This is a genomic window from Bacillus sp. CGMCC 1.16607 (assembly GCF_042683745.1).
Taxonomy (GTDB): Bacteria; Bacillota; Bacilli; order Bacillales; family Cytobacillaceae; genus Pseudoneobacillus.
Map to the genome: position 1 here is coordinate 346,029 of NZ_JBHUJX010000019.1, position 42,927 is coordinate 388,955.

Below are 42,927 nucleotides of genomic sequence, written 5' to 3' on the forward strand. Positions count from 1 at the left end.
TGCTCTTGATCCTCCACTTTTTCTGTTGCCATTTTTTGAGAGATCTTTGCCTTTTCTGTAATTTGTTTATAGATTTTTTCAATTCGCTTATAAATAGTATCTACTTCTTGGCATACATTCGCCTCTTTAATCTCGACAGCTACTCCTTCTTCTAATTGATGAAGAAGTCGATCAATGGATAGAATATTTTTTCGCCAAAAAAGACCCGATAATAATCCAAAAGAAACACCTAGTCCAACACTCACCGCAGGGATAAATAGTAAAAATGGAATATCTGCAATATCTCGTTCCCAGAGCTCCCACCAATCAGTTATTGGAAACACGAAGAAAAAGGCCGCAAATAATAGGGCCATCATGAGAATCGAGAAACCGACACCCCACAGCACTTGTCTTTGAAGTGTACTCATATTCTCTTCACCTCAATATCTCCAAGAAATACAGAGGTAAAGATTTTAACCTTTTGCTCTGCCTTTTCATAATCAGCCGTTTGCATTTGAAGAACTTGATTAAACATTTTTGGTTCATGATGATCAAATACAGTTGATGTACCCATTAAAACCGAATGATGAACGGACACTTCATAATCATAAGGAACAAATATTTGTACATTTCCAATGAAATTACGAATAAAAACCACTGTTTCTCCTTTTGGCAAAACCGTGTAGCTTAAATCGATAATCGTGTCGCCTACCCCAGTTTGAATATTTATATCATTCCATTCATATACATGGTCTGGGGTTCTTTGCTGTCCAAATAGGATATTTCGGAATAGCGGTTTACGATGGATCACTTGCTCAACTTGTTTCGGTTGATCTGACTTCTCCTTCACTAGAGGGCTTATCACACTTGGAACACGTTTCGATTGAGCAAATTGGATGACGAAATGAATGAGAATCGCTAAAAGTAGAAACCGGAATGTCATCATATTAAAAACACTAGCAGTAAAAAATACGATACCTCCCCAAAATAGTAGCTTTCCTAACTTTCTCTGCATTGATTTTCGTCCAAGATAAACCATTACGATGGAAATAAAAAGAGAGAAAATAAGACCACTATTGAAAAAGGTTACTTCCAATAAGAGGATAACCGCCCCGATGAGAATCATCCAGCTGACATAGTCACTTTTTATTCTTTTTAACATCCACTTATCCCCTCTCTTTATATGCCATAGTAATATATTTTTTTATTAGTCTCATTTTAAAGCCTTAATCAACTTTTTAATAGGGCGTAGTATATCTACGCCCTTTCTAGAATACCATGATTTACCTAAGAAATAGAATGAGTTTGTTCAACTTTCATTTCTTTTTCTAATTGAGCTATTTTTGCATCTATGGTATTCCGGAAATAAGAGCTATTTACTTGATGCTCTAGTCGATCTAAGTAATTTTCAATTTCTTCAAACCTTGAAAATGAGCGATCTGAATATTGATTGGAATCTAGTACTTTATCCATACGGTGATTTGCACGAGTTACATTTTCTCTGCCCATTAATTCCAAACGGCGAATATTCATATCCTTCAATTTATGTTTCATATCTTCATATTTTTTCTCTAAGTCATTTAATTGTTGCTGCACCATTTGTAATGAATTTTCTAATCGAACTACTCTTTCTTCGTACTGTGATTGCTCTTGTGAAGCAAATTCAAATAATGTCGTTTCACCAGCTTTTTGTGCCACTAGTGATTGATGCTTACGCTTATCCGCCATTTCTTTCGCAAATCGAAGCTCGCGGGTAAACTCATCTTTTAATGAATATTGTCTTTCCAATAACTTACGAACCTTTTCTGTTTCTTGTTCACATTGACGTAAGTATTGATTTAAAAGGGCAATCGGATTTTTCTTTTCTTTATGGTCCATAGCTTGGTGTAAATCAGCTGTAATCATATCTTTTAATCGTGTGAATAAATTTGTCATTGTAATAACTCTCCCTTATTCATTAGTATTGTTTTAATTCATTCCATTGCTTTTCAAAATTCTCGAATGGATCATCGCTTTCTTTCACAACAACTGTGTCTGCTTTGTTCCATTTTTTATACACAACATATAGGATGTATGCTGCAACTAGTCCTAAGATAGCAGGGAAATTTTCTACTGCTATTGTTAAAGTAATTAACCCCACTACTGCCCATCCAATCTTCTTCATCGTGCTCTCCGTCTTTAGGAATTTCTTGAAAACGAAGTACAACACGAGCAAGCTGACAGCAAGACCTACCATTGGACCGATCATTGAGAAAAGGACCATTGCTGCAATACCACCTACTACTAACAAACCGAACTTTTTCATTTTCATTTCCTCCTTTCTATGTACTCATCTTACCTATTTTAAAAACTTCCCATAACGAGCCTGAGCTTTATTTTGAAATAGGACTTGAGGCGTAGAAGAGCGTAAGCCGCTTGATAAAAGACTCCCTTTAACGCATTAACGTGCCGGGGGACAGTCCCCCGGCACGTTAATGCGTTAAAGTAGATTATTTTTGGATAAACATTTGGGTCCAGTAGGTTCCATATGAACCACCAGTTGCGTAGCCAACTCCAATTTGATTATAGTTAGGATTTAGAATGTTTTTTCGGTGCCCTTCACTATTCATCCAAGATGTTACAACATCTTGTGGAGTTCTTTGACCTGCAGCGATATTTTCTCCTGCACTTCGATAAGTAATTCCAAAATTCTTCATCATTGTAAATGGAGAACCATAAGTAGGACTATCATGCTGGAAGTAACGCTTGTCTCGCATATCAGCTGATTTGTAACGAGCCACACGTGATAATTCCCAATTTGCGGCTAATGGCTTTAATCCATATTTAGCGCGTTGCTGATTTGTTAATTGGATCACTTGATTTTCAACACTTTTAATCGCATCAAAATTTGGAATCGTCACCTTTTGCCCTGGATAGATTAAATTTGGATTTTTAAATTGAGGGTTCGCTTGAATAAGCTCTGATATTCCCACTTGATAGCGAACCGCAATCTTCCATAAAGAATCACCTGGCTGTACTGTGTAAGTTTGCTGTGCGTGTGAAACATTCGGTAATGTAAACAGAGAAACAATCAATACAATAGAAATCCATATGTGTTTTTTTATCATTTCGCACACCTCCACATATAGAGTTTGAAATTTAAAATAAAATATACGAAGATTTTTATAAATGTTTCTATTCGTAGCAGCAACATTGTATATTTCAATAAAACGAGTAAATCATATTATTAAATAGTCGAATAGTCAGGGGTTTTGATGATGTTTAAGCTTTCGTGGATGACCTATTTCATGCTTATTTTAGCTAGTTACCGACTAACTCATCTTATCGTTTTTGATAAAATTACCGAGTTTATCCGAAAACCCTTTATGAAAAAAATAGAAGTTGAAACAGAGCATGGAACTGAAATGAAGGATGTTCCAAAAAACATGTTCGGCTACCTATTGAATTGTTACTGGTGTGCTGGTGTTTGGAGTGCGGTATTAATAGGTGGCGGATATTTATTGTTTCCTAAAATAACTTCCATCATCGTATTAATTTTATCGATCGCTGGTGGCCAATGTATTATTGAAACATTCGTCGGGGTAAATTTGAAGAAGGTTAGTTATTACTCTAAAAAGTCATAATTTACAGATTTGTCTGTATCACCTACAAGGAGGTACCTATGGGAAAAAGTACCGCTCGCTTATCTAGTGCTGAAATTGGAGGCTTATGGCAAAATTACATTCAAAACTCGATGTCTAGGTGCCTTCTCAAATACTTTCTCCATCATTTAAAGGACGAAGAGATCTATTCCATTCTAAATAAAAGATTAACAATTACGGAAAAACAACTTAATGACATATGTTTATTGTTTTCCCTAGAAAATATCCCTATCCCCGATGGTTTTTCTGATCAGGATATTAATTTAGAAGCCCCACCACTCTTTTATGAAGAATTTGCCTTAAGCTTTCTTTACATGATGAGTCGGATGGAAATGGTTCAAACGGCTTTTATCCTTTCAAATGTTGCTCGTTCTGATGTATTAGCTTTTTTCAATGATTCCCTTAAACATTCTGTGGATTTCTATTCCGAATCAACCACTTTGATGCTTTCAAAAGGGGTATATGACCGACCTCCAATGATTCCTTATCCTAAACAAGTAGAATATATTGAGAAAAAAACGTTTATCCTACCCTTACCAGGAAAGAAAAGACCGTTAAATACGATGGAATTAACCGAGTTATTTTTTAATATTGAACGAAACTACTTTTCTATCCTATTTTGTTCAGGGCTTCTTCAAGTTGTAAAAGACAAAGAAATACATGCCTATATTAAAAAAGGCAGAGACATATCCGAAAATCAAATCAAAATTTTTAATAATGTTTTAATTAAAGAAGATTTATTAGGCATATCTCCTGTAAGTATGCTTGTAACCGATTCAACGTTTCCCCCTTTTTCTAATAAGTTTATCGTTGCTCTATTTAACTTTCTAAATGCGATTGATGTTACTTTACTCGGACATGCCTTGTCCATGTCTATGAGAGCAGACCTATCCGCTCAGTTTAGTAAATTCATGACTGAAATTTTAACTTACTCTGAAGAAGGCTTTAATATTATGGTTAATCGTGGTTGGTTAGAACAAGTTCCTCTAGCACCGAACCGTAAAGACCTTGAAAAAAATTAATGGTGGATTACTAAGCATTAGGAATCATTCAGTTCATTCGAAAACTAACCATTGAAAAAGGTTGACCTATTTTTAGGTCAACCTTTTTCTACCATTTTTGTAAACTCCTCCAATGTTGTAGAATATTTTACATAGATACGCGGCAATAAATAAAGTTCATTTTGTATACCTGATTCTGAAAACGGTCCAGGGGTTGTCGTTAATCCGAATCGGTAGTATTTTTTCGTCTCTTCCACTACTTGTTTATTGAAATTTCCATATGGATAGGCAAATGCAAGCACTGGTTTACCCGTTATTTTTTCAATTGTTTCTTTGGAATCCTTTAGCTCGTGCACATATTTTTTATCTTTAGTTAAATCAGGATGAGTAGCTGTATGTGATTGAATAGAGAAGAGACCTGATTCAGCCATATCTTTTATATCAGCTTTAGATAACCGATTAGCCCTTCCGATAAAATCAGAAATCACAAAAATCGTACCAGCTGGATGAAAATGCTCATCCTTAAGCTTCCAAAAAATTTTATAAGCATTTTGATTATTTTTGTAGCCGTCATCAAAGGTAATAAAAATTGGCTTTTTCACTTTATAAATATCTTGCCAGCGCTCAAAAGTTAATAATGTGAATCCTTTGTTTTTGAGGTACGTCATCTGTTTTTCAAAATTTTCCGGTGTGACATATAATTCCTTTGAACCGTGACCTTTAAACTCATCAATTGAATGATAGACTAAAATCGGTACCTCCATCTTTGCGGAAACCTGTAACGGGAGCCATAGTAATACGAGAAACATAAAAATCATTCTTTTCATGGGGTTCCTTCCTTTAGATCGTATTTTCTCATAGTGTTCCAAACCACCTTCATTCTATTAACACATTTGTGCTTGAAAAATTGGACATTTACCAGGCAAAAAAATCCCTCCTTTGCATATTTATTTACAAAGGAGGGATTTTTCATGGCTATTTGGTGGATAACAACGTTCGGGTTTGTACTATGCTTAGGTTTCGTTGGTGGTATAATGTTTTATTCATTAAAAGGTGCCTTACATTCAGAAGACTCTACTAAAATAGATCCCATAACAAAAGATTAACTCAATGATAATTTTATGCTTTCCTTTGCACTGGCTACTAATTTTGCATCCTGTAAATCATGTCCGTACAACAACAGAACTACAGACACATATAAAGCAAAGAACCTTGCACAGGTCTTAGTCGTTTCAGAAACATTTCCATAAATTCCGAAAAATTGTTCTCTTCCCTGCAGTGTTAAAAAGCTATAAGCAATCGATAAATCAATCGCCGGATGTCCAAGATGGGTGTCACCCCAATCAATTATTCCGGAAATGACTCCAATCTCATCTACTAAAATATTTCTAATATGACAATCGCCATGAACAAGCGTTTGTTGCTCGTCCAAATGAACATCTTTTATAGAATCAAGCCAATGAAAGGCTGTTTCAGCTTCATCAATTAACTGAAGCTGGATAGCTTTTTTTATGTTATCAATCAATGGATTCATTCGTTTACCAATATTCGTTCTTTCTAACCAGTCATAAGGTACACCTAGTTTCTCAGCCATTTCTATTGGAAATTGATGCAATTTTCTCAAAAAATGCGCTAAGGGAGCCGCGGACTTATTTCTAATATCTGCAGACAATTGCCCAGGTGAAGTCCCTTTAACAAGGTGATAGCCTGTAAAAGGCCAATTGTAGCTATCCGTCTCTTTGCCGAAAAAGATAGGTTCAGGAATTCGAATATTTAATCCATTGACCAAATTGGGTAGCAATTGATTTTCAGTGTTTAATAATCGAACGGCAATTTCTTTTCTTGGGAAACGAAAAACGTAATCATCGTTCACTTTGAATACTGTATTATCAAAGCCTTTTCCTAATTCTTGAATATTGACAGGTGCCAGTTCTGGAAACTGGGCTTCTATTAAATGTCTTGCTTCGTCCATTGTAACGACTATTTCAGGAGACCATGCTTGAGACATTATTTCACTCCATTCATTTAATTAATTCTTTTTAGATTGATTAATGGCTAGTTGAAATTGATCTATAATATCTTCTATTTTCTCAAAACCGACTGAAATTCTAACCATCCCTTTTGTAATCCCAAGCGCTTGACACGCTTCAGGTGGTAAGGCACGATGTGATGTCGTTAAGGGGTGAGAAACAGTCGTTTCTACTCCAGCCAAAGTAGGGACGATTTTAACCCAACCTAGGGAACGGAAAAATTGGTTAACATCTATGGTGCGATCCAAATCAATCGTCACCATGGCACCAAAGCCATCTGGATTCACTCCGAATGGATAAAAAACTTGCCGAACAAGTGGATTATTTGAAAAAGCTTGCGCAAGCTTCTGTGCATTCTTCGATTGTTTCTCCATCCGTAAAGCCAATGTTTTCAAGCCTCTAGTGGTCAGCCATGCTTCAAACGGACTTAGATTTGCTCCAAGATTAACAACCTTTGCCTTGGCTTTTTCGAGTAAATCTTCCCTGCCAACTAACACTCCTGCAGTAATGTCACTATGTCCACCGATATATTTGGTTGCACTATGAACAACTAAATCAATTCCTAATGAATAGGGTTTGCAATGATACGGTGTCGCAAATGTATTATCCACCAAAGTAACTAGTTGATATTTTTTTGCTAAATTTACTACTGCCGGCAAATCTTCTACTCTTAGTAGAGGATTCGTAATTGATTCGGTCAATAATAGTTTCGTATTTGAGCGTATCAATTTTTCAACTTGAAGGAGATCCTTAAAAGAAACAAAGCTGGTTTCAATGCCTAAGTCACTTAGCCCGGCTTTAAGCATGTGAAAACTCCCACCATATACATCATCCGCTGCTATAATATGGTCACCACTTTTCACAACGGCAAGCACGCCTACAAGAATCGCCGATAGACCTGATGAAGCGGCCACCCCATCGGGTGCACCCTCTAGTCTTGCAACATATCCGCGAGTTCATCCGTATTCGGATTTGCAACTCGAGAATATAAATATTGGCCGTTACCATGATAATATCCTTCTAATTCATCTAAATCACGAAAAACAAAAGCTGAGGTCTGATAGATGGGTGTTACTTTACTCATAATGTTTCGTTTCTTTTTGTCACCATGAAGAACTTCTGTATCGAAATGTTTACTCAACTTTTCCACCCACTTTTTCTTGTAATGACTACATATAATAATCCATATTTCCATAAGAAATTTCATTTTCCTTCTTTCTTGAATAATATTTTCCAAACCACACATGAAATGACCATATCATGGAAAAAATAGCCACAAGTACATATATTAGGAGGAAAACCATGCAAAACAAATCTTTACCGCAATATCCTGAATCATATTGGCGAGAATTAGAGTTTCCCTCTTTTCCAAAGTTAGATAAAGATCTTTCCGTTGATGTTGCCATCGTCGGTGGAGGTATTACTGGGATTACGGCAGCACATATTTTGCGTCAGCATAATGTCAAAATTGCTTTAATTGAAGCTGGAAAAATATTAACTGGAACAACAGGGCATACAACAGCGAAAATTACCGCCCAACATGGACTTATTTATGATGAGTTAATTCAGCATTTTGGAGTGGAGGGAGCAAAACAATATTATGATGCTGCTAACCAATCCATTCAATTTATAAAAGATACTGTTTCAAAAGCACAAATTGAATGTGATTTTCTCGAACAAGATGCCTTTATTTATGCGACTACAGATGAATACGCTACAAAAATACAAACTGAGGCAAAAGCATATGAAAAACTAAAAATCTCTGGCGGAAATGTGGATAGTATCCCATTTAATATCGACATAAAAACTGGCTTACGCATGACGAATCAAGCCCAGTTCCATCCTACAAAATATTTAACTCATTTAGTAAAGGACTTGGAAAAGAACAATGTCCAACTTTTTGAGAATACAACTGCCATTGATATTGAAGATCCTGAAGGGGATAAGCCGACGATCATCACAAGAGATGGAAATCGAATTCGTTGTAACTTTATTATCGTGGCTTCCCATTATCCTTTTTATGATGGACTTGGCTTTTATTTTACAAGAATGTATGTAGAACGATCTTACATTCTCGGGGTGAAAGCAGAAGATTCCTACCCTGGAGGAATGTATCTTAGTGCTGACGATCCAACCCGTTCCATAAGATTCACCCCATTTAATGGAGAAAATCTAATTTTAATTGGTGGTGAAAACCATAAAACCGGACAAGGAATGGATACCTTCAAACACCATCTAGCATTACAAAAATTCGCTGAAGAAACTTTCCAAGTAAAAGACATTCCTTATCGTTGGTCAGCACAAGATTTAATTACATTGGACAAGGTTCCGTACATTGGTCCAATCACAGAAACAAAACAACGCATATTGATTGCGACCGGCTATCGTAAATGGGGAATGACAAACGGCACAGCTGCAGCGATGATGCTAAGTGATTTCGTTTTAGGGAAACAAAATAGTTTCCTTGAATTGTACGCACCATCCAGGTTCCAGGCAGACCCAAGCCTTAAAAAATTCACTTCAATTAATGCAGATGTAGCAAAACATCTTATTAAAGGTAAGCTTGAGTTTGTCCCTGGTGATCCAAGTGACTTAGAAACTGACCAAGGCTCCGTCGTCATGGTAGACGGTAAAAGAGCTGGTGCCTATCGGGATGCAGATGGTAAGTTGCATTTAGTAGACACCACTTGCAGACATCTTGGCTGTGAATGCGAGTGGAATCATGCTGAAAAAACATGGGATTGCCCATGTCACGGCTCAAGATATTCTTATACTGGGGAAGTATTGAATGGTCCAGCCTTAGAGCCATTGAAAAAAGTTGGTGAATAATGCAGTAAAAAAGGGCCAGAGAGGCCCTTTTTTACTGTCGAAGCTTGTTAACAATGCATCATTTCCTAGGAAATTTTGTCGTATTCTAGAAGCAAGATTTTATGGTTTCATGCTCATCCAGCTATCTAAGTAATGGATGGCAAAATCGTTATTTACGTTTGAAAGTTTGGAAAGCTGTTCTAGCATGACTGTTTGTCCTTCTTCATAAAACGAAACGTACTCTGCCTCGGAAGATGGGGCTGTTTCAACTGCTATGGTAATTCGTTTACCGATTGATTGGGCAATTTCAACTTCCTGTTGGATAATAGCTTTCATTCCATTTGGACCATCTGCTTGATCACGGTAAGCCATAATCGTTGGTAAATCCATGTTTTTTATAACCCAAGCAGCAAGATTACCTTTACCTAATTTATTATTATAAAGCTTCTCATCAAACCAGAAAGGGATATCTGCACCTATCTTCAAGCCCATCTGACTTGATAGATCCTTTGCTTTGATTAGTAGGGTTTGATACGATAACACCGTATTTTTATAGTTCGAATTCCATCCAGAATATAAATATGGTTCCACATCTAAGTGAATGCCCGTAAACTTTTCAGAAGGTTCTGCTTGTGCTTGGTACATTTTTAACCAATCAAAAAAACGATTGGAATATGTGTTACCCTTTGCTGATATCCAATCAGGAGCTCCTTCAAGGGCGTGCACTTCAATATGATGTTGTGAAGCCTTTTTAACAAAAGTTTCATATGATGCGGGTTTAATATTATAATTGATTTGCAAAAATACCGTTTTCGTTTGATTTTCAGCTAGAAATGAAAGAATCTGGTCGGAATTTGTTATGATTGATTTTGTATTCCATATCCAAGTTGATAACGGACCAACGGATAATTGAGCTTTGGAATTTGTGGGAAATGAAGATATTGAATATACTATCATAGAAATTAACATGCTTAATACGAGGATTTTAAACTTATTCATCACAGTTCTCTCCTTATTAGAATGCCCAAGACATCCTAATAGGAGTCTGGCGGCGTGGCAGCCATACGTTTATCGGTTAGGCCCATCGCTTTGCGTCCTTGCCTTTCGACAAGTTTGCCTTTTTCAGAATTTTTTTATACACCATGATTATACTCCCAGAATCTTTATATTTAAATCATTTCCTTTGAAGTTTCTGTTGGTAAAATTCCACAAATAAAATGAGGCTGCTCAATCTAGTGAGCAGCCTCATTTCTATTCTTTTCCTTTTGGTCGGTTCGTTTGCTTATCATCCATCCCTGTATTAAATTCAACCAATTCAGAGCTCGTGCGACCCTTTTTTGCGTTATTATTTCGCATGGCGTTCGCATTTCCTTTTTTCGTTCTACCCATGAAAAACAACTCCTTTAGAGATAGTTGCTAAGGTCGTCAGTTAATTCGACGCCTTACACTTTTCCAAGTTCATAGGTAGTATGCTTCTTGAAAACTTAGTTATACCTTACCATTTCGGTGATTTCCTCATTTTTGTCCCTTGTTCAAAGGAATAAGAGATCGATAAAAGCTGCGGCTCTGAATAGGCTATTCCTGTGAAGGTAATTCCAACCGGCTCCCCTTTATCGGTATATCCTGCTGGTACCGTAATCGATGGATAACCAGCTTTTGCTGGAATAGCAGCACCATAATTATTCGGAAAAACAACAGCGTCTAATTGATGTTCATCCATGATGAAGTCTATTCCTTGTTCAGTTGAGTAATATAAATCATCTTCCAAAGAGTTTATATAAGCTTCTTCAGTTAATGTTCCGTTTGTTGCTTCGGATTCAAGTAGAATAGCTTGGCCAAACTTTAACATTTTTTCTTCATTTTGAAGATTAAACTGGATTACATCCTTTAAGGAGCGTATTGGATAACTAGGATGAAGTTTATTTAAGTAGGCATTAACATCAGATTTAAACTCATAAGTTAACACATCGTAGCTCCATTTTCTATCGACTGATGGAATTTTGACATCTTCAATAACCTCAGCACCTAGTTCCTTCAGCTTCCTGATTGCAGCTTCCATAACCTCACTTTTTTCTTCACTCAAATAATCAAAAAATCCTTCGCGAGCAATACCGATTCTCTTCCCTTTTAACCCAGCTTCGTCAAGGTAATCGGTAAAATCAGTTTGGGTTAAAGCAGTGTTTGTTAATGTGATTGGATCCTGCTCATCTGCCCCAGCTAAAACATTTAATAAAAGCGCTGCATCTTTGACTGTTCGCGCCATTGGACCTGCCGTATCTTGAGTATGAGCAATCGGTATAATTCCCGTACGACTAATTAGTCCTACAGTAGGCTTAATTCCAACTAAAGAATTTTGACTTGCTGGACTTAAGATTGAGCCCGATGTTTCTGTACCAACTGCTACCGCAGCAAAATTGGCGGCAATCGCAGCACCTGATCCAGAACTCGATCCCCCTACATCAAATGTACCTGGACCATAGGGGTTAAGCACCTGACCACCTCTTGAGCTATAGCCGCTAGTCATTCCAATTGCCATAAAATTAGCCCATTCCGTCATATTTGTTTTTCCGAGTATAACGGCACCAGCACGACGTAATTGTGAAGCTACAAAAGAATCGGCTGATGCATACGAATTTTCTAATGCTAACGATCCTGCACTAGTATGCATCTTATCATTTGTATCGATGTTGTCCTTAATGAGGACAGGGATTCCGTGAAGTGGTCCTCGTGATCCCTTACTTTTACGTTCTGCATCTAAGGCAGCAGCTATATGTAATGCATCCGGATTCACCTCAATAACTGAATTAATCTTCGGACCATTTTTGTCAAAACTAGTAATACGCTTTAAGTACATTAGGACTAATTCCTTTGATGTCAAATCCCCATTTTCCATTTTCTCTTGCATTTGGTCAATCGTCGCTTCTTGCAACCATTCTTCTGTTAATTTTTTTAATTTTGGATTTTCCATTTATTTAAAGCTCCTCTCACATTCTTTTATTAAAGAATTCTTGATGAAGGCTCAAAAACCTTTTTAATTTGTATAAATACGTTAATCGAAACGTCTATTTATTATAAATTCCGTGTCTTAGAGGATGAGTTTTTCATATATCCGACTACTTCCAGGTTATATCCGTCTAAAATCGATTTTATCCGCTTGTTTTCTACTTATATCCGACGATTAGAGTCATATATCCGCCATTTTCACAATTTGGACAAACTTTTCCACCAAAAAAAATAACACGCAAGCCGCGTGCTATTTTTTTGTTTTCTTATATTTAGTTGTTTTAATTGTTTCGCGCTTTACTGCTCTTTCTTGTTCATCAACGATTTTTCCGCTATAAAATACCTTTTTGGCTAAAGGTATTTTTAATTCATGGCAGTATTTTTTCAATTCACGCTCTTCTCGTTCATTGACAAGCGAAATGACGACTCCGTCTGCTCCAAAGCGGCCAGTACGTCCTGAACGGTGAATATATTGGGTAATGTCTTTCGCAAAATCAGCATGAACAACATGTGTAATATCTTGAATATCAAGACCTCTTGCTGCCACATCTGAAGCAATTAGTAATTGGATTTTTCCTGTTCGAAGATTTTTCAATGCCAACTTTCGGTCGTCTTTCTTTAAGTCGCTATGAAGCACTCCAACTGGAATTTCCTTGAATTTCAGTTTTTCAGAGACAAAATTGATTTCGACAATGTCATTGATAAAAGCGAGAGCACGTATTCCTTCAAGACGTCCGATTTTTTCCAATAGCATCGGTTTCTCACGGTTTTCACATAAAAAATAAATGTGCTCGACTTTGCCTGCTTTAATCGTCTCGTCTTTCATCACTTTTAGTAGTTCAGCATTTTGGGTTAATTCTTTGGCAATATGAATCGCACGCTCCGTTAAAGTTGCTGAAAATAACACAACCTGTCGATGATCACTTAAAGTCGACTTTATAATTTGCTTGATCGTCTCGATATGCTCTGGAACAAGAAGCTGATCTCCCTCGTCTAATACAATCGTCTTAACTTCATGCATTTTTAATTTCTTCTGTTTGATAAGCTCTAACATTCTTCCAGGTGTTCCAACAATCAATTGCGGTTTTTTCTTAATTTTCTCAAGCTGCCTAGTTACATTCGCTCCACCAATAAATGAAGCATTTCGAATGCCACTTCCCTCGGACCACTTTTGCACTTGCTCCAAAATTTGCATCACAAGTTCCTGTGAGGATGCTAGTATAACAGCTTGAATTCCTTGGCTGTCTGGATTGATTTTATCTAGAACTGGAAGCAAATAAGCCAATGTTTTTCCTGTTCCGGTCGGCGATTCTGCAATTACATCTTTGCCTTCTTTGATTAGCGGAATCGCTTGTGATTGAATGGAAGTCGGCTGTTCAAAGGCTGATTTCTCCCAGACGTTTTGAATAAATGGTTTTAATGAAGAAATAGTTTCTGTCATTGGTTTCTCCTTTATATATAGGAATATCCTTATTATGTACTTAAACCCGAAAAAACTAGTATCGGTTATGATACTAGCTTATCAAAGCATGAATGTCTAGACCTTCAAATTAAAGCATTCTAAGTACCGCTCTTACAGGACTGCCGTCCCCTTCAGCTAATGGTAGGGGAAGAGCGATTAATTCATATATACCTGGCTCCACATTAGTCAAATCCACCGATTCTAAAATATGGATTCCATTTTCGTGTAGGGAGTGGTGTGCCGCTAATTCTTTACTGTCTAGCGGGTCGACTGATGGAACGTCGACACCAATTAGCCTGACCCCATTTTCCCCTAAAAAAGAAGCAAGGTCTGGTCTTAAGAACGGGATTGACTCAGGAAACTGTAGTGGGTTCTCCCACGAATCAGTCCGTAGCAAGACCCTTTCTACCTCTTGTAAGTCAATTTCCTCAAAATCGCTTGCTCCAATACATTCTTTATTCCTCATATCGACTACAAGAGCCTTGCCGACATATAAATGGATATCAAGGTCATACATTCGTTTTCCCTCGTTATCGAAATGAAACGGGGCATCCACATGAGTGCCTGTATGGGTGCTCATCTCCAGCTTCCCAACGTTTACAGAACCACTTTCTTCCATCGGCCAATTGATTTTAAATGAAAAAGGGGTATCTCCCGGCCAAGTTGGAACGTTATGGCCAAGCTTCCTTGAGATATCAATGAGTTTCAATTAGGATGCCTCCCTCTAAGCAATGACTTCGCGCTTATTTTCGTATTTTTCATATAGCTTTTCTTGCATAATTTTCTTCAAAATTTGAACTGCATTCCATACGTCTTCATAAGAAGTATAAAAGGCAACAGGTGCTAAGCGAATAATATTAGGGTTTCGGTAATCAGGAACAACACCATTTTCCTTTAACGCTTTACAAATTCGCGCGGCTTCGGGGTGCTCTAATGCCACATGACCACCACGACGGTCATCTTCACGTGGATTTCCAATCGTGAACTGAAAATCTCCTAATTCCGATTGAATTAATTCCATTAGGTAGCGTGTTTGTCTTAAGGATTTTTCCCGAATCGCATCAATGGAAGCTTCAGTAAACATTTCCAATGAACCAATAAGCGGTGCTGTACTTAGTAGATGTGGTGTGCCAATTTGATAAGCACCGGCGTCATCTGCTGGGGTAAAAACATGCTCCATATCAAATTGTTTTTCTTTATTAGAACCGAACCAACCTGTAAGACCAGGTATTTTCCCAAAATGCTTTTCATTCACATATAAAGCGCCGATCCCACCAGGACCACTGTTTAAATATTTGTAGGTACACCAATAAGCAAAATCAACATTCCATTTACTAAATTGATGCGGAATAGCCCCTACGGAATGGCATCCGTCAAAGCCGATGAGAATTCCCCTTGCATGTGCCTCGGAAGTTAATTTTTCAATATCTAGTAATTGACCGCTTCGATAAAGGACGGTCGGAAGAATAATTAAAGCAACTTCATCTGTCATCGCATCAATGATGTCCTGCTCTTCAATCATTCGGCCGTCTCTACTTTTCACTTGAATGAGATGTTCTTTTGGGTCAAGACCTTTCAGTTGAACTTGACTTTGCAGTGCATAAATATCGGATGGAAAATTTAATTCGTCAGCAAGGATTTTTGTTCTTTTTCCGGAAGGTTGATAAAAGGTTGCTACTAATTGGTGAAGATTCGTTGTTGTACTTCCGGTGATGATGACCTCGTTCGCTTTTGCTCCAACTAATGGTGCACACATTTCTCCAAGTTTTTCAGATAAAGTGAACCATGCATGCTTGCCGTTCATCCACCCATCAATTCCAAGCTCTCTCCAAGAATCAGCTACCTCCTGCAATGCCTTTTCTGCACGCTTACTCATTAGTCCAAGTGAATTACCGTCTAAATATAGGTCCTTTTCAGGTAAGTAGAATTCTTGTTGGTATTTTCGAAGTGGATCTTGATGATCAAGATTTTTTGCATACTCTAATGAATCGAATGTCACAATTAGCCCCCCTTTTAAGTAAACACTTTCGTTTATCTTAATATTCTTTTTCTGTCAGTATATTACCTGCTAAAATGAGGGATTATTTCTAGGTTTGTACCAATTCATATCAAACTCAAGACCTAATGCTTCACCAAAAAGTTTTCCAAATTGAATAAAGCCGCTACCTCTAGCCGTAATGAAGTTTCCATCTTGAACAACAGCATCTTTACAATAATGTTCAATTTCAAAAATACCTAATTCAGCTAAAGCCTCTTCAGGTAGGCCAACTGTGTATTTCTTTCCTTTTAAGACTCCAGCTTTTGCAAGTAAAAATGGAGAACTTGAAATACTTGCGACAATAGTGTCTTCATTTGTAACCTCTTTAATAAAATCAAACCATTTCTGTTCATCAATCAATATGCCCACATCCATGCATCCTGGCAATAGTAAACTATCAATCTCCTCTACATTTACTTCATCGACAGACATATCTGGTAGACATGTTAAACCGGATTCACCTTTTACAGGTTGGTGGTCGACTCCTACAGTCACGATTTCTTTATTGCCCTGCATGAGTATGGATAATGCAACTGATAATTCATATTCGCTAAAAAGAGGATACAGTAGAACAGCCGTTTTCTTATTTTTCATTTTCTCATTCCTCCAAAAAATATTTGCAAGTTTTTATGACCTTAACTTAAATTTTAATAGTAAATTCCAATCGATAGCCTTTTTTTGTAGTTTGAAAGTCATAGCTCAGACCTCATTTTGTTTTTTTGCCAAAGACAAAATAACAATGGTACTTATTATGCAAAGTGTGCCTAACCACTCTTCCAAGCCAAAGGTTACCTTTAACCAAATCACGGATAAAAGAGTTGCTGATAATGGTTCGATACTTGCAAGTATACTTGCCTCGGATGCACTTATATACTTCAAGCTTTCAAGATAACAATAGAAAGCAATGAGTGTCCCAAAAATCACGATAAAAGCTACAGCAAAGTAGGAATTTAAAGACCATTGACCCTGAAAGGACCAAGGGGGATGTATAAAACTGAAACTAACTCCACCTATCAGCATCCCCCATCCTATTACCACTGAAGAGCCCCATTTTGCAAGTAAGTTATGAGGCTGTAAAGTATAAAACGCTAAAGCTACCGCGGAGCTAAGTCCCCAAAATAAAGCCCATCCTGAGATGGATAAACTTTGAATATTTCCTCGTGTAACAAGGAGATAAGTACCTAAAATGGCTAACAGTACAGCTAAAAGTTCTTTAGAAGATGGTATTCTTTTAAATTTTACTGCCAAATAACATGAAATTAACACAGGTGCCAAGTACTGTATAACTGTTGCAGTTGCTGCATTTGAACTTTCAATCGCAGCAAAGTAAGTATATTGAACGGCTAACAAACCTAAAATGCTAAATAATAGTAGACCGCATACATCTCGTTTATTTTTCCATATTCCCCAAACTTTTTGCTTCTCTGTTGAACTAGCCAATCCTAATAATAGGATACCTGAAAGTAATAATCGGATGACAACTAACCATTCAGGACTAAACCCCTGTTTGTGAAAAAGGAATTGAGCAACAGTTCCAGATATCCCCCACAAAGCTGCACCAGTGAGAACTAAAGCAATTCCTTTTGATTTTGAGTATGATAAGGCTATATTTCCTGAACTCATGTTTTTTCTCCTTTTAAATTCTACTCTTAAAAAAATGTTCATTTTCTATTTTTATAATAAATTAAAAAGTCTGTCCATTGATCGTTCTCCAGTGAAAATTCCTTTCTTACGCACTCAAACAGGAATCCTGCTTTTTCGGCAAGTCGAATGGACGGTTGATTATCGACATTTATATGTAGTTCAATTCTATGAAAATCTAATTCTGTGAAAAACGTTTCCGTTGCGGCTAATACACTTTCAGAACCGTACCCCTTTTTCCAAAATTGATTATGGATGGAATAGCCCATCATAGCCCACTGGTAATCCATTCTAAGAATCTTTATGAGTTCTACTTTTCCAACATTCACTCCATCCTCTTTTCGAAAAACTCCCAAATTGTACATTTCGTCCTTTTCAGCTGAAGCCTTGAATCCTTCAATCCATTTTGTAAACCACTCCTCTGTACAGGATGACATGCCCCTATGTCCGTCATCATATTTGTATTGAGATGGTAGTCTTTGATCAAACTGCGTATACCAATTAAAGTAGTCTTCTTTTTCAAATGGACGAATGATTAGCCTTTCCGTTTCAATATGTAAGTTTGAATTTATCAATCGACCATTCCTCCCACAATCAATGCCCATGCTTAAATGATAGCTTTCCGTGATTATTTAATATCATAATATACCTTTTCGGCGGCAGTACTCAGATATCCTTTATCAAGTTCCTGTCCAGTGGTTTTATTATTTCATACACCTATGTTTCTCCTGTTCTCTGAACCCCTTTATTATGGTTAGACATACCTCTAACACAATTTTTCTTCGACAGGTTTTGAGAGCACGTTAAAGGGGCAGCATAAATGCTCCCCCTTTAATGAACATCCTTATTCACATACCGACCATACTCTGGAATCGCAATCCGATCAAATTCGGCAACTAGCTTATGCAAACTGTCCGAAAGCAATTCTCCTGTCATCGGAAGACCATGACCCGTTATTGCGACAGAAGGTTTTAGATCCTCTAATTTCCTTACTGATTCCCAAGCTGCATCCCAGTCGGGTGTAAAATACTTTGGAGGACCGCTTATTTCCTGTTCCTGCGTTAAAACTTTAAATAAATATTCTTGTTTAACTGTGACAAAGGCATCTCCTACAATTAATGTGCGATCCTCATCTCTAAAAAACGATACATGTCCAAGAGAGTGGCCAGGTGTATGAATCCAGCGAAAGCCTTCCAAATGTGGCACACTGCCATCTGACGGAAGCTTCTCAATATGGCTTCCTAAGTTGATTGGATCATTAGGAAACATGGGGGACATTTTTGCTATCATTCCACCTTCTACCGTTGGATCTGGTTCAGGGTATCTTTTTTTCCCAGTAAGATAGGGAAGTTCTAACTCATGGGCATAGACTGGAATATCCCATTTTTCGACCAATTCAATAATTGCCCCAACATGATCAAAATGACCATGTGTTAGTAAAATAGCTTTCGGACGACTACCTTCTCCAAAGCGTTCCTCTACTGCTGAGATAATTTCATCAGCCGAACCTGGCATCCCTGCATCAATTAATACTAAGTCATTAGACTCTGGCTTTCCCACGAGACAAATATTCACAATTTGAATCGTATGACAATATAGGTCAGGCAAAACTGCAATTCCAATCCCACTTCCAATCGATGTTGCTGGGATGAACCTGTAGTCATCTCCATAAGAGATTTCCTTTTCCATAAAAAAACTCCTTTATATTTAAAAATCCAATCATAAATAGCTTCTCAATTAGCCTGTTTATTATACGAATTAAAAATGGGCGGCTTTAAAAAAGTGGCCACCCTAATCATTATTAATGAAAAGCACACCAAAACGCAGCTTCTTTGTACAGTATCTCGTCAATCGCACTAAAAGGAATTTTAAAAGTTGGAAATCCAGCTGCGTACGGAGCAATTTCATAAGGAGCGAAGTAAATATATAAATTATTTTCATCCACATAGAAGGTTTGATCTGGAGAAATTCCTTTATAAGTGTCAGGGAACACATAAGAGTACTGAGGGTCGGTCTTTATTTGCTCCCCAATGATGTCACTCAAAACTTTTACATAAGAATTTGATTTAAATAAATCTTTAAGTTCATAGAAGGCACCACTCTCCAAATCTACATGAGCAAATATTTTCACTGGCATCCCATGTGCAGCACCAAATGGATAGTTATAACCATTAAGTTCCAGTACAAGTAGCTGTTTTTTAAAAAAAGATATATCAAATTCCCCTGAATAACTATATTCCAATTGCTTATTTTGGGGAATATCTTTCACACCTGAAAGTTCAGCTAGCCTTTTATTGACTTGTTTCTGAATCCGCTCCACACTCATCCCTTGAATTTCAGGATAATACACTAAATAATCCTTGTTCGGTTTGTATTTTCTCTCGATTACTCGAAAACGACTATTTAACGGGATAATTTGATTCGGTGACCAGACGAGCATTCCTTTTAAATTATAGTATCGAAGTCTTTGGTCAATCATGCCTTTGATTAGTTCTCCTTCAAAAGATAAGGTACCACCACCTTTTGCAATAGGCAGATTCCTAACGATCTGACCACTTTTATCAATAAAAAAGGTATAGCTCCAATCCGATGCAGAAGCAAAACCGTTCTTATATTCAAGTACATTTGTAAATTTATGGTCTGTTAGAAATTTTCCATTGATGTCAACGATTGCATACAAGGTACCTCCCATGGGAATCTCTTTGTTAATTGCTTTACCTACAGCCAGTCTATTTTCGCCAAGCATGACAATCTCTGAATAGTTGGGATCTATAATAAACTTACCTTCATGATCGATTAATCCATTGTTGAAACGGACATCTTCATTTTTGTTAACAACAGCTCCTCCAAACTTAAAAGGGTCTGCTCTTGTAAAGGATGGTTCGATCATAGTTTTACCACTTTCATTCATATAACCATGTTTGCTGTCTGACTTTTCCTGAAAGGCCATGAGCCCTTCACTTAACTCACCAACGAAAGCATATTCGTAGGAATGAAGTGCTTTCCCTTTTTGATTAATTAACTCAAACTTTCCATCCGGACGTTTCGCAACTGCTTTTCCATCATTAAAATTTGTTACAGATTCAAATTGTAGAGGAATAACTTCTTTTCCTTGTTTATTTAAAAAACCATATAAATATTGATTTTCTGTATTTTTCCCAGCGAACATCGCCATACCATTTTGATAATTTCCAATGAAGCTGTACGTTTTCTTAGTTAATTCCTTACCCCAGCGGTTCAATACTTTAAACCCTTTACCATCCATTACAACCGCTCGCCCTTCAGAAAAAGGGTTTATGGAATCGTACCTTGGCCAAACGATAAATTGGCCAAATCGATTGATTAGCCCATATTTTCCATTCATTTTAACGGCGGCAAGTCCATTAGCCTGGAAATCCTGTGCATCCTCATATTTTAAGGGGGAAACAAAATTACCCTTGTGATTAATATAGCCCCACTTCTTTTTATTGCCATCCCGTACATATGCTGGATATAGGTCAATCCCCTTTACACGAAATTGGTCAGCCCCTCTTTCCGTCGTCACCGCATACCAATAGGAATCATCATGTTTAAAAATTGTTGTATAAACATTATCCTCATAAACAAAGGAAACAAACATTTCTTCTTTACCGTCTCCATCCAGATCCTTAAATTGAATCGAAGGCTCCTCTCTCCATTCATTCCATATTAATTGTGACCCCAATGGCAAAAAACGTTGCAAACGTTCAATTAATTCATTCCTATCCATATGGTCATTCCCCCACCAAACTCATTTCTACCTATCATATGGCAAGAACATCAAAATGGGGTCAGTCCCCCATCACTTTAAAGTAATGGGGGACTGACCCCCGACGCGTTAATGCGTTAGTGTGTTAGTTTGGTACTTCTAAAATAACTTTTGTTCCTCTATTAGGTTCGGTAATAATTTGTAATGAGCCACCTACTGACCTTGCACGCTCTTCCATACTAAATAACCCAACTCCACGCGACTGTTCTTCCACATTAAAACCTTTTCCTAAATCCTCAATCACTATGCGAATAACATCATCCATTTCACGAATCGTAATAGCTGCCTCGAAGACATCTGCATATTTACGAATATTCGTTAACGACTCTTGGATTACTCGGTATATCGTTGTTTCCGTGCTATGATTCAAGCGTCCACTTAATACGCAATCAAAAAAAACATCAATATGATAATGCTCGGAATAACGGTTAAGAAATGTACGAATCGCAGGAATTAATCCAAGATCATCTAATACCGATGGCCGTAGCTCCCATGAAATGTCCCGTATTTCTTCAATCAGTTCTTGTGCTTCATCCATCATTTGTTCAATAAGCGGATGCTCAAACTCAGAACTTAGACGGTTAATTGTTATTAAATGGCTATACAAATTCTGACCTATTCCATCATGTAAGTTTCTAGAAAGCTTTTTTCGTTCCTCTTCTTGAACATCAATAATTCGAGCCATCATTTTTTGCAATTCTTCCTCAACTTGCTTACGTTTCGTAATTTCGTAGCGGATAGCCAAATATTGATACGGCTTCCCATTTTCTTTTAAAAAAGGAATAATGGTCGTATCCACCCAGTAGAAGGTCCCATCCTTTGCCCGATTTCTAATTTCTCCCTGCCAAACTTGGCCATTACCAATCGTCCGCCACATATCCTGAAAGAATTCCTTGGAATGATACCTTGAATTCACAATTAGATGATCTTTACCTAATAACTCTTCCCGTGAATATTTTGAAGTTTGACAAAAATGGTCATTCACATATGTAATTTTTCCTTTTGCATCGGTAATCGCAACAATCGATGATACATCTAGCGCAAATTTAAAATCAACCAACTCTTGCATCGACTTTTGTAATTCTTCTACCACTCGATTATATGAAATAGGAGAACTACCCTTATCTGTATTCATATCATCTACCATAAGTAGTCCTCCATCTCTATAGGGAATTATGGATTTTAATTGCTTCTTCTAAAAAAAGCGCTGCCTTTTTAATAACTTGCTGCTCTTCATTAGATAACATATACTCTGTACGATGTCCCACTAGCAATACCCCTTTTGGTACCCCATTAAAAAATAATGGCACTGCATAAGAAGAAACTAATTTTTCTGCAAGCATTATCGGATAATCAGTCGTTTTCCCAGTGATTTGTTGGGGGAAACTCGTAATCATCATCGAACTGCCGCTTGAAATTACTTTTCCTGCAATACCTTTACCGTAACGAACTGTAATTCGTTTGTATTTATCATTTAGATTCCCAGTAGCGTAACGCCACCTTACATCTGGGCCGGTTTCGTTTTGAATAGCGAGCCCGACAAAGTCTGCCTTCATCTCCATCAATAACTGCGAACAAGTTTGAACGGCATCAGGACATTCGTTTAACTCACTCATTTTGCACCACTCCATTTACAAACCATAACCTAATAACCCCTTTTTTAAAGCAAATTCCACTAGTTCAGGTCTCGTTTTCATTTGGAGCTTTTCCATGAGGTTTCCTTTATGCGTTTCTACCGTTTTCACACTAATCACAAGTTGCTCGGCAATTTCTTTATTTGCAAATCCTTTAGCAATTAACGTAAGTACTTCTTTTTCACGGTCTGATAAGAGATTAAAGCTATCAGGTGTATGCCCATTTTTCATACTCCCTAAATACTCTTCCATTAATCTCTTAGTTGCGGAAGGGTGGAGATAGGCATCCCCTTTAGCTACACCTTGAATCGCCGCTAAAAGCTCATGATGTGGGGCACTTTTTAAAATACATCCAGATGCTCCCGCTTGGATGGCTCTAAAGAGGTATTCTTCATCATCATGCATCGTTAAAATTAAAATATTAACCTCTGGCATTAATTTTTTCAATTCGGAAGTTGCTAATAATCCGTCTTTTCCATGGGGCATGCTCAAGTCCATTACTACAACATTAGGTAGAAGCTCAAGAGCTTTCTCGATTCCTTCATTACCTTCTGTAGCTTCTCCGACTACTTCCATTTCAGTATTCGCATTCAAAAGCATCTTCAAGCCCATTCGAACAACCGCATGATCATCAACTAGCAGTATCCTGATCAATGTAAACTCCCCTTTGCTCCTCTTCATTTTTCAATGGAAGTGAAATCTCAATAGATGTACCTTCTCCTATTTTAGAGGATATCACACACTCACCGCCAGTAAGTAACATTCTTTCTTTCATTGCTTCTAAACCAAAGGACTTTTTATTCTCCATCTCAAAGCCTTTTCCAAAATCTTGGATAGTGATTTTTAGAGATTCATTTGACCAAAGAAAGCTGATTTTTACATCGGAAGTGTCAGCATATTTAGCAATATTGGATAATGCTTCTTGGCATACTCGAAAAATAGCTACCCTACTGCTTTCGGAAATAAATTGCTCATCACCAACCGATTCCATTCCAACCTCAATACCAAAAGTTGATGTATATAATTTTACATAGCTTTTAATTGCTGGCAGTAAACCTAAAGTTGTAAGAGTAGGAGGATGTAATTCGACGGACAAAATACGGATCTCCTTGATGGTTTTCTCCATGATTTGAGACATCTCTTTAATATAAGATTTTAGATGCGGTTGCTCCACACCAGCTTCAATAAATTGTAAACCCGTAAACATACTATACAATGATTGACCGACACCTTCATGTAACTCCAAAGCAATACGTTTAATTTCTTCTTCTTGCGATTGGATAATATATGAACTTATTTTCTGCCTTTCTGGTAAAATTCCCATCGAATTCCTCCTTTCTCGCAAATTTTGAATAAATTTAAAAAGGTCGTTTCTTACGAATTAAATAATATAGTCCACTCGCATCATCATAAGCGGACCAATTAAGCTCACTCTGACTAATATTACTATTCAAAGGGATAGCAAAAAAATAAAAGGTGTCAAAATAAATGCGAAGATGTGTACGATCTGGACACATCTCAACTTTTTTTATTTTTTTCTCTACCCAAGGAGGCTGCACATTTGTCTCTACATCATGAATGGCAACTTCGATTTTTTCATTTAAAAACCGTTCGACATCCTTAATGATCTCCACAGCTGCCGCACCCTCTCTTCGTATTTGGATAAATGTACATTTGGTAGCCTTGGAGATACTTCCAAAACTTATCTCCTGCACGCTCTTCCAAATAGTGAAGGGTCTCGTCTTCAGAATTCCATGGACCCATCCCCTTCACTTCCGCTATCACAATATCTGCACCTTCTGCCGTTTTTTCTTCTAAGTACCAATTGACTTTGATACCTTGAAAAAGATCCTTCAATAGCCCTTCTATTTCAGTAGCAAAGCTACCTTGCTCTTCTCGTACAAAGCAAAAGTCTAAGTATGCTTCACTGTTCACGAGCGCTCGCCACCTTTTTTCCGATCACTTTTATATACAAATAAAGCAATAGGAAACAGAATTATATTCAGGCACATATAAATTAAAGTATTTACATAATTTTCATAGAAAAATTGATGAACCATCTTTTGAGTAAAAACGATGTTTAGCAATAAAATTCCACATAAAATAGCAACACTCATATAATTACGCTTCATAACGTTTCACCCTTACTGCAAAAATTGCACCGTCTTCTACTTTCACTTCGATTTCCGGTAATGGTCTTCTTGGTGGTCCAGCGGTTGGTGCACCTGTTTCAACATCAAATTTACCATGATGGCATGGACAAATCATTTCGTTTTTATCTTTCACCCAAAATACAGGGCATCTTAAATGAGTACAGGCATTTTGATAAGCAACAAACTTCTCTTCCCCTAGGCGAATTAATAAAGCACTGTCATGTTCACCTGGAAATGCGAACTCCACCGAATCACCAATCGCAACGGCATTTAAATCAGCAATTTTTTGATGTGGATATTCTTTACTTTTTAAACCTAATAATTCTTTTGCTGCTACCGCTCCCCATGGGAGGGAGGATACCGCGAATACACCTGCTGCACCCACCAATGTTTTCATAAACCCTCTACGGTCAAGCTTTCTTTCGTTATTACGATTTATATTATGAGTATAATTATCTTCATCAAACGGGATTCGGTTATTTTTATCCGTCATGAAAAATCCCTCCTATTAGAAATGCGGAAGCGGCTTGCTCAGCCCCGACAAGCAAATGCTTCGACACCCGGAAAGTCGTTCTTTGACTTTTTGGGTGGCGAACATTTGACCTCGAGGGGCTAGCCGCTGGAGCTGGACAATCTAAAACAACTTAGTAATACCCTGTAAAATACCAGGTAGATTCACTCGTACATTTGTTTCATTTTCTAAATACGGGTTGCTTGCTACCCATTTTCCATCGTTAGCCATATTATAAGCATGTTTCTTGTTATCTATTTCTTCATCAGTTAACCATTGTAAAGTATTTGTTGGGCACACACTTGCACACATTGGAGGAATGCCATCTTTACTACGGTCAATACATAGGTCACATTTATACATTAAGTTTTGTTCTGTATCAAATTTCGGAATACCATATGGACATGCGATTGTACAGTTTTGACATCCGATACATTTTTCTACTAACGCTGATAATACAGCACCTGTTTCATGAATTTGAATCGCTTGTGCCGGACAGCTTCTCGCACATGCTGGATTCACACAGTGAAGGCACATGAGAGGCATTGTCTGTCTATTTACAAGTGGATTGACATCATAAACATAGTTACGGTTTCGTTCTTCATGACCGCCACATTGTGTACATGCAGCTAAACATGAGCGGCATCCGATACAATTGTCTAGTTCAATATATAACCTCTTGTTCATTTTACCTGCACCTTCTTCATTTCTAGTTTTTCGATTTGTGCTGCACATGCTTTAAATTCAGGCATTCTTGAATATGGATCAAGAGCACCGATTGTTAAGAGATTAATAGATTTTTCATGGCCCCAGTGGTAAGGAACAAAAACGGTATCCTTCCGAATGGCCTCAGTGATTTTTACTTTATAAGTTGTTTCTCCTCTACGAGTATAGAGACGGACGAATTCTTCGTGCTGAATATTGTATTTTGCTGCAGTTTCTGGATGTACTTCTACAAATGGATCAGGACACATATCACGTAGGAATTGAATTCTTCTTGTCTGATTCCCCGATAAATAATGGTAGACAACACGTCCAGTAGTTAAACGTAATGGGTATTCTTCATCTGGTTCTTCTGCGGAAGGTCGGTATGGCAGTGCAAAAATTTTTGCTCTTCCATCTGGATGATTGAACTTTTTATCCAAGAATAAACGTGGTGTTCCAGGATCATTTTCATCTTTACATGGCCAGAACACGCCGTCTTGCTTTTCAATTTTTTCCCAAGTTACACCGTAGTAATCAGCCGTTCCTCCTTTAGAAGCCACACGAAGTTCATTAAATATGTCCTCAGAAGTTTTCAAGTGAGAAAAATATTTGCCACGTCCCATTCGCTCGGTAATTTCTATTTGAATCTGCCAGTCAGGCTTTGATTCGCCTAAAGGCATTTGTGCTCTATTAATCTTTATAATCCGTCCTTCAACATTTGTAGTTGTCCCTTCATCCTCTGCCCAAGTTGTTGTAGGAAGCACAACATCAGCAAATTCAGCAGATTCTGAAAGATAAAAATCTACACATACCATGAAGTCAAGGTTTTTCAACTGCTCCCGAACATAATTTTGATCTGGTGCAGAAACAGCAGGGTTTGAACATAATAGGTATAAAGCACGTATGGTCTTCTGTTCCATTAATCCAAACATTTCAAATGCGGATACACCCTCTTTTGGCATTTCTTCAAGTTCAATACCCCATACCTTTGAAACATATTTTACGTGATCTGGATTCGCTATTTTACGATATCCAGGTAGCGCATCGGCTTTTTGCCCATGTTCACGCCCCCCTTGACCATTTCCTTGTCCTGTAATAGTAGCAACACCCGATTTAGCACGACCAATCTTCCCTGTAACAAGTGCCATATTTGTATAGGCAGAAACGTTATCTACTCCTTTAATTTGTTGCTCAATCCCTCTAGCAAACATGACAATCGCATTTGGAGCTTTTCCGTACAATTCTGCCGCCCGAATAATTTTCTCAGGTGCCACACCTGTGATCGAACTCGTGTACTCTGGTGTAAATTCTTTTACTAGTTCCTTTGTTTCTTCAAAACCATTTGTATGGTTTTTAATAAATTCTTCATCTATATAGCCATTTTGAATTAATATATTTAAGATTCCATTTGCTAGCGCAAGGTCTGTACCTGGTCTTAAATCAAGGTGAAGATCAGCTCTTCTGGCAACTGGTGTTTCCCTTGGATCAGCAACAATTACATAGCCACCTCGTTCTTGAATTGCCCAAACCCTGAACATCATAGTCGGATGACATTCAGCGGTATTACTACCAGCAAGAAAAATACAGTCCGTTTCATGTACATCGGTCCAGGGAATTGTTGAACCTCTATCAATACCCAATGAGCGATTTAAGCCACCTGCTGCACTAGCCATACAGAATCGGCCATTATAATCAATATAGCGCGTTTGAAGTCCGACACGAGCAAATTTCCCGGTTAAATAACACTTTTCGTTTGTCATTGAAACACCACTATATACTGAGAGTGAATCTTTACCATAATTCTCTTGAAGCTCGGTGAATTTCTTTACGATAAGATCGTATGCCTCATCCCAGCTCGCTTCACGGAAACCATTTTTCGTACCTTTTAACGATTGATCATCGCGAATTAATGGTTTTAGTAAACGATCATTACTGTTTACCTGCTGGTAAGCAGTAACTCCCTTCGGGCACATCTTTCCTAAAGTTACCGGCCAATCATATCGAGGCTCAACCCCAATAATCTTGTTTGTTACTGTATTTACCCTTAAGTTCATCCCACACTGCATCGCACAATAGCTACAGTGTGTCTTGACTAATGTTTCATTTGGATGGTTTAAGTTATCAATATCTTTAAAAAATTTATCTCTTTCATTCATAAATTTATCCCTTTGCATTCTGGTTTGCCTCCTTAACCTTCACTTGATGTGTAGGAATTCCTGAAAATTGTGCGATTCTATATTTACGGCGACATGGTAAGCAAAGCTCTGCTAAATGGAAGCCTTCTTTCATCCCAAATTGTATATCATTGACGCCTAATACGTTCATGACGTCATTGGATTGTTCAATTGAAACAAAGTGATCACCGCATACTTTACATGCCTTTGGCGCTTGTTCCATATAATGCTCACGATAGTTTTTCGCAAACACGCTCATTGGACGGAATGGAATATGTGCTAGCTTTCCAAAAGGTAGGTAAATTAAAGTGATTACAACCGACCATTGGTGGATAAGGGACATGATTGGCTGTCCTTCGCCGTGTAAGAAAATATTCATAAAAGTTAATGCTAATCCTGTAAGGCTGACAAGTAATAACATGTATAGTGGTAAAAAGTCGTACATAAAAGTTTGTTCTGCTCTTGCCTGCATATTTTTCAAGCGGCGGTATAGTACCATACATACACCAGCGATTACCATGACTGCTGTGATATTTAAAGCGTTATATGACAATTGAGCGATAATACCTTCAGCTGGTACTGTCATAACTTGAATACCCATAAAAATGATGTTGTACATGCCGTTATCATCCATAGTGAAGTACATCCAACCGAACACTAATGGGAAAGTAACAAAACAAGAAAGAATACATCCCCAACCAATTAAAATATGTTGAGTCCAGCGGTATATTCCTCGATTCCAGATAAAACGGTAGGTCACCAAATGCTCGGTAGACGTTTTCGGTGTGCTTTTTCTAAATAAAAGCTTTAAACCCTTTTTAATAAAAACTTTCGTTGGTGGTCTTTCACCCCAAGCGATAAATCGGTAAAAGAAACCACCGATAAACACGATTGTTCCAACCATATATCCGTATAAATTTAAGTCAACATGTGTGAACATGCGCGTTCCGATAAAACTTAAAACCGCAAGCCCAAGAACACTTAGAAACATTGATTTGGCAAAATGTGAAGCAAATGCATTGTTAATGGATTGATCTGCTTTTTTATTAGTAGAAGTAGTCGCCTGCATCGTAATCCTCCTCAAAAAATAACACTCACTTGTTTGATACTATAATTGTAAGAGGTCGTGCCTGTTTTCATATATCGGGGAACTCCCCCATCGTAAGGGGAAAAAACCCTTATCGGGCTCTAGATTATGTCTAAATTGTTACAAATACGAAAAGCAGAAAGTGCCTGGTCGACTAAGAACGCCACGTCCTGTAGCAACGTAGACATTGGTACATCCTGTACGTCGGAGCTCGACATTCTTTTAACGCTTTAAAGTGACGGGGGTCAGTCCCCCGTCACTTTAAAGCGTTAAAAAACACCTCTTAATTGTAGGTTTCCCTACTTTCAAGAGGTGTTCAATGGCACTTATATCATTATGACGCTTGTTCTTCGTCTGCTTTATATTCTTTCTCCCAGTACTCGGCATTTTTTATGCCAAGCTTTTTAGAATTAAAGACTGGGTCGAGACCTTGACGTTTTTGTTGCTCATAATCTTTTAACGCGGCTAATGCAGGCTTTGCCAAAATGACAATAGCAATCATATTGATCCAAACCATAATTCCTAATCCTACATCTCCAAGTGCCCAAGCTATGCCAGCTGTCTTAACTGCTCCCCAGAAGGTAGCGGCGAGGATAACTACCTTTAACAGGAACATCGCAACTTTATTATCCTTCCCACGCATTAAGTAGGCAATATTTGTCTCTGCCATATAGTAGTATGCCATAATCGTCGTAAAAGCGAAGAAGAATAAAGCGATTGCTACGAACCCTGCACCAAATCCTGGTAAAGAAGAATCAACAGCTGCTTGTGTAAATGCTGGACCAGCCTCTACCCCTTTTAACTTTTCAACAATAAATCCACCATCTGGATTTGCTGTATTATACATTCCTGTAAATAAAATCATAAATGCTGTTGCCGAACAAACTAATAGTGTATCGATATAAACAGATGCCGCTTGGACAAGTCCTTGCTTTGCTGGATGAGAAACCTCAGCTGCAGCTGCTGCATGAGCCCCTGTACCTTGACCTGCCTCATTTGAGTAAATTCCACGTTTAACTCCCCAAGAAACTGCCATCCCGACAATCCCACCGAAAGCGGAATCTAACGCGAAAGCGCTTTTAAAAATTAAGGCGAAAACACCAGGTAACTCTGAAAAATTCATAACAACAATAATAAGTGCCACTAACATATAGCCAAGAGCCATAAATGGTACGACATATTGAGCCACTGTTGCAATTCGTTTTACCCCACCAAAAATGATTAATCCCAATAGAAGAATAATTCCAGCACCAGAAACGTATGGACTAATTCCAAAGGCATTTTCTAACCCTGCAGCAATAGAATTGGACTGAATGCCAGGCATTAATAAACTCATTGCTAAAAGGGCTGATACGGCAAAAAGGACTGCAAACCATTTAATTCCTATTCCTTTTTCAATGTAATAGGCAGGACCTCCACGATATTGTCCATCTTGTTTTACTTTATAAATTTGAGCTAAGGTTGATTCAATAAAAGCACTACTTGCTCCAATAAAAGCAATTGCCCACATCCAAAATACAGCCCCGGGCCCACCCATTGCAATGGCGGTTGCTGTACCAGCAATATTCCCCGTCCCTACCCGACCAGATAGAGCGATTGATAAAGCCTGAAAAGAGGAGACGCCAGCTTTAGAGCTTTTCCCTTGAAACATTAATACAACCATTTCCTTCAAATGCCTGACTTGTAAGAAACGAGTCAAGATGGAAAAAACTAAGCCGACACCTAGCAATGTGTAAATGACAGGCGCACTCCACAAAACTCCATTCAAAGAATTAATAAAACTCTCCAATTAAACTCCTCCTTTTTAATAATTCAGAATTTTCTACACATTATGAATTATAAATTAAATAGACAAATAAGACAATCTATAAAATATAACTATCATGAAATATTTTCCACATATAAGTGGATACTATCGCATATTTTAGTATTTTTACACAAAAAAAAGGATCGGAAATATCCTTTCCGAACCCATTTTTGATCATTCTTATTTATGTATAGGGAGAAAATTCTCAAAAAAGACATGTAGGATAAAGCTCGGCATTAATATGATAAGAACATGCAACAATAGTTTTTCCACAATCATTCGCTCAGCCCCAACCTTAGTACTATTTCTATATGATAAAATACGACAAATTCTGGTAATATCCTTTAAAAAGATTGGTTCGCTGAACTTTTCCACAATTAAAAGAAGCCTTCATTCCTCAGGAATTCTTCAGCCTCTACTATCCATATTAAAATGCTAGAACATCTTTTATTATTTGAAGATCTTTTAATAACATCTCTCTGCTATCTTCAATGACTATTCCTTCTGCCAATTTGAGAGACTTGTTATATGACTCGATTGCATCTTCTTTCTGGTTTAAAGTCATATACGCTCTTGCGATTGCCTCATAGGCATAAGCAAGATAGAATGGTGCAATAGATGCATCTTCACTTATGTCTTTACAACGATCGGCATAAAATAGCGATTGCTCTCCATTGCCAATAACGGCGTAGACTCTTGACAATTGCCAATAACCAATCGACAGATTCGTGGGAGTATGATCTTCTACCTGTGTCCAATGCCAAAAGGATGTGTGGGCAAGGTGCACCATCTGTTCTTCTTCCTCTCGACTTCTTTCCGACATATCTAGAAAATCCCATACTCTATTAAAACATTGACTAGCTATTTGCTTATGACTCTCGATTGTTTTCACTATTTACCGCTCCCTACACTAAAATTCTCATTGTATAATGCTACTCGATAAGGGTAAAGTTGTGCCGTCATGATTCCACCCTTAACCGTTGGGTCATTTTCCATAATTGTTCGGGCAGCTTCTTCACTATCCACTTGTAAAATAACAATCCCAAAGGTTGTTTCGTCCAAGTTATCGGTTTTCCCTGCCATGATTAATTTATTTTCCTTAAGTAACTCCTGTAAAACTTTAAAGTGTTCATATACCATATTATTTTCTTTATCCGTCCAGTTCGCTTCATCAAGTAATTCTGGAATCAACTTTAATTTATATAGAAATTGCATCCTTTTACCACCTTTTATGATTTTGAAAAAGCAAGAAGCCATTGGCTTCTTGCTTCCCTCACTAAATTACAAAATTCCCTTTTTCAAAGACAGCAACTTCCTCGTCGTTCCATGTAAAACCTGTAATCTTAAGATCTTCAGTCCCAAACATAAAGTCGACATGTGCAAGGGAATCATTTACACCTGCTTGCTCTAATTCTTCTTTACTCATCTTATCGCCATTTTCGATACAAACTGGATATGCCTTTCCAAGCGCTAAATGGCAAGAAGCATTTTCATCATACAACGTGTTATAGAATAAAATATTTAAATTTGAGATCGGTGAATCGTAAGGTACTAGAGCTAATTCTCCTAAATAACTCGCCCCTTCATCCGTTTCGATAATATTTTTTAATGTCTCATATCCTTGTTCCGCATGGAAATCCACTACTTTTCCATCTTTAAATACAAGGGAGAAGTTTTCAATTAGTGTACCATTATGATTTAGTGGCATCGAACTAACTACTTTACCGTTAACACCTGTTTTCTTTGGTACAGTAAATAATTCCTCCGTTGGAATATTAGCAACAAATTCAACTCCATCAGGAGAAAACTCAGAGCCGCCTAACCAAATATGACCTTCCGGAAGCTCCACATGAAGATCTGTACCTAAAGAGTTCTGGATATGTAGAGATTTCAGTTTCTTTTCAGCAAAAAAGTTTCTTCTCTGCTTTAAATTTCGACAATGCTCTGTCCATGCAGCAATTGGATTCTCTTTGTCTGCACGAACCGATTGAAAAATAACTTCCCATAAGCGGTCAATAGCTTCTGTCTCAGTGGCGTCAGGAAATACCTTTTTAGCCCATGAAGCTGTCGGAACAGAAACGACACACCAACGGTTCTGATTATTCATCCGTCTTTCGCGGTATTCTCTAATAGCTGTTCCAAGTGCCTTACTTGCCTTCATGATTCTTTTTGGATCAACATCCTTCATCAATTCAGGATCAGATGCATGAATATTAACGAAAGCTGCCCCTTCTCTAGCATAAGACAAATAAAACTCCTTTTGCCATTCAGGTACGGTTTCTAAAGTCGCCTCAGGTGCAGATAAATATTTGATCCGTGAAAGCTCTTCATCCTCCCATCGAACGACGACGTCCTTCGCACCTTCCTCATAAGCACACTTGGCAACAAGTTTTGTAAACGAAGCTACTTCAATTGGGGAAAATATAACTAACGTTTGGTCTTGCTGAAGGTTTACTCCAGTTTTAACGATTAAACGTGCATATTGTTCTAAATAGTTTGTCATAATAACCTCCTGAATTTATGTATTATCCTTATTTAATTCCTCTTCGATTCCTGCTATTCCTTCTATTTTATTAAAAATTAACAATCGTCACACAGCTAAACTACTTTTTTTCAACTGACTTTCATAAAGCTCATTATAAAAGCCATTTGCTTCAAGCAATTCTGAATGACTACCTTGCTCAAGTATACGACCATCTTTTAATACAAGAATACAATCTGCTTTTTGAATCGTATTTAAACGATGGGCAATGACAAAACTAGTTCGTCCTTTAAGTAAACGATTAAGTGCCTCCTGAATTTTTAATTCTGTTACAGTATCAATATTACTTGTTGCTTCATCCAATATTAAAATTTTTGGATTGGCAACGAGGGCACGGGCAATCGAAAGTAGTTGTCTTTGTCCTTGGCTAATTCCGCCCCCATCCTGATTCAGAACAGTTTCATATTGATTCGGGAGTCTCATTATGAAAGAATGCGCATTTGCTTGCTTAGCAGCCTCCTCAACCTCTTCGTCACTTGCATCCATCCTTCCATAACGTATATTTTCCCGAATGGTCCCTTGAAAAAGAAATGGATCTTGCAAAACGAAAGCCATGTGTTCCCGAAGATTTTGACGACTTACTTTCGAGATAGGAACTCCATCAATATAAATTTCTCCGCTACCTACTTCATAAAAACGAGAAAGAAGATTAAGAATGGTTGATTTACCTGCACCAGTTGGGCCTACTAAGGCCATCGTTTGACCTTGTCTTGCATGGAAATCTATATTTGCTACCGTGTCTCCCCCTGCTTCATATGAAAAAGACACATCTTTAAATATTACTTCACCTTTAACATCATTTAACTGATCGAATTGGCTCCCTTCCTGTTCCTCTTCTTTTTCATCTAGTATTTCGAACACCCTTTCTGCACCTGCAACAGCAGACAAAAGAGTATTAAACTGGTTGGCAAGATCATTTAGCGGACGAGTAAATTGTCTAGCGTATTCGGTAAAAATCACCATTACCCCAACAGAGATAAAGCCATTTAGCGCCAGTACTCCTCCAATTCCCGCAATAATAGTAAAGCTTAAATTATTTAACATATTCATCAATTTTGGAATAAATCCTGAGTATGTTTGTGCCCAAAATCCTGACATTTTTAATCTCGTATTCTTTATTTGAAACTCTTCGATTACTTTTTTCTCCTGGGAAAAGGCTTTAATAATCCGTTGACCTGAGATCGTTTCCTCAATAAATCCATTTATATCTCCAATGTTCTTCTGTTGCGCCTTGAAAAGTTCACCTGTTCGATTCGTAATCCATTTCATTCCAAGAAACATAACTGGAACGATGATTAATGTAACAAGTGTTAAAAGCGGACTTAGCCACAACATGACAGACACCGTACCAATTAATGTTAACAAACTTGAAAAAATCTGAATAACGGAGCTATTAAGTGTTGAACTAACATTTTCAATATCATTTGTCATTCGGCTCATTAATTCTCCGTGCTGTCGCTTATCGAAAAAGGATATCGGCAAACGGTGAAGATGCCGGAATAGGCTTGACCGCAATGAATAAACCGTTTTTTGAGCAATTCCAATCATCCAATAATTTTGCAGCCATAAGGAAAGGGAATATAACAAATAAACAGATGCAAGAGAAATTAATAAAAGCGATAAACCATCCTGCTTTCTAGCCACTATGTAATCATCCACCGCTTGACCAATCAAATAGGGACCTAGTAAGCCGAGCGCAGAACTTGCTACTACTAATAATAAAACGATGGTTAAAAGACTTTTTTGATAAGAAAGTAGCGTCCAGATCCTCTTTAAAGTTAGTGAAATATTTTTGGTTTTGGGTCGTTTTTTTAACTTCTGCTTTTCGTCTTTCTTCTGACTTGAAACGATTTTTTCATATTGGAAAGGTTTTATTAACTCCTTAAGCATGTTTATTTTCCCCCTCTCCAAATTGCGAACGGTAAATTTGCTGATAAAGAACAGATTCCATTAAAAGCACTTCATGTGTGCCTTTAGCTATTAACTTCCCATCTTCGAGTAATAGTATTTGGTCAGCTTCTTTTGCTGTGCTGACTTTTTGCGTAATAATAAAGGTCGTACATGTGTACTTCTTTAATGCAGTTAGTAACTGTGATTCTGTTTTTAAGTCTAGGGCACTTGTACTATCATCAAGAATTAATATTTTCGGTTTACGAACTAATGCTCTAGCTATTGAAAGTCGTTGTTTTTGTCCCCCTGAAAGATTAACCCCTTTCTGCCCGATACGGGTTAAGTACTGTTCAGGTAATTTCATGATGGTTTCATGAATTTGCGCATCCTTTGTTGCTTCCAGCATTTCCTCAGTTGTAATATCTTCTTTTCCCCAAGCTAAATTTTCTTTTATCGTTCCTATAAAAAGGAAGCCTTCTTGCGGGACCAAACCAATTTCTCTACGAAGATTTTCGAGTTCAAAGTTTCGAATGGAATCATGGTCTATGTAAATGGAGCCTTGATCTGTTTCATACAAGCGCAGCATCAATTGAATTAATGAAGTTTTTCCCGATCCTGTAGCTCCCATAATTGCAATGGTTTCACCAGGATGAGCAATAAAAGATACATCTTCCAAAACGGGACGTGATATCCCAGGATAACGAAATGAAACTCTATCAAACTCTACTTGCCCTTCAACATTTTTCAATGGTGATTGCTTATTGTTATTTTCTAAATGGTCTTGCTCGACCATTAATATTTCACTGATCCTTTCTGCTGAAGCCTTCGCACGTGAAAAGACCATTACAATCATCGAAAGAATCGATAATGCAGCTGCTACACGAGTTCCATATTGAATAATGGCAACTACTTCCCCAACCTTAACACTTCCATTATTTAAATCGATGATGCCATACCATAGGACAAAAATTAAGCTTAAATTCATAATCAGCATTAAAGCAGGCATCGTAAATTCAATTAGTCTTAAAGCAGACATTGTCCGCTTCATTAAATCTTCATTTGATTGACGGAAGCGATCTTCCTCAAGTTTGCCACGAAAAAAAGCTTTAATAACTCTCATTCCCGATAGATTTTCACGCATCACACTATTTAATTGATCAAGCTTCCCTTGGACAGATTTGAATAAACGGCCTGCTCTTTTCATAGCCCAAACAAGAAATACAATTAGAAAAGGAATAATAACAACAAAAATAAGTGCTAATTTAACATTTACCATTAAAGCCATTACCACACCACCAAGAACAAGTAATGGTGCTCGCAGCATAATTCTCAAACTCATGAAAACAATATTTTGAACTTGAGTCACATCATTAGTCATCCTTGTAATTAAAGAGGATGCTGGATAACGATTTAAATAAGCAAAGGAAAAAGCTTGAACTTTCATAAACAATTGGTTTCTAATTTCATGACCAAAGCTTTGACTAGTATGAGCTGCATAAAAGGAATTCACGATTCCTGCAGCAAAGGATAATAGAGAAATGCCCAACATGATCCCGCCCCACATTAAGACCACCGATAAATTCTTATGCATGATCCCTTCATCAATAATTTTTGACATTAAAAGTGGCTGCCATAACTCCACCATTAATTCCGCCAGCATTAAAGTTAAGGCAATTCCAATATGAAGACGAAAAGGTTTTAAATGAGAAAATACTTTTTTCACAAACATTTCACCTATTTTCTACTATTCTTTGATAAACGAATATCTTGAAGTTTATATAATGTATCATACCTTTTTCCAGCCATTTTTTAAATAGTTTGAATTATAATACAATAAAAATAGGATGGCTCGTTAAAACGAGTCCATCCTATTTTTTACTCCATCATGTTCACTAATTTTTTATTAATAAGTAATAAAATCAATCCTAAAACGATGACAGAAAAACCAATGACACTAAATACTTGCAAGTATCCTAATGATTCGGTAAATGCAGCTAGTTGTCCAGCTAGTATATTAGCTATGCCTGTACCAGCGAGCCAAACACCCATTAATAAGGAAGCAAGTTTCAATGGAGCGAGCTTACTTACCATCGAAAGTCCTACAGGTGATAAACAAAGCTCACCGAGCGTGTGAAGGAAATAGGTTAAAACAATGAAAATCACATTTGCTTTACTTGTAATCGCTGCTTCATTACTACCCGTATGCATAACAGCCGGAATTAAGACAACGAATCCAATCCCTAATAAAATCATACCAAGTGCCATTTTCATTGGAATTGGTAAATCTCCTCTTTTTGTATTAGAGAGCTTTACCCAAAGAGCAGAAAGTATCGGTGCTAAAATAACAATAAATAATGGGTTTAAAGACTGGAACCATGAAGTTGGTACTAGCCAACCACCTACTTCTCTGTCAACAAATTTATCAGTATAAAGTGTTAAAGAACTACCTGCTTGTTCAAATCCTGCCCAGAAGAATACAACAAATGCTACTATAATGAAAATGACAGCTGTGCGTTTCTTTTCATTTGTTGTTAAAGGGGCATTTGACTTAGTTTTTGTCGTCGTATTTTTAGTTTGAATTGGACTTTTCCCTATATCACCAAGGAATTTCTTGCCTAATGAATTAAATAGAATTTGCCCAACAACCATTCCAATTGCTGATGCCAAAAATCCATACTTAAAGCCAAAATGCATAACTCCATTAATATTTTCCTTGAAAAGATCTTCCGCTAAGAATCCAACTAATAATGGAGCAAAGAATGCACCAATATTTATTCCCATATAGAAAATCGTAAACGCAGCATCTTTTCGTTTATCATTTGGTTTATAAAGCTCACCAACAAGTGTTGAAATATTAGGCTTAAAGAAACCGTTTCCAATAATCAATAACGCTAATCCTGTATATAAGCCTGCTTTACTATTCATAGCAAATAACGCGAAGTTACCTAACGCCATTGTAATACCACCAATAGTAATGGCCAATCGTCTTCCTAAATATTGGTCAGATAACCAACCACCTACAATTGGTGTGAAATATACTGCACCTGTAAAAAATCCATACAGACTAAGCGCGGCACCTTCTTTGAAACCTAGCCCACCACTAACTACCGCTGTAGTTAAATATAGAACTAAAATTGCTCTCATCCCATAATAGCTAAAGCGTTCCCACATTTCAGTAAAGAATAATAAATATAAACCGGGAGGATGCTTTTTTGACTGTTCCATTGACAGGGATTCATCATGTTGTATTTTCGTAGCTGTACCCATTCATAAACCTCCTATAGTGATGAAAAGAATTTGTAGCAGTAATAATTTTATTTAAAATTATATGAATATAATATCAAGTTTCTCATTTATAGGCTATAAGTTATATAAAAGTCTTTTTTATTAGGTAATTCATAATAATAAAATAATTAATTCGGAATATTTCCATTGTATATACCTATATTACTATAACAAGAACACTCAAAATTGCACAACTATAGTATGTACTTGATATATATCAAGGATGTATATCGAATAAAAGATTATGCTAGAAAAAAGATATGAGGGGAGAATTTGTTAAGCATGTTAAACATTCAAAGAGAAGGTTCAAAGGCAATTATCGATGCGCGGGATTTAATTAAGCAAGGAATCCATCCAAGAGGGGAAATTATCGAATTTATTAAAAGTGCTGAAGTAGGGACTATTATTGAGGTCCACCTCCCTCTCCCCGGTCAACCACTTATTGCTGCAGTAGAACAGCTCGGGCTAAATTGCGTCCACAACGAAATTGAACCCGATCATCACCGCATACTCATTTTAAAAATTTAACGCGTTAACGCATCGGGGGACTGACCCCCACCGCTTTAACGCGTTGGTTGGTCAGTCCCCTGCATAGTTATTCTGCCATTTCTTTTAGTTTGTCTACATTGAGTAGGTGAATTCCTCTGCGTCCGTCTAGATTTATTACATGAAGGGTTTGAAGATGGACGAGTTTACGACTTAATGTTTCAGGTGTTGCCCCAATCAATGATGCGAAATCCTTCTTCGGAACGGGTAGTTCAAAGTATTCTTCTTTGTTTTCTTTTTCAAAAAACAGGAGCAGAGCTTTCGCCAATCTACGCTCTACTTCAAGTAAACTTATCGTTCCAATCCATTCGTCGGCCATTTGCAAAAGTTCACTCAAAGCCATCATAAAATTCATCGCCATTACAGGATTCCGTTCTAAAATGAGCTTGAAATCATTTTTTTGCAGATGACATACAGTTGTTTCTTCTAGTACTTCTGCATCTGCATAATGTTTCTTATTCTCCATTAACGAGTATTGTCCGATGAAGTCTCCTGGAAATAAAATTCTAAGAATTTGTTCCTTCCCCTCATCCGACACTTTCGACACTTTAATCGTTCCTTTATGAACAACAAACAAGGTTTCTGAAGGCTCGCCTTCGCGAAAGATATATTCTCCTTTGTGGTAAGTTTGACTTTTCACAACTTGATTAAGTGATTGGACTTCCTCATCACCTAATCCTTTAAACACAGGAACAGATCGAACACATGAATCTGTTTGATGATGTTTTTGACAACACATATACGCCACCTCTGAGTTTCAATATCTACCTTAAAGGATAGACTATTTTAGGAACGTCCACAGTGTCACATATCACCGAAATGAATAAATTTCTTTCGTAATTGATTCATATCAATTACAATTCTCCAGAATCTCGGTACCATTTATCTGTAATCATTACATTGAACTTTGGAGGTCTTGAAAATGAAAAAAAAGTCACTTCAAGAACATCTAGAATATAACGAAAATCAATTTACAAAGCGAATTATTTTTAAACATGGAGAAAGTACTGTATTTGTCCTCAACTTTATGCCGGGTCAGAAATTACCGGCCCATAAACATCCTGGGACAAATGTATTTATTTTAATATTAAATGGAAATGGGACTTTTACCATTGATGGTGTAGAGACTAAAGCCAAAGAACGAGAAGTCATTCATATTACTAGCGAAGAAGAATTAGCTTTCCATAATACCGGGGCGGAACCCGCAAGTCTTTATGTAATGTTAAACAAAATTCCTGATGAAAGATATGCCCAAAATATTTGAGACTAAATGAACAGTAAAAAACCTGAGCCATTAAACTGGCTCAGGTTTTTTACTATTTTGATTATTATTTCTTACCTTCATTTGAACTATAGTAAAATGATGCTGTGATTGATCCATCTGCGTTTTCTTTAATATCTGTTACATGGATACCCGAATCAGCAGGAGTTGCTCCGTTCCCTTTCCAGAAGTAGTAAGACCCTGTATGAACATTTGAAGAATTTGGTGTAATCTTCGCTCCTGTTCTGAAGAAATCTCCAGAATCTCCACGGTTAACATTCTTCTCTAAATCGTATTTCCCATCTGCTTGTAATACCGACAAACCATAATGCGTGACGATTGTACCATTACTCGCTGTTTCAAATTGGTTGTATTGGAATCGCTTATTATTCCAGTTCTCAACGTTATTCGGACGGAAGCCCGCTGTTTGATATAAGTTAATAATATTTTCATCCACATGCCACGCCATTAAACCGTGAGAGTCCGCACCTTGACGCACCAACCCTTTATTGAAGCCATCTTGCTGAACATTTTCAAACAAGAAGTATTCTGTCCCATTAGAACCTGGAACTTGCATTTTAACAATTCCATCCCCTGCATTTGCTTTATTAATCGCAGGTAAAGTTATTGTTTGTACACCATCTTCTGGTCTTACTTCTTTTGGCTCCGCCCACCCTAAGAAAATCTTAGAAAATGGATCAAAATGAGTAGGAGAGTTTCCTGAATAAGCACCATGATTCGGATAACGCATCCAAGAACCACCCGCCATCATTGAATAGTTTCCTACACCTTCTGATGTATAAGCCGTATCATAGAAGTCAGGGAGTCCTAAAGCATGACCAAATTCATGAGCATAGACTCCCGCTTGTGCAGGGTAAGGACCCGTCTTCGATGCTTCATCGTATCCACCTGTCACCGCATTAAATCCAGCTACGTTTCCGCCAATTGCCGGTTGAATATTATAGTTATTAACGACTACTCCATCAAAAGTCATCTCTTCTTTGACTGTTTTATCAATCCAATCCGATTGCTCCATTCCAGCATACACATCTGCCGGTTTACCCGTTTCATAGTATTTTCCGTAATATAGGGCACTTAATAGGCTCCATTTATGAGACCAGAATTGTGCTGGATCACTACTCCATTCCGCACCTGTTCCTTCATGTACAACGAAAACATTTGGAACTTCACCATTTTCAGCGTATTTTGAGAAATCAATTTGGGAATCTGCCGCTTTAAGCAAATCACGAATGAATTCACCTGTATGTGCGTCCCCATTGACATTTCCATATACATACTTCCCATTCTCAGCATATTTCCCCTCTTGATCTAAATAGTAGGAAGCCCCCTTTGGTAGCTCAACCCATACAAATTCTGTATTTTCTTTACGTACCAAATTGATTCGACCATTACTAGATTCTTTATAAGCATTTTGCATCGTACGGTCAGTCGGAACCTTCACACCATTGTATTCGGCATATTGTTTAAATTCATCAAGTTCATAAGGGTTATATTCTGTTCCAAAAATAAGATCTTCATAATAATGAGCTGGAACCTGTCCTTGTAAATCCCCTATTGGCTCATCACCGTCTTTATACTTTGCAAGTATTACTAGTACAGGGACATCTCCTTGTGCCTTTCTATAGGAGACAAGATTATCACCAGGCTTTTGAAATTTCGAACCCTGGTTGGCCACTTTTTCAGCAGGGTCTACCTTCGATAAATCCACTTTCATTTCCTTCGCTTTTTCAGCTAGTTCAGGAGCTGCACCCACAAAATGAGCTAAACTTAAATCGTATGTACCACCTGCTTTTGCCGGGGCCTTGTAAACGCTAAAATAAAGTGAACAGTTTTTGCTCACTTCCAATGAACACTTTTCACCTAATAAATTCTTTCCTGTAAACTGATTTTATCAGCTATAGGGGGAACATAATGGAGGAAA

The 42,927-nt window shown here is 37.5% G+C and carries 44 protein-coding genes, 1 pseudogene and 1 riboswitch (1 of these 46 cut by a window edge); of the genes and pseudogenes, 6 read left to right on the top strand and 39 right to left on the bottom strand.

Annotation, left to right across the window (positions count from 1 at the left end):
* From ACFSO7_RS14090 to safA, 5 genes are all read right to left on the bottom strand, one after another.
* Positions 1-407, bottom strand: partial view of a sensor histidine kinase gene (locus ACFSO7_RS14090; protein ID WP_377877960.1) — the 5' end (the start) only. The gene continues 637 nt to the left of window position 1, outside the view; 407 of the gene's 1,044 nt are visible here — the first part of the coding sequence; it begins with the start codon at positions 405-407; its stop codon lies off the left edge, out of view.
* The gene (gene liaF / locus ACFSO7_RS14095) at positions 404-1,141 is read right to left on the bottom strand and encodes a cell wall-active antibiotics response protein LiaF (protein ID WP_377877961.1); all 738 of its coding nucleotides are present in this window, start codon (positions 1,139-1,141) and stop codon (positions 404-406) included. Before liaF ends, ACFSO7_RS14090 begins: the two co-directional genes overlap by 4 nt.
* Before the next feature lie 125 nt (positions 1,142-1,266).
* Complete coding sequence (locus ACFSO7_RS14100; RefSeq protein ID WP_377877962.1) at positions 1,267-1,914, bottom strand: PspA/IM30 family protein; 648 nt, start codon at positions 1,912-1,914, stop codon at positions 1,267-1,269.
* Positions 1,915-1,936: 22 nt separating this feature from the next.
* Entirely contained in the window at positions 1,937-2,284 is a 348-nt protein-coding gene (locus ACFSO7_RS14105; RefSeq protein WP_377877963.1) for a lmo0954 family membrane protein, read from the bottom strand.
* 184 nt (positions 2,285-2,468) lie between these two features.
* Positions 2,469-3,086 carry a SafA/ExsA family spore coat assembly protein gene (gene safA / locus ACFSO7_RS14110; protein WP_377877964.1) on the bottom strand — a complete coding sequence of 206 codons (618 nt, stop codon included), beginning with the start codon at positions 3,084-3,086 and terminating at the stop codon, positions 2,469-2,471.
* A 150-nt stretch (positions 3,087-3,236) separates the two neighbouring features.
* On the opposite strand from safA, the gene ACFSO7_RS14115 reads away from it, so the two are divergent.
* Positions 3,237-3,602: a DUF1360 domain-containing protein gene (locus ACFSO7_RS14115; protein ID WP_377877965.1), complete on the top strand. Its 366-nt coding sequence runs from the start codon at positions 3,237-3,239 to the stop codon at positions 3,600-3,602.
* Positions 3,603-3,640: 38 nt separating this feature from the next.
* Positions 3,641-4,642 (top strand): DUF3231 family protein, encoded by a 1,002-nt coding sequence (locus ACFSO7_RS14120; RefSeq protein ID WP_377877966.1) that lies wholly within the window; start codon positions 3,641-3,643, stop codon positions 4,640-4,642.
* 77 nt (positions 4,643-4,719) lie between these two features.
* On the opposite strand, the gene ACFSO7_RS14125 is transcribed toward ACFSO7_RS14120, so the two are convergent.
* A complete protein-coding gene (locus ACFSO7_RS14125) occupies positions 4,720-5,448 on the bottom strand; it encodes a polysaccharide deacetylase family protein (RefSeq protein ID WP_377877967.1) in 729 nt (242 codons plus the stop codon).
* A 144-nt stretch (positions 5,449-5,592) separates the two neighbouring features.
* Between ACFSO7_RS14125 and ACFSO7_RS14130 the strand changes: the two genes are divergently transcribed.
* Complete coding sequence (locus ACFSO7_RS14130; protein ID WP_377877968.1) at positions 5,593-5,727, top strand: hypothetical protein; 135 nt, start codon at positions 5,593-5,595, stop codon at positions 5,725-5,727.
* Here ACFSO7_RS14130 and ACFSO7_RS14135 read toward each other — a convergent pair.
* On the bottom strand, positions 5,724-6,629 hold the full coding sequence (locus tag ACFSO7_RS14135) for a phosphotransferase (protein WP_377877969.1): 906 nt from the start codon (positions 6,627-6,629) through the stop codon (positions 5,724-5,726). The two genes, ACFSO7_RS14130 and ACFSO7_RS14135, sit on opposite strands and share 4 nt — an antisense overlap.
* Before the next feature lie 21 nt (positions 6,630-6,650).
* Positions 6,651-7,735, bottom strand: a pseudogene (locus ACFSO7_RS14140) (trans-sulfuration enzyme family protein).
* A gap of 218 nt (positions 7,736-7,953) precedes the next feature.
* On the opposite strand from ACFSO7_RS14140, the gene ACFSO7_RS14145 reads away from it, so the two are divergent.
* Complete coding sequence (locus tag ACFSO7_RS14145) at positions 7,954-9,480, top strand: FAD-dependent oxidoreductase (RefSeq protein ID WP_377877970.1); 1,527 nt, start codon at positions 7,954-7,956, stop codon at positions 9,478-9,480.
* A 99-nt stretch (positions 9,481-9,579) separates the two neighbouring features.
* On the opposite strand, the gene ACFSO7_RS14150 is transcribed toward ACFSO7_RS14145, so the two are convergent.
* The 29 genes from ACFSO7_RS14150 to ACFSO7_RS14290 form a co-directional block, all read right to left on the bottom strand.
* Entirely contained in the window at positions 9,580-10,458 is an 879-nt protein-coding gene (locus tag ACFSO7_RS14150) for an amidase (protein WP_377877971.1), read from the bottom strand.
* Positions 10,459-10,503: 45 nt separating this feature from the next.
* A riboswitch (cyclic di-GMP riboswitch) is annotated at positions 10,504-10,587 on the bottom strand.
* 123 nt (positions 10,588-10,710) lie between these two features.
* Positions 10,711-10,848, bottom strand: coding sequence for a hypothetical protein (locus tag ACFSO7_RS14155; RefSeq protein WP_377877972.1), 138 nt, complete (start codon positions 10,846-10,848; stop codon positions 10,711-10,713).
* Positions 10,849-10,954: 106 nt separating this feature from the next.
* Positions 10,955-12,427 (bottom strand): amidase, encoded by a 1,473-nt coding sequence (locus tag ACFSO7_RS14160; RefSeq protein WP_377877973.1) that lies wholly within the window; start codon positions 12,425-12,427, stop codon positions 10,955-10,957.
* Between the two features lie 285 nt (positions 12,428-12,712).
* A complete protein-coding gene (locus tag ACFSO7_RS14165) occupies positions 12,713-13,903 on the bottom strand; it encodes a DEAD/DEAH box helicase (protein ID WP_377877974.1) in 1,191 nt (396 codons plus the stop codon).
* A gap of 109 nt (positions 13,904-14,012) precedes the next feature.
* The gene (kynB, locus tag ACFSO7_RS14170) at positions 14,013-14,633 is read right to left on the bottom strand and encodes an arylformamidase (protein ID WP_377877975.1); all 621 of its coding nucleotides are present in this window, start codon (positions 14,631-14,633) and stop codon (positions 14,013-14,015) included.
* 15 nt (positions 14,634-14,648) lie between these two features.
* Positions 14,649-15,923, bottom strand: a complete 1,275-nt coding sequence (kynU, locus tag ACFSO7_RS14175) for a kynureninase (protein ID WP_377877976.1) — start codon at positions 15,921-15,923, stop codon at positions 14,649-14,651.
* Positions 15,924-15,992: 69 nt separating this feature from the next.
* Complete coding sequence (locus ACFSO7_RS14180; RefSeq protein WP_377877977.1) at positions 15,993-16,556, bottom strand: DJ-1/PfpI family protein; 564 nt, start codon at positions 16,554-16,556, stop codon at positions 15,993-15,995.
* A gap of 105 nt (positions 16,557-16,661) precedes the next feature.
* Positions 16,662-17,585 (bottom strand): DMT family transporter, encoded by a 924-nt coding sequence (locus ACFSO7_RS14185; protein ID WP_377877978.1) that lies wholly within the window; start codon positions 17,583-17,585, stop codon positions 16,662-16,664.
* 38 nt (positions 17,586-17,623) lie between these two features.
* Positions 17,624-18,178, bottom strand: coding sequence for a GNAT family N-acetyltransferase (locus ACFSO7_RS14190; RefSeq protein WP_377877979.1), 555 nt, complete (start codon positions 18,176-18,178; stop codon positions 17,624-17,626).
* Positions 18,179-18,434: 256 nt separating this feature from the next.
* On the bottom strand, positions 18,435-19,292 hold the full coding sequence (locus ACFSO7_RS14195; RefSeq protein ID WP_377877980.1) for an MBL fold metallo-hydrolase: 858 nt from the start codon (positions 19,290-19,292) through the stop codon (positions 18,435-18,437).
* A 112-nt stretch (positions 19,293-19,404) separates the two neighbouring features.
* Complete coding sequence (locus tag ACFSO7_RS14200) at positions 19,405-21,351, bottom strand: WG repeat-containing protein (protein WP_377877981.1); 1,947 nt, start codon at positions 21,349-21,351, stop codon at positions 19,405-19,407.
* A 124-nt stretch (positions 21,352-21,475) separates the two neighbouring features.
* The gene (locus tag ACFSO7_RS14205; protein ID WP_377877982.1) at positions 21,476-22,537 is read right to left on the bottom strand and encodes a PAS domain-containing sensor histidine kinase; all 1,062 of its coding nucleotides are present in this window, start codon (positions 22,535-22,537) and stop codon (positions 21,476-21,478) included.
* Positions 22,538-22,553: 16 nt separating this feature from the next.
* Positions 22,554-23,006, bottom strand: a complete 453-nt coding sequence (locus ACFSO7_RS14210) for a GAF domain-containing protein (RefSeq protein WP_377877983.1) — start codon at positions 23,004-23,006, stop codon at positions 22,554-22,556.
* Positions 23,007-23,021: 15 nt separating this feature from the next.
* Positions 23,022-23,678, bottom strand: coding sequence for a response regulator (locus tag ACFSO7_RS14215; protein ID WP_377877984.1), 657 nt, complete (start codon positions 23,676-23,678; stop codon positions 23,022-23,024).
* Positions 23,656-24,348 carry a sensor histidine kinase gene (locus ACFSO7_RS14220; RefSeq protein WP_377877985.1) on the bottom strand — a complete coding sequence of 231 codons (693 nt, stop codon included), beginning with the start codon at positions 24,346-24,348 and terminating at the stop codon, positions 23,656-23,658. Before ACFSO7_RS14220 ends, ACFSO7_RS14215 begins: the two co-directional genes overlap by 23 nt.
* Positions 24,349-24,382: 34 nt before the next feature.
* The gene (locus ACFSO7_RS14225; protein ID WP_377877986.1) at positions 24,383-24,658 is read right to left on the bottom strand and encodes a hypothetical protein; all 276 of its coding nucleotides are present in this window, start codon (positions 24,656-24,658) and stop codon (positions 24,383-24,385) included.
* Entirely contained in the window at positions 24,645-24,959 is a 315-nt protein-coding gene (locus ACFSO7_RS14230) for a hypothetical protein (RefSeq protein ID WP_377877987.1), read from the bottom strand. Before ACFSO7_RS14230 ends, ACFSO7_RS14225 begins: the two co-directional genes overlap by 14 nt.
* Positions 24,956-25,156, bottom strand: coding sequence for a hypothetical protein (locus tag ACFSO7_RS14235; RefSeq protein ID WP_377877988.1), 201 nt, complete (start codon positions 25,154-25,156; stop codon positions 24,956-24,958). The genes ACFSO7_RS14230 and ACFSO7_RS14235 overlap by 4 nt, the downstream gene beginning before the upstream one ends.
* A complete protein-coding gene (locus ACFSO7_RS14240) occupies positions 25,146-25,670 on the bottom strand; it encodes a Rieske (2Fe-2S) protein (protein WP_377877989.1) in 525 nt (174 codons plus the stop codon). The genes ACFSO7_RS14235 and ACFSO7_RS14240 overlap by 11 nt, the downstream gene beginning before the upstream one ends.
* 141 nt (positions 25,671-25,811) lie before the next feature.
* Positions 25,812-26,375 (bottom strand): 4Fe-4S dicluster domain-containing protein, encoded by a 564-nt coding sequence (locus tag ACFSO7_RS14245; protein WP_377877990.1) that lies wholly within the window; start codon positions 26,373-26,375, stop codon positions 25,812-25,814.
* Positions 26,372-28,567, bottom strand: a complete 2,196-nt coding sequence (locus ACFSO7_RS14250; protein ID WP_377877991.1) for a molybdopterin oxidoreductase family protein — start codon at positions 28,565-28,567, stop codon at positions 26,372-26,374. Before ACFSO7_RS14250 ends, ACFSO7_RS14245 begins: the two co-directional genes overlap by 4 nt.
* Complete coding sequence (locus ACFSO7_RS14255; protein WP_377877992.1) at positions 28,554-29,636, bottom strand: hypothetical protein; 1,083 nt, start codon at positions 29,634-29,636, stop codon at positions 28,554-28,556. The genes ACFSO7_RS14250 and ACFSO7_RS14255 overlap by 14 nt, the downstream gene beginning before the upstream one ends.
* A 352-nt stretch (positions 29,637-29,988) precedes the next feature.
* Positions 29,989-31,443, bottom strand: a complete 1,455-nt coding sequence (locus tag ACFSO7_RS14260) for an alanine/glycine:cation symporter family protein (protein ID WP_377877993.1) — start codon at positions 31,441-31,443, stop codon at positions 29,989-29,991.
* Between the two features lie 445 nt (positions 31,444-31,888).
* Positions 31,889-32,353: a tetratricopeptide repeat protein gene (locus ACFSO7_RS14265; RefSeq protein ID WP_377877994.1), complete on the bottom strand. Its 465-nt coding sequence runs from the start codon at positions 32,351-32,353 to the stop codon at positions 31,889-31,891.
* Positions 32,353-32,676 (bottom strand): YciI family protein, encoded by a 324-nt coding sequence (locus tag ACFSO7_RS14270; protein WP_377877995.1) that lies wholly within the window; start codon positions 32,674-32,676, stop codon positions 32,353-32,355. The genes ACFSO7_RS14265 and ACFSO7_RS14270 overlap by 1 nt, the downstream gene beginning before the upstream one ends.
* Before the next feature lie 61 nt (positions 32,677-32,737).
* Entirely contained in the window at positions 32,738-33,964 is a 1,227-nt protein-coding gene (locus ACFSO7_RS14275) for an aminopeptidase (protein WP_377877996.1), read from the bottom strand.
* 87 nt (positions 33,965-34,051) lie between these two features.
* Positions 34,052-35,893, bottom strand: coding sequence for an ABC transporter ATP-binding protein (locus ACFSO7_RS14280; RefSeq protein ID WP_377877997.1), 1,842 nt, complete (start codon positions 35,891-35,893; stop codon positions 34,052-34,054).
* On the bottom strand, positions 35,886-37,616 hold the full coding sequence (locus ACFSO7_RS14285; RefSeq protein WP_377877998.1) for an ABC transporter ATP-binding protein: 1,731 nt from the start codon (positions 37,614-37,616) through the stop codon (positions 35,886-35,888). The genes ACFSO7_RS14280 and ACFSO7_RS14285 overlap by 8 nt, the downstream gene beginning before the upstream one ends.
* A 152-nt stretch (positions 37,617-37,768) precedes the next feature.
* Positions 37,769-39,160 carry a peptide MFS transporter gene (locus ACFSO7_RS14290; RefSeq protein WP_377877999.1) on the bottom strand — a complete coding sequence of 464 codons (1,392 nt, stop codon included), beginning with the start codon at positions 39,158-39,160 and terminating at the stop codon, positions 37,769-37,771.
* Between the two features lie 300 nt (positions 39,161-39,460).
* On the opposite strand from ACFSO7_RS14290, the gene ACFSO7_RS14295 reads away from it, so the two are divergent.
* A complete protein-coding gene (locus ACFSO7_RS14295; protein WP_377878000.1) occupies positions 39,461-39,706 on the top strand; it encodes an amino acid decarboxylase in 246 nt (81 codons plus the stop codon).
* Positions 39,707-39,773: 67 nt separating this feature from the next.
* On the opposite strand, the gene ACFSO7_RS14300 is transcribed toward ACFSO7_RS14295, so the two are convergent.
* Positions 39,774-40,463 (bottom strand): Crp/Fnr family transcriptional regulator, encoded by a 690-nt coding sequence (locus ACFSO7_RS14300; RefSeq protein ID WP_377878001.1) that lies wholly within the window; start codon positions 40,461-40,463, stop codon positions 39,774-39,776.
* A gap of 183 nt (positions 40,464-40,646) precedes the next feature.
* Between ACFSO7_RS14300 and ACFSO7_RS14305 the strand changes: the two genes are divergently transcribed.
* The gene (locus ACFSO7_RS14305; protein ID WP_377878002.1) at positions 40,647-40,988 is read left to right on the top strand and encodes a cupin domain-containing protein; all 342 of its coding nucleotides are present in this window, start codon (positions 40,647-40,649) and stop codon (positions 40,986-40,988) included.
* 64 nt (positions 40,989-41,052) lie between these two features.
* On the opposite strand, the gene ACFSO7_RS14310 is transcribed toward ACFSO7_RS14305, so the two are convergent.
* Positions 41,053-42,846, bottom strand: coding sequence for a M6 family metalloprotease domain-containing protein (locus ACFSO7_RS14310; protein ID WP_377878018.1), 1,794 nt, complete (start codon positions 42,844-42,846; stop codon positions 41,053-41,055).
* Positions 42,847-42,927 lie beyond the last annotated feature (81 nt).

Bases quoted from the DNA above. Each gene is read 5' to 3' on its own strand.
- liaF (WP_377877961.1), bottom strand. From the start codon at position 1,141: ATGTTAAAAAGAATAAAAAGTGACTATGTCAGCTGGATGATTCTCATC.
- ACFSO7_RS14100 (WP_377877962.1), bottom strand. From the start codon at position 1,914: ATGACAAATTTATTCACACGATTAAAAGATATGATTACAGCTGATTTA.
- ACFSO7_RS14105 (WP_377877963.1), bottom strand. From the start codon at position 2,284: ATGAAAAAGTTCGGTTTGTTAGTAGTAGGTGGTATTGCAGCAATGGTC.
- safA (WP_377877964.1), bottom strand. From the start codon at position 3,086: ATGATAAAAAAACACATATGGATTTCTATTGTATTGATTGTTTCTCTG.
- ACFSO7_RS14115 (WP_377877965.1), top strand. From the start codon at position 3,237: ATGTTTAAGCTTTCGTGGATGACCTATTTCATGCTTATTTTAGCTAGT.
- ACFSO7_RS14120 (WP_377877966.1), top strand. From the start codon at position 3,641: ATGGGAAAAAGTACCGCTCGCTTATCTAGTGCTGAAATTGGAGGCTTA.
- ACFSO7_RS14125 (WP_377877967.1), bottom strand. From the start codon at position 5,448: ATGAAAAGAATGATTTTTATGTTTCTCGTATTACTATGGCTCCCGTTA.
- ACFSO7_RS14130 (WP_377877968.1), top strand. From the start codon at position 5,593: ATGGCTATTTGGTGGATAACAACGTTCGGGTTTGTACTATGCTTAGGT.
- ACFSO7_RS14135 (WP_377877969.1), bottom strand. From the start codon at position 6,629: ATGTCTCAAGCATGGTCTCCTGAAATAGTCGTTACAATGGACGAAGCA.
- ACFSO7_RS14145 (WP_377877970.1), top strand. From the start codon at position 7,954: ATGCAAAACAAATCTTTACCGCAATATCCTGAATCATATTGGCGAGAA.
- ACFSO7_RS14150 (WP_377877971.1), bottom strand. From the start codon at position 10,458: ATGAATAAGTTTAAAATCCTCGTATTAAGCATGTTAATTTCTATGATA.
- ACFSO7_RS14155 (WP_377877972.1), bottom strand. From the start codon at position 10,848: ATGGGTAGAACGAAAAAAGGAAATGCGAACGCCATGCGAAATAATAAC.
- ACFSO7_RS14160 (WP_377877973.1), bottom strand. From the start codon at position 12,427: ATGGAAAATCCAAAATTAAAAAAATTAACAGAAGAATGGTTGCAAGAA.
- ACFSO7_RS14165 (WP_377877974.1), bottom strand. From the start codon at position 13,903: ATGACAGAAACTATTTCTTCATTAAAACCATTTATTCAAAACGTCTGG.
- ACFSO7_RS14180 (WP_377877977.1), bottom strand. From the start codon at position 16,556: ATGAAAAATAAGAAAACGGCTGTTCTACTGTATCCTCTTTTTAGCGAA.
- ACFSO7_RS14185 (WP_377877978.1), bottom strand. From the start codon at position 17,585: ATGAGTTCAGGAAATATAGCCTTATCATACTCAAAATCAAAAGGAATT.
- ACFSO7_RS14195 (WP_377877980.1), bottom strand. From the start codon at position 19,292: ATGGAAAAGGAAATCTCTTATGGAGATGACTACAGGTTCATCCCAGCA.
- ACFSO7_RS14200 (WP_377877981.1), bottom strand. From the start codon at position 21,351: ATGGATAGGAATGAATTAATTGAACGTTTGCAACGTTTTTTGCCATTG.
- ACFSO7_RS14205 (WP_377877982.1), bottom strand. From the start codon at position 22,537: ATGGTAGATGATATGAATACAGATAAGGGTAGTTCTCCTATTTCATAT.
- ACFSO7_RS14210 (WP_377877983.1), bottom strand. From the start codon at position 23,006: ATGAGTGAGTTAAACGAATGTCCTGATGCCGTTCAAACTTGTTCGCAG.
- ACFSO7_RS14220 (WP_377877985.1), bottom strand. From the start codon at position 24,348: ATGGGAATTTTACCAGAAAGGCAGAAAATAAGTTCATATATTATCCAA.
- ACFSO7_RS14235 (WP_377877988.1), bottom strand. From the start codon at position 25,156: ATGAAGCGTAATTATATGAGTGTTGCTATTTTATGTGGAATTTTATTG.
- ACFSO7_RS14240 (WP_377877989.1), bottom strand. From the start codon at position 25,670: ATGACGGATAAAAATAACCGAATCCCGTTTGATGAAGATAATTATACT.
- ACFSO7_RS14245 (WP_377877990.1), bottom strand. From the start codon at position 26,375: ATGAACAAGAGGTTATATATTGAACTAGACAATTGTATCGGATGCCGC.
- ACFSO7_RS14250 (WP_377877991.1), bottom strand. From the start codon at position 28,567: ATGCAAAGGGATAAATTTATGAATGAAAGAGATAAATTTTTTAAAGAT.
- ACFSO7_RS14255 (WP_377877992.1), bottom strand. From the start codon at position 29,636: ATGCAGGCGACTACTTCTACTAATAAAAAAGCAGATCAATCCATTAAC.
- ACFSO7_RS14270 (WP_377877995.1), bottom strand. From the start codon at position 32,676: ATGCAATTTCTATATAAATTAAAGTTGATTCCAGAATTACTTGATGAA.
- ACFSO7_RS14275 (WP_377877996.1), bottom strand. From the start codon at position 33,964: ATGACAAACTATTTAGAACAATATGCACGTTTAATCGTTAAAACTGGA.
- ACFSO7_RS14280 (WP_377877997.1), bottom strand. From the start codon at position 35,893: ATGCTTAAGGAGTTAATAAAACCTTTCCAATATGAAAAAATCGTTTCA.
- ACFSO7_RS14290 (WP_377877999.1), bottom strand. From the start codon at position 39,160: ATGGGTACAGCTACGAAAATACAACATGATGAATCCCTGTCAATGGAA.
- ACFSO7_RS14295 (WP_377878000.1), top strand. From the start codon at position 39,461: ATGTTAAACATTCAAAGAGAAGGTTCAAAGGCAATTATCGATGCGCGG.
- ACFSO7_RS14300 (WP_377878001.1), bottom strand. From the start codon at position 40,463: ATGTGTTGTCAAAAACATCATCAAACAGATTCATGTGTTCGATCTGTT.
- ACFSO7_RS14305 (WP_377878002.1), top strand. From the start codon at position 40,647: ATGAAAAAAAAGTCACTTCAAGAACATCTAGAATATAACGAAAATCAA.